Origin of the sequence: Bradyrhizobium manausense, from assembly GCF_018130615.1 — a bacterium.
GTDB classification, from domain to species: domain Bacteria; phylum Pseudomonadota; class Alphaproteobacteria; order Rhizobiales; family Xanthobacteraceae; genus Bradyrhizobium; species Bradyrhizobium manausense_A.
Genome location: NZ_JAFCKB010000011.1, coordinates 1 through 56,520 on the forward strand (window position 1 = coordinate 1; position 56,520 = coordinate 56,520).

The 56,520-nt window shown below is 64.8% G+C and carries 52 protein-coding genes (1 of these 52 only partly in view); 29 read left to right on the forward strand and 23 right to left on the reverse strand.

Annotated elements, in window-relative coordinates; all coding sequences use genetic code 11:
- Window positions 1-1,577 (reverse strand): glycosyltransferase family 39 protein (locus JQ587_RS20930; protein WP_212426665.1); only part of this gene is annotated, 1,577 nt, incomplete at its 3' end.
- A 438-nt stretch (window positions 1,578-2,015) separates the two neighbouring features.
- Here JQ587_RS20930 and JQ587_RS20935 point away from each other — a divergent pair.
- The 4 genes from JQ587_RS20935 (at window position 2,016) to JQ587_RS20950 (ending at window position 5,949) form a co-directional block, all read left to right on the forward strand.
- A complete protein-coding gene (locus JQ587_RS20935) occupies window positions 2,016-3,752 on the forward strand; it encodes an adenylate/guanylate cyclase domain-containing protein (protein ID WP_212300067.1) in 1,737 nt (578 codons plus the stop codon).
- A 278-nt stretch (window positions 3,753-4,030) separates the two neighbouring features.
- Window positions 4,031-5,230, forward strand: coding sequence for a SorA family sulfite dehydrogenase catalytic subunit (sorA, locus tag JQ587_RS20940; RefSeq protein WP_212426497.1), 1,200 nt, complete (start codon window positions 4,031-4,033; stop codon window positions 5,228-5,230).
- 12 nt (window positions 5,231-5,242) lie between these two features.
- Window positions 5,243-5,551, forward strand: a complete 309-nt coding sequence (gene sorB, locus JQ587_RS20945) for a SorB family sulfite dehydrogenase c-type cytochrome subunit (protein ID WP_212426498.1) — start codon at window positions 5,243-5,245, stop codon at window positions 5,549-5,551.
- 197 nt (window positions 5,552-5,748) lie between these two features.
- Window positions 5,749-5,949, forward strand: a complete 201-nt coding sequence (locus JQ587_RS20950) for a cold-shock protein (RefSeq protein WP_008134691.1) — start codon at window positions 5,749-5,751, stop codon at window positions 5,947-5,949.
- Window positions 5,950-6,118: 169 nt separating this feature from the next.
- Here JQ587_RS20950 and JQ587_RS20955 read toward each other — a convergent pair whose 3' ends face one another.
- On the reverse strand, window positions 6,119-6,580 hold the full coding sequence (locus JQ587_RS20955) for an Lrp/AsnC ligand binding domain-containing protein (RefSeq protein ID WP_212426499.1): 462 nt from the start codon (window positions 6,578-6,580) through the stop codon (window positions 6,119-6,121).
- 114 nt (window positions 6,581-6,694) lie between these two features.
- Here JQ587_RS20955 and putA point away from each other — a divergent pair, with 114 nt between their 5' ends.
- The 3 genes from putA to JQ587_RS20970 all read left to right on the forward strand — a co-directional run bounded on the left by putA (window position 6,695) and on the right by JQ587_RS20970 (window position 11,818).
- Window positions 6,695-9,694, forward strand: coding sequence for a bifunctional proline dehydrogenase/L-glutamate gamma-semialdehyde dehydrogenase PutA (putA, locus tag JQ587_RS20960; protein ID WP_212426500.1), 3,000 nt, complete (start codon window positions 6,695-6,697; stop codon window positions 9,692-9,694).
- Between the two features lie 115 nt (window positions 9,695-9,809).
- Complete coding sequence (locus JQ587_RS20965; RefSeq protein ID WP_212426501.1) at window positions 9,810-11,015, forward strand: CaiB/BaiF CoA transferase family protein; 1,206 nt, start codon at window positions 9,810-9,812, stop codon at window positions 11,013-11,015.
- Window positions 11,016-11,170: 155 nt separating this feature from the next.
- A complete protein-coding gene (locus JQ587_RS20970; protein ID WP_212426502.1) occupies window positions 11,171-11,818 on the forward strand; it encodes a glutathione S-transferase family protein in 648 nt (215 codons plus the stop codon).
- A gap of 518 nt (window positions 11,819-12,336) precedes the next feature.
- Here the strand turns inward: JQ587_RS20970 and JQ587_RS20975 are convergent.
- The 3 genes from JQ587_RS20975 to JQ587_RS20985 form a co-directional block, all read right to left on the reverse strand.
- A complete protein-coding gene (locus JQ587_RS20975) occupies window positions 12,337-12,501 on the reverse strand; it encodes a hypothetical protein (protein WP_212426503.1) in 165 nt (54 codons plus the stop codon).
- A gap of 27 nt (window positions 12,502-12,528) precedes the next feature.
- Window positions 12,529-14,109 carry a hypothetical protein gene (locus JQ587_RS20980; RefSeq protein WP_212426504.1) on the reverse strand — a complete coding sequence of 527 codons (1,581 nt, stop codon included), beginning with the start codon at window positions 14,107-14,109 and terminating at the stop codon, window positions 12,529-12,531.
- Window positions 14,110-14,204: 95 nt separating this feature from the next.
- Window positions 14,205-15,200, reverse strand: coding sequence for a hypothetical protein (locus JQ587_RS20985; RefSeq protein WP_212426666.1), 996 nt, complete (start codon window positions 15,198-15,200; stop codon window positions 14,205-14,207).
- Window positions 15,201-15,442: 242 nt separating this feature from the next.
- On the opposite strand from JQ587_RS20985, the gene JQ587_RS20990 reads away from it, so the two are divergent.
- Both JQ587_RS20990 and JQ587_RS20995 read left to right on the forward strand, forming a co-directional pair.
- Complete coding sequence (locus JQ587_RS20990; RefSeq protein WP_249154424.1) at window positions 15,443-15,853, forward strand: Crp/Fnr family transcriptional regulator; 411 nt, start codon at window positions 15,443-15,445, stop codon at window positions 15,851-15,853.
- Entirely contained in the window at window positions 15,850-16,662 is an 813-nt protein-coding gene (locus JQ587_RS20995; protein ID WP_212426505.1) for an MBL fold metallo-hydrolase, read from the forward strand. The genes JQ587_RS20990 and JQ587_RS20995 overlap by 4 nt, the downstream gene beginning before the upstream one ends.
- A 58-nt stretch (window positions 16,663-16,720) precedes the next feature.
- Here the strand turns inward: JQ587_RS20995 and JQ587_RS21000 are convergent, their stop codons facing one another.
- The 3 genes from JQ587_RS21000 to JQ587_RS21010 form a co-directional block, all read right to left on the reverse strand.
- Window positions 16,721-17,218 (reverse strand): TPM domain-containing protein, encoded by a 498-nt coding sequence (locus JQ587_RS21000; RefSeq protein WP_212426506.1) that lies wholly within the window; start codon window positions 17,216-17,218, stop codon window positions 16,721-16,723.
- A gap of 2 nt (window positions 17,219-17,220) precedes the next feature.
- Window positions 17,221-18,111: a TPM domain-containing protein gene (locus JQ587_RS21005; protein ID WP_212300301.1), complete on the reverse strand. Its 891-nt coding sequence runs from the start codon at window positions 18,109-18,111 to the stop codon at window positions 17,221-17,223.
- Between the two features lie 138 nt (window positions 18,112-18,249).
- A complete protein-coding gene (locus JQ587_RS21010) occupies window positions 18,250-18,855 on the reverse strand; it encodes a LemA family protein (RefSeq protein ID WP_212426507.1) in 606 nt (201 codons plus the stop codon).
- Between the two features lie 278 nt (window positions 18,856-19,133).
- Here JQ587_RS21010 and JQ587_RS21015 point away from each other — a divergent pair, with 278 nt between their 5' ends.
- From JQ587_RS21015 to JQ587_RS21025, 3 genes are read left to right on the forward strand one after another with little or no spacing between them, the layout of a single operon-like run.
- On the forward strand, window positions 19,134-19,985 hold the full coding sequence (locus tag JQ587_RS21015) for an enoyl-CoA hydratase (RefSeq protein WP_212426508.1): 852 nt from the start codon (window positions 19,134-19,136) through the stop codon (window positions 19,983-19,985).
- Window positions 19,986-19,990: 5 nt separating this feature from the next.
- A complete protein-coding gene (locus JQ587_RS21020) occupies window positions 19,991-21,139 on the forward strand; it encodes an acyl-CoA dehydrogenase family protein (RefSeq protein ID WP_212426509.1) in 1,149 nt (382 codons plus the stop codon).
- A gap of 15 nt (window positions 21,140-21,154) precedes the next feature.
- Entirely contained in the window at window positions 21,155-22,351 is a 1,197-nt protein-coding gene (locus JQ587_RS21025) for an acyl-CoA dehydrogenase family protein (RefSeq protein WP_212426510.1), read from the forward strand.
- Window positions 22,352-22,456: 105 nt separating this feature from the next.
- Here the strand turns inward: JQ587_RS21025 and JQ587_RS21030 are convergent, their stop codons facing one another.
- The gene (locus JQ587_RS21030) at window positions 22,457-24,781 is read right to left on the reverse strand and encodes a xanthine dehydrogenase family protein molybdopterin-binding subunit (protein WP_212426511.1); all 2,325 of its coding nucleotides are present in this window, start codon (window positions 24,779-24,781) and stop codon (window positions 22,457-22,459) included.
- A gap of 212 nt (window positions 24,782-24,993) precedes the next feature.
- Window positions 24,994-25,869: a dihydrodipicolinate synthase family protein gene (locus JQ587_RS21035; protein WP_212300083.1), complete on the reverse strand. Its 876-nt coding sequence runs from the start codon at window positions 25,867-25,869 to the stop codon at window positions 24,994-24,996.
- 151 nt (window positions 25,870-26,020) lie between these two features.
- Here JQ587_RS21035 and JQ587_RS21040 point away from each other — a divergent pair, with 151 nt between their 5' ends.
- The 4 genes from JQ587_RS21040 (at window position 26,021) to JQ587_RS21055 (ending at window position 28,007) form a co-directional block, all read left to right on the forward strand.
- A complete protein-coding gene (locus tag JQ587_RS21040) occupies window positions 26,021-26,815 on the forward strand; it encodes a transporter (RefSeq protein WP_249154425.1) in 795 nt (264 codons plus the stop codon).
- Window positions 26,816-26,995: 180 nt separating this feature from the next.
- Complete coding sequence (locus JQ587_RS21045) at window positions 26,996-27,271, forward strand: hypothetical protein (protein WP_212426513.1); 276 nt, start codon at window positions 26,996-26,998, stop codon at window positions 27,269-27,271.
- Between the two features lie 127 nt (window positions 27,272-27,398).
- Window positions 27,399-27,725: a YbjQ family protein gene (locus tag JQ587_RS21050; RefSeq protein WP_212426514.1), complete on the forward strand. Its 327-nt coding sequence runs from the start codon at window positions 27,399-27,401 to the stop codon at window positions 27,723-27,725.
- 9 nt (window positions 27,726-27,734) lie between these two features.
- Window positions 27,735-28,007: a hypothetical protein gene (locus tag JQ587_RS21055; RefSeq protein WP_212300087.1), complete on the forward strand. Its 273-nt coding sequence runs from the start codon at window positions 27,735-27,737 to the stop codon at window positions 28,005-28,007.
- A 9-nt stretch (window positions 28,008-28,016) separates the two neighbouring features.
- On the opposite strand, the gene JQ587_RS21060 is transcribed toward JQ587_RS21055, so the two are convergent.
- On the reverse strand, window positions 28,017-28,982 hold the full coding sequence (locus JQ587_RS21060) for a VOC family protein (RefSeq protein WP_212426515.1): 966 nt from the start codon (window positions 28,980-28,982) through the stop codon (window positions 28,017-28,019).
- A 182-nt stretch (window positions 28,983-29,164) separates the two neighbouring features.
- On the opposite strand from JQ587_RS21060, the gene JQ587_RS21065 reads away from it, so the two are divergent.
- Together JQ587_RS21065 and JQ587_RS21070 are read left to right on the forward strand one after the other, a co-directional pair.
- Window positions 29,165-30,031 carry a S1C family serine protease gene (locus tag JQ587_RS21065; protein WP_212426516.1) on the forward strand — a complete coding sequence of 289 codons (867 nt, stop codon included), beginning with the start codon at window positions 29,165-29,167 and terminating at the stop codon, window positions 30,029-30,031.
- The gene (locus JQ587_RS21070) at window positions 30,028-30,399 is read left to right on the forward strand and encodes a response regulator transcription factor (RefSeq protein WP_212300090.1); all 372 of its coding nucleotides are present in this window, start codon (window positions 30,028-30,030) and stop codon (window positions 30,397-30,399) included. The genes JQ587_RS21065 and JQ587_RS21070 overlap by 4 nt, the downstream gene beginning before the upstream one ends.
- Here JQ587_RS21070 and JQ587_RS21075 read toward each other — a convergent pair.
- The 4 genes from JQ587_RS21075 to JQ587_RS21090 all read right to left on the reverse strand — a co-directional run bounded on the left by JQ587_RS21075 (window position 30,394) and on the right by JQ587_RS21090 (window position 35,379).
- Window positions 30,394-31,464: a sensor histidine kinase gene (locus tag JQ587_RS21075; RefSeq protein ID WP_212426517.1), complete on the reverse strand. Its 1,071-nt coding sequence runs from the start codon at window positions 31,462-31,464 to the stop codon at window positions 30,394-30,396. The two genes, JQ587_RS21070 and JQ587_RS21075, sit on opposite strands and share 6 nt — an antisense overlap.
- A complete protein-coding gene (locus JQ587_RS21080; protein ID WP_212426518.1) occupies window positions 31,451-32,143 on the reverse strand; it encodes a response regulator transcription factor in 693 nt (230 codons plus the stop codon). Before JQ587_RS21080 ends, JQ587_RS21075 begins: the two co-directional genes overlap by 14 nt.
- Before the next feature lie 97 nt (window positions 32,144-32,240).
- Window positions 32,241-32,708, reverse strand: a complete 468-nt coding sequence (locus tag JQ587_RS21085) for a hypothetical protein (protein ID WP_212426519.1) — start codon at window positions 32,706-32,708, stop codon at window positions 32,241-32,243.
- 331 nt (window positions 32,709-33,039) lie between these two features.
- Window positions 33,040-35,379, reverse strand: coding sequence for a Tex family protein (locus tag JQ587_RS21090; protein ID WP_212426520.1), 2,340 nt, complete (start codon window positions 35,377-35,379; stop codon window positions 33,040-33,042).
- Window positions 35,380-36,647: 1,268 nt separating this feature from the next.
- Here JQ587_RS21090 and atzD point away from each other — a divergent pair.
- Both atzD and JQ587_RS21100 read left to right on the forward strand, forming a co-directional pair.
- Window positions 36,648-37,760, forward strand: coding sequence for a cyanuric acid amidohydrolase (gene atzD / locus JQ587_RS21095; RefSeq protein ID WP_212426521.1), 1,113 nt, complete (start codon window positions 36,648-36,650; stop codon window positions 37,758-37,760).
- Window positions 37,761-37,872: 112 nt separating this feature from the next.
- A complete protein-coding gene (locus JQ587_RS21100; RefSeq protein ID WP_212426522.1) occupies window positions 37,873-39,342 on the forward strand; it encodes an amidase in 1,470 nt (489 codons plus the stop codon).
- Window positions 39,343-39,384: 42 nt separating this feature from the next.
- Here the strand turns inward: JQ587_RS21100 and JQ587_RS21105 are convergent, their stop codons facing one another.
- The gene (locus tag JQ587_RS21105) at window positions 39,385-39,705 is read right to left on the reverse strand and encodes a hypothetical protein (RefSeq protein ID WP_212300097.1); all 321 of its coding nucleotides are present in this window, start codon (window positions 39,703-39,705) and stop codon (window positions 39,385-39,387) included.
- A 133-nt stretch (window positions 39,706-39,838) separates the two neighbouring features.
- Here JQ587_RS21105 and JQ587_RS21110 point away from each other — a divergent pair, with 133 nt between their 5' ends.
- Window positions 39,839-40,762 carry a PaaI family thioesterase gene (locus JQ587_RS21110; RefSeq protein WP_212426523.1) on the forward strand — a complete coding sequence of 308 codons (924 nt, stop codon included), beginning with the start codon at window positions 39,839-39,841 and terminating at the stop codon, window positions 40,760-40,762.
- Between the two features lie 51 nt (window positions 40,763-40,813).
- Window positions 40,814-41,179, forward strand: a complete 366-nt coding sequence (locus tag JQ587_RS21115; protein ID WP_212300099.1) for a hypothetical protein — start codon at window positions 40,814-40,816, stop codon at window positions 41,177-41,179.
- A gap of 94 nt (window positions 41,180-41,273) precedes the next feature.
- Here JQ587_RS21115 and JQ587_RS21120 read toward each other — a convergent pair whose 3' ends face one another.
- Together JQ587_RS21120 and JQ587_RS21125 are read right to left on the reverse strand one after the other, a co-directional pair.
- A complete protein-coding gene (locus JQ587_RS21120; protein ID WP_212426524.1) occupies window positions 41,274-41,906 on the reverse strand; it encodes a 2-dehydro-3-deoxy-6-phosphogalactonate aldolase in 633 nt (210 codons plus the stop codon).
- Window positions 41,907-41,919: 13 nt separating this feature from the next.
- Window positions 41,920-42,834: a 2-dehydro-3-deoxygalactonokinase gene (locus JQ587_RS21125; protein WP_212426525.1), complete on the reverse strand. Its 915-nt coding sequence runs from the start codon at window positions 42,832-42,834 to the stop codon at window positions 41,920-41,922.
- A 220-nt stretch (window positions 42,835-43,054) separates the two neighbouring features.
- Here JQ587_RS21125 and JQ587_RS21130 point away from each other — a divergent pair, with 220 nt between their 5' ends.
- Together JQ587_RS21130 and JQ587_RS21135 are read left to right on the forward strand one after the other, a co-directional pair.
- The gene (locus tag JQ587_RS21130; protein ID WP_212426526.1) at window positions 43,055-44,152 is read left to right on the forward strand and encodes an LLM class flavin-dependent oxidoreductase; all 1,098 of its coding nucleotides are present in this window, start codon (window positions 43,055-43,057) and stop codon (window positions 44,150-44,152) included.
- Window positions 44,153-44,211: 59 nt separating this feature from the next.
- Window positions 44,212-44,766 carry a flavin reductase family protein gene (locus JQ587_RS21135; RefSeq protein ID WP_212426527.1) on the forward strand — a complete coding sequence of 185 codons (555 nt, stop codon included), beginning with the start codon at window positions 44,212-44,214 and terminating at the stop codon, window positions 44,764-44,766.
- A gap of 7 nt (window positions 44,767-44,773) precedes the next feature.
- Here JQ587_RS21135 and JQ587_RS21140 read toward each other — a convergent pair whose 3' ends face one another.
- From JQ587_RS21140 to JQ587_RS21155, 4 genes are all read right to left on the reverse strand, one after another.
- A complete protein-coding gene (locus JQ587_RS21140; RefSeq protein ID WP_212300103.1) occupies window positions 44,774-46,624 on the reverse strand; it encodes a sigma-54-dependent Fis family transcriptional regulator in 1,851 nt (616 codons plus the stop codon).
- Window positions 46,625-46,829: 205 nt separating this feature from the next.
- Window positions 46,830-50,135: an acetyl-CoA carboxylase family protein gene (locus JQ587_RS21145; RefSeq protein ID WP_212426528.1), complete on the reverse strand. Its 3,306-nt coding sequence runs from the start codon at window positions 50,133-50,135 to the stop codon at window positions 46,830-46,832.
- Between the two features lie 12 nt (window positions 50,136-50,147).
- Entirely contained in the window at window positions 50,148-51,869 is a 1,722-nt protein-coding gene (locus tag JQ587_RS21150) for an AMP-binding protein (protein WP_212426529.1), read from the reverse strand.
- A 155-nt stretch (window positions 51,870-52,024) separates the two neighbouring features.
- Window positions 52,025-53,707, reverse strand: a complete 1,683-nt coding sequence (locus tag JQ587_RS21155; RefSeq protein ID WP_212300106.1) for a methyl-accepting chemotaxis protein — start codon at window positions 53,705-53,707, stop codon at window positions 52,025-52,027.
- A 157-nt stretch (window positions 53,708-53,864) separates the two neighbouring features.
- Here JQ587_RS21155 and JQ587_RS21160 point away from each other — a divergent pair, with 157 nt between their 5' ends.
- Genes JQ587_RS21160 through JQ587_RS21170 form a run of 3 tightly spaced genes read left to right on the forward strand, consistent with a single transcriptional unit; the run spans window position 53,865 to window position 54,986 of the window.
- Window positions 53,865-54,029 carry a hypothetical protein gene (locus JQ587_RS21160; RefSeq protein ID WP_212426530.1) on the forward strand — a complete coding sequence of 55 codons (165 nt, stop codon included), beginning with the start codon at window positions 53,865-53,867 and terminating at the stop codon, window positions 54,027-54,029.
- A gap of 40 nt (window positions 54,030-54,069) precedes the next feature.
- Window positions 54,070-54,570 (forward strand): hypothetical protein, encoded by a 501-nt coding sequence (locus tag JQ587_RS21165; protein WP_212426531.1) that lies wholly within the window; start codon window positions 54,070-54,072, stop codon window positions 54,568-54,570.
- Window positions 54,571-54,581: 11 nt separating this feature from the next.
- Window positions 54,582-54,986: a hypothetical protein gene (locus tag JQ587_RS21170; RefSeq protein WP_249154426.1), complete on the forward strand. Its 405-nt coding sequence runs from the start codon at window positions 54,582-54,584 to the stop codon at window positions 54,984-54,986.
- A gap of 105 nt (window positions 54,987-55,091) precedes the next feature.
- Here JQ587_RS21170 and JQ587_RS21175 read toward each other — a convergent pair whose 3' ends face one another.
- On the reverse strand, window positions 55,092-55,691 hold the full coding sequence (locus JQ587_RS21175; protein ID WP_212426532.1) for a TetR/AcrR family transcriptional regulator: 600 nt from the start codon (window positions 55,689-55,691) through the stop codon (window positions 55,092-55,094).
- A gap of 170 nt (window positions 55,692-55,861) precedes the next feature.
- Here JQ587_RS21175 and JQ587_RS21180 point away from each other — a divergent pair, with 170 nt between their 5' ends.
- Window positions 55,862-56,239: a tautomerase family protein gene (locus JQ587_RS21180; RefSeq protein ID WP_212300110.1), complete on the forward strand. Its 378-nt coding sequence runs from the start codon at window positions 55,862-55,864 to the stop codon at window positions 56,237-56,239.
- A gap of 102 nt (window positions 56,240-56,341) precedes the next feature.
- Window positions 56,342-56,520: the beginning of a hypothetical protein gene (locus JQ587_RS21185; RefSeq protein ID WP_212426533.1), read on the forward strand. It continues 193 nt past the right edge of the window; the window shows 179 of its 372 coding nt (coding positions 1-179); it begins with the start codon at window positions 56,342-56,344; the stop codon falls past the right edge of the window.

A 56,520-nucleotide genomic window follows, 5' to 3' on the forward strand; every position in this document is an offset into this window, starting at 1 on the left:
TACGTCGCAAAATCAAGCGCGCGGGGTGGGACAACAGCTTCCTCCTCGCCCTGTTCGGTCATATGCGATAGCCCTGCCGCTTGCGGGGAGAGGGAGAAGAGGGCCAGCACCCGCCACTGGAACAGCGGCGAGTCCTTTGACGGCGAAAGCTCCGGGGTCCATCCGGTGAGCTTGTCGATCGTGTAGGTATCGATCAGGACGCCGCGCCAGCGGCGTTCGACTTGTCCCAATGGCGCGCGCGTCGCAGGGATCGAATCCCACAGAGACGAGCGATCGTCGGGCTGACGGCCGACATAGATTCCCGCCTGCCCCTTGATCCGGTCCATGCCGGGATCGCGGAAATCCTGGAAGCGGCCGCGCTCGTTGATCTCGACCACGGGGACGCGGCCGCGGAACAGCCAGCGCATCATGGCGTAGGTGCGGTAATCCGTGGTCGCGATCCAGGTCGCGCCGGTCTCATCCAGCGCAGCCTGTGTGCGCGCGACGACTTGCTCGTAGCCAGCCTCGGCGCCGATCGGATCCATCTTACCGAGGAAATTCCAGGGCGCAGCGACGTAGTAGAGGAAGACGATCACGACGAAGGCGATGCCGGAGATCAGCGCCGTGTTCACCCAGAAGATGCTCGACCGGATCATCCGCGCCGACCAGCCGTCCCGAGATATCATCACGAGGTTCACTGCGGCGGCAGCAAAGCCGACCGGCCACATGAACATCGGCCAGGTGTCGCCGACCCGGAGCGCCAATGATTTGAAGAAGAAATAGAAGAACGGCACCAGCACCGCCGTCGACAGCAGGATCGCCACCGGTTCGCGCCTGCGGTAGCCGCGCCACGCCGTCACGACCAGCCCCAGCAGCACCACCGGCAGCAGGACGAAACCGACGAGGCCGAATTGCAGACCGATGAAGTCGCCGACGGTCCGCAGTGAGATGCCGTAATTGGCGGTGGCGCGCACGCCCTGGAAACGGAAGGAGGCCCAATCGTGCTGCGCGTTCCAGATCAGGACCGGCGAGAACACGGCGATCGCGATCAGCACAGCGACATAGGGATAGGGACTGCGCAGCCAGCGCCAACGCCAATCCGGCACCAGCAAAAAGGCGGCAACCGCAGGCGCGAACATGATCGCGGTGAATTTCGACAGCAGCGACAGGCCCGCGAACAGGCCGGCCGCGAGCCACCAGCGGCCATCGCCGCTCTGTGCAAGCCGCACCAGCGACCACATCATCGCCATTGCAAACGGGATCATGGCGACGTCGGGCGCGACCTTGGCCATCAACAGGCCGTAATAGAGCGCGGCCTCCGGCATCAGCACCGCCACCACCATCGCGCGCACATCATGCGTGAGGCGGCGAACAACGTCGGCGAGCAGAAGCTGCGTCACCAGCATCGCGACGATGCCGCCGAAACGGACGCCGAGCACGGTGTCGCCGAAAATCGCGGTGCCGAAACGGATGAGCCAGGCGATGCCCGGCGGATGATCGAGGAAGCTCAATGCTCCCTCCTTCGACCAGGTCCAGTAATAGGCCTCGTCGGTGCGCAGCTCGATCGCACAGGCATAGACGATGCGCAGCCCCGTCATTGCGGCGATCACCAGCCCGGCCACGACAAGCGGCCGGCGCGAGGCACTGATGGGCTTCACGGTGATGTCGGGAGCGATCGTCACGGCCGCGCTTTTCCCCGACTTGGGAGGGGGAGTCAATGTCGGCACCGTCGTCCCGGGCAAGCGAAGCGCGACCCGGGACCCAGCACAGGCAGGCGTGTGGACACGAACCGGTCACTCCGAGTCTTCGCCAAACCGCTCCCTATGGTTATGGATCCCGGATCTGCGCGCGCTAAGGCGCGCTTGTCCGGAATGACAGCGGAGGGCTGGACGCTATGGTGGGCACGCGTCGCTTTGCCCGTCCTACGATACTTACCGTTACGTAACCTTGTCGGTTATGTGATCCATCTGGCCTCTCGCCCGCGGAATTTAACTCTCCGCTGGCTGTTCTCCTCAGTGAACTGATACAACCGAATCATGGCCACGACCGCTCTTTCACGATTGCCCGAACTCATCCGCTCGACCAGCGCGCGGCAGGTGCGGCTGGTCTGCGGCGTCATCATGTTCTCTTACGTGGTCAGCCATTTCCTCAATCACGCGCTCGGCAATATCTCGGTCGATGCGATGCAGATCGGGGTCTACTACCACACCTCGTTCTGGCAGTTCCTCCCGGTGGCGATCGTGTTCTACACCGCCGCCCTCACCCATATGGGGCTCGGTGTGTATGCGCTGTACCAGCGGCGCCAGTTCCGCTGGCGCACGATCGAGCCGCTTCAGCTGGTGCTGGGACTGAGCATCCCGGCGCTGGTGATGGCGCATGTGATCGGCATTCGGCTAGGGCAGGTGCTTTACGGGCACGAAAAACTCTATCCGCAGGAGCTCTATCTGTTCTTCGTCGTGGCGCCGGGCCGGCTCTGGACCATGACGATCCTGCTGATCGTCGCCTGGGTGCATGGCTGCATCGGCATCTATTTCTGGCTCCGGCTGAAACCGTTCTTCGTCCGCGCGGCGCCGTACCTGCTGGCCGCCGCGGTCCTGATCCCGACGCTGGCGCTGCTCGGCATCTACCAGGGTGGCCGCAGTGTCGCCGCCGATAGCGAGGACGGCGAGTGGCGCCCGCACAATTACACGCAGCGCGAGGTCGGCACGTTCGCACAGGCCAATACGCTTGACCGCATCACGGGCGGATTGACCATCAGCTATATCGGGCTGCTCGGGCTAGCGCTGTTCGCGCGCGGCGTGCGCGGCTGGCGCGAGCGGCGCGGCGGCATGATCGCGCTGTCCTATGGCAACGGCAAGACGGTGCGCGTGCCCAAGGGCCTCTCCGTGCTGGAAGCGAGCCTGCGCCACAACGTGCCGCATGCCAGCGTCTGTGGCGGCCGCGCCCGCTGCTCGACCTGCCGCATCCGCATCATCGGGGACCACGGCACCTTGCCCGAGCCGTCGCAGCGCGAGGCCTTCGTGCTGGCCCGCGTCGGCACCGCAGATCCCTCGATCCGCCTCGCCTGCCAGCTGCGGCCGGACTGCGACCTCTCCTTCTTCCAGCTGTTCATGCCGCAAATGCTGTCGGCAAATGCACAAGGGTCCTCGCCGGCCAGAATCGGCCAGGAGCGCTATCTCGTCAGCCTGTTCGTGGACATGCGCGGCTCGACACAACTCGCCGAGAAGCGGCTGCCGTTCGACACCGTCTTCATCGTCAATCGATTCCTTGGCGCGGTGTCGCAGGCCGTGATCGAGAATGGCGGCCAGCCGAACCAGTTCGTCGGCGACGGCATGCTGGCACTGTTTGGCCTCACCACCGATCCGCAAACCGCCTGCCGGCAGGCGCTGAAGGCAGTGGCCGGCATTGCGACCCATGTGGACGAGCTCAACGAGCTCCTGAGCCACGACCTGCGCCAGCCGATTCGCTTCGGCATCGGCGTCCATGGCGGCGAGGTCATCATCGGCGACATCGGCTATCGCGATCACATCGTCTTCACCGCGCTCGGCGATGCCGTGAATGTCGCAGCCCGTCTCCAGGACATGACCAAGACGCTGGCCTGCGAGGCCATCGTTTCCGAGGAAGTCCGCCGCACCGCCGGCCTTCATGAGGATGCGCTGCCGAAGCAGGAGGTCGCGATCCGCGGCCGCGACGAGCCGATGGTGGTGCGCGTCGTGACCGACACGAGGACATTGTCTGCTCTCATCGCCGGCGGCGAGCGCGTCGCGGCGTAAGCAGCAGCCACGCGCAAAGGTGCGCTCCCTCTCCCGCTTGCGGGAGAGGGTGTCTCCTCGATGGGACAATCCCCCAGAGGTGAAAGCCCCCTCCCGGCCTCTCCCGCAAGCGGGAGAGGTGAAGAAAGAATCATCTCACGCAACACCGGCCTGTTGCAGCGCAACGGCATGGGGTTGCTGCGAAAGCACGAATTGACTTCATCCAAATGGTTGAGACAGATGGCGCAGGTGTCGCGGTGATGGCCGCGCGCCAACGAAAAGCTCCGGGAGGAGACCACATGTTCGATCGACGCGACCTGCTCAAAGGAGCGGGCTTTGCCGCGCTTGCGGCCACACTGAATTCCACCAAGGCGCTAGCACTCGACACCGTTACGCTGCCCTTCGGCAACGGCGAACGGCCGCTGTTGAAATATCCGCAGAAGCGGCCGATGATCGGGCTCACCAGCCGGCCGCCGCAGCTGGAGACGCCGTTTGCAATCTTCAACGACGGTCCGATCACGCCGAACAACGCCTTCTTCGTGCGCTATCACCTCGCCGATCTCCCCTACAACCTCGATCCCGACAAGTTCACGCTCGAGGTCAAGGGCAAGGTCGACAAGCAGCTGAAGCTGTCCCTGAAGGACATCAGGAAGATGAAGGCGACCGAGATCGTCGCCGTCACGCAGTGTTCCGGCAACAGCCGTGGCTTCTTCGAGCCGCGCGTCGCCGGCGGTCAGCTCGCCAATGGCGCGATGGGAAATGCGCGCTGGCGCGGCGTGCCGCTGAAAACCGTGCTCGACATGGCGGGCGTGCAGGCCGGTGCCAAGCAGGTCGTATTCGGCGGCATGGACGGGCCGGTGAGCGACAAGACGCCCGACTTCGCCAAGGCGCTCGACCTCGCTCACGCCACCGACGGCGAAGTAATGCTGGCCTATGGCATGAACGGTGAGGATTTGCCGTTCCTCAACGGCTTCCCGCTGCGCCTGGTCGTGCCCGGCTATTACGGCACCTACTGGGTGAAGCACCTCAACGAGATCACCGTCGTCGACAGCGTCTATGACGGCTTCTGGATGAAGTCGGCCTATCGCATTCCGGATACGCCGGACAATTCGGTCGAGCCCGGCACAGCGCCGAAGGCGACGATCCCGATCAACCGCTTCACCATCCGCTCCTTCATCACCAGCGTGACTGATGGTGCAAAACTGAAGGCCGGCCGCACGACGCTGCGCGGCATCGCCTTCGACGGCGGCAAGGGCATCAAGGACGTGTCGGTTTCCACCGATGGCGGCAAGACCTGGGCCTCCGCCAAGCTCGGCAAGGATCTCGGCAACTACTCGTTCCGCGAATGGAAGCTGCCGGTGAAGCTTGCGGCAGGTCAGCTCGAGCTCAAGGTGCGTGCCACCAGCAATTCCGGCGAGACGCAGCCGGAGACGCCGCGCTGGAACCCGGCGGGTTATTTGCGCAACGTCGTCGAAACCGTCCGCGTCAGCGTGGCCTGAGGGAGAATGATCATGCAGCGCACCGTTCTCGTTGCCACCACGCTCGCTGTCGCCGCAATGGTGGGGTCGGCCCTTGCCGCGCCGGTCGATTACAAGACGCCGGATGAGGTCGCAGCCTTCAAGCCTGGGCCCAATTTCGAGGCGGTCCAGGGCAATTGCACCGCCTGCCACTCGTCCGATTACATCGCCACGCAGCCGCCAATGAAGGACAAGAAGGGGTTCTGGCAGGCCGAGGTGACCAAGATGATCAAGGTCTATGGTGCGCCGATCAACGACGCCGACGTCGGCAAGATCGTCGACTACCTGGCCGCGACTTATTGACGGCGCGCCGGCCAATTGACCGCGAAACGGGCAAAACCGGCAAAAACGCCGCGAAGTTGAGCGAATTTCGGTAAAATGCGGATGTGGTTTGATCTACCAAGCCCGCCACATTCCGCGTATCCTGTTAGGACCGAACCGGCCGGTTGGCGGGGACTGGCGGTTCGAGATCTCGGAGGAAGACCCGCGGAGAAGTCGTGATGGCTAAAGGTACGGTCAAGTGGTTCAACCCGACCAAGGGTTATGGATTTATCCAGCCTGCGTCGGGCGGCAAGGATGTGTTCGTGCATATCTCGGCGGTGCAGAAAGCCGGCCTGTCCTCGCTCAACGAGGGACAGACGGTTGAATATGAAGAGATCGCAAACCGGGGCAAGACGTCCGCAGAGAACCTCAAAGTATAAGCCCGTCAGCCTTTGCTGCCTCCCGGACTTGCTCCGGGAGTGAGGCCAAAAAAATTTAGAAGACGATCAGTGCATTCGACGACAGGCGTTGCGATTGCGCGTGGAAGGCTATTTGCCTGAAAAGATCGTCAATCAACGCCGCAGCAATGACAATCGCGACCGCATTTGGTCAGCCCACCGGCAACGGTGCGTCGCGCTTGATCTCCTCCATCACCGCATAGGTGCGCGTCTCGCGCACACCCGGCATCGACAGCAAGGTCTCGCCGAGGAAGCGCCGATAGGCGGTCATGTCCGCCAGCCGCGCCTTCACCAGATAGTCGAAGCCTCCTGCAACCATGTGACACTCGAGCACTTCGGGCGCGAGCTTCACTGCGCGCGCAAAGCGCTCGAAATTATCCGGCGTGGTCTTGTCGAGCAGGACCTCGACGAACACCAGCAGACCGAGGCCAAGCCGGTGCGGATTGAGCCGCGCGCCATAGCCCTCGACAAACCCTTCGCGTTGCAGCCGCTTCAGCCGCTCGCCGATCGAGGTCGGCGACAGGCCGATGCGCTCTGCGAGCTCGACATTGGCGATTCGTCCATCCTCCTGGAGGATCGAGAGGATTTTCCGGTCAGCTCGGTCGAGTTCCATATTTCATGCGGCTAAGATGGTCATGATCTTCATTTTCTAAGGCAAAATGGCTATCTTGTCTATCGAACTACGGTCATGCGGGCTTTATCCTGATTTTCAGCCACAGGACATGCCATGCCGAACATCCCACCGCCCTTCTCAGCCCCCTACGCGCCCGACGATGCCGACATCGCTGCGCGCCTCTTTCCATCGGCACACCTAACTCCGCCGCAGGAAGCACGGATCGACCGCACTGCAACCCGGCTGATCGAGGCGATCCGCAAGCGCGACGACCGGCTCGGCGGCGTGGAGGACATGCTGCGAGAATTCGCGCTCTCGACCAAGGAAGGGCTGGCGCTGATGGTGCTGGCGGAGGCGCTGCTGCGCGTGCCGGACGCGCGCACCGCCGACCAGTTCATCGAGGACAAGCTCGGCGAGGGCGATTTCATCCATCACGAGACCAAATCCACCGCGTTCCTGGTCAACGCCTCGGCCTGGGCGCTCGGCCTGTCGGCGCGGGTGATCCAGCCCGGCGAGACACCCGACGGCACCATCGGCCGGCTCGTGAAGCGGCTGGGCGCGCCTGCGGTCCGCACGGCCACGCGCCAGGCGATGCGGCTGATGGGCAATCACTTCGTGCTGGGCGAGACCATCGAGCAGGCGCTGGAGCGCGGCAGGCCGCGCTCGGGTGAGACACCGCGCTACTCCTTTGACATGCTCGGCGAGGGCGCACGCACGGCGGCCGACGCCAAGCGCTATTTCGACGCCTATGCCAGCGCGATTGAGACGATCGGCAAGGCGGCGGGCAACCATCCCCTGCCCGGCCGTCCCGGCATCTCCGTCAAGCTCTCGGCGTTGCATCCGCGCTTCGAGGCGATCAGCCGCGCGCGCGTGATGCACGAACTGGTGCCGCAACTGCTGAATCTGGCGCAGCGCGCCAAGGCCCACGATCTCAACTTCACCGTCGATGCCGAGGAAGCCGACCGGCTGGAGCTGTCGCTCGACGTGATCGCGGCAACGCTCGCCGATCCTTCGCTTGCGGGCTGGGACGGCTTTGGTTTGGCCATTCAGGCCTATCAGAAACGCGCGAGCGCGGTAATCGACTACATTCACGAGCTGGCGCGCGCACATGACCGCAAGCTGATGGTGCGCTTGGTCAAGGGTGCCTATTGGGACACCGAGATCAAGCGTGCGCAGGAGCGCGGGCTCGACGGCTATCCGGTGTTTTCTCGCAAGGCGATGACGGATCTGAACTACGTCGCCTGCGCCTCGAAGCTGCTCGCATTGCGGCCACGCATCTTCCCGCAGTTTGCGACCCACAATGCCCTCACCGTCGCGACCGTGCTGGAGCTCGCGGGCGACAGCGGCGGATTCGAATTCCAGCGCCTGCACGGCATGGGCGAAGCGCTCTACGAACAGCTCGCCAAGGATCACCCTGAGATTGCCTACCGCACCTACGCGCCGGTTGGCAGCCATCGCGACCTGCTCGCCTATCTGGTGCGGCGGCTGCTCGAGAATGGCGCCAACTCGTCCTTCGTGGCGCAGGCGGCCGATTATCGCGTCCCCGTCCCGGCGCTGCTGAGGCGTCCCGTCGATCTCGTCGTCCGTCCCGATCACGCCCATCACGCCAAGATCCCGCTGCCGGGTGATCTCTTTGCGCCGGAGCGGCACAATTCAGGCGGCATCGAGTTCGGCGAGCGTGCCGCGCTCGACCGGCTGCTGGCCGACGTCAAGTCCGCGACGCCCAACCTCCAGCCGATCACGGACGCGACGCTCGAGCAGGCCGGTGCGGCGATCATTGCAGCCCGCGCCGGCTTTGCGGCCTGGAGCCGGACGCCGGCAGCGTCTCGCGCGGCCGCACTGGAGCAGGCGGCACATCTCCTGGAGAGCCGCAGCGCGCATTTCATCGCGGCCCTTCAGCGCGAAGGCGGCAAGACGCTCGACGACGCGCTCTCCGAACTGCGCGAAGCCGTCGATTTCTGCCGCTATTATGCGGCGCAGGGCCGAAGGCTGTTTGTCCACGAGACCGCCATGCCGGGCCCGACCGGCGAAAGCAACGCGCTCGCCATGCGCGGCCGCGGCGTCTTTGTCGCGATCTCGCCATGGAATTTTCCGCTGGCGATTTTCCTCGGCCAGGTCACCGCGGCGCTGATGGCCGGCAACAGCGTCGTTGCCAAGCCAGCCGAGCAGACGCCGCTCATCGCGCGCGACGCTGTCGCCCTGCTGCACGAGGCCGGCATCCCTACAAGCGCGCTGCATCTCGTCACCGGCGACGGCCTCATCGGCGCGGCGCTGACCGCGCACCCTGACATCGCGGGTGTCGTCTTCACCGGCTCGACCGAGGTCGCGCGTCACATCAACCGGACGCTTGCCGCCAAGGACGGAGCGATCGTGCCGCTGATCGCCGAGACCGGCGGCATCAACGCCATGATCGCGGATGCGACCGCGCTGCCCGAACAGGTCGCCGACGACGTCGTCACCTCAGCGTTCCGTTCCGCGGGCCAGCGCTGCTCGGCACTGCGGCTGTTGTTCGTGCAGGAAGACGTTGCCGACCGCATGATCGAGATGATCGCGGGCGCGGCGCGCGAACTGAAGATCGGCGATCCCGCTGATGTCGCGACGCATGTCGGCCCCGTGATCGACGTCGAGGCCAAGCAGCGGCTCGACGCCCACATCGCGCGGATGAAGAGCGAGGCGCGACTGCACTTCGCAGGCACAGCTCCAGAGGGCTGCTTCGTCGCGCCCCACATCTTCGAGCTCAGGGATGCCGGCCAGCTCACCGAGGAGGTATTTGGGCCGATCCTGCATGTGGTGCGCTACCGGGCCGAGACGCTCGAGCGCGTGCTGCAAGCTATCGAGCGGACCGGCTATGGCCTCACGCTCGGAATCCACTCCCGCATCGACGACACGGTCGAGGCGATCATCGACCGGGTCCAGGTCGGCAACATCTACGTCAACCGCAATATGATCGGCGCCGTGGTCGGGGTGCAGCCGTTCGGCGGCAACGGCCTGTCCGGAACCGGTCCCAAGGCTGGCGGCCCGCACTACCTCGCGCGCTTCGCCACCGAGCAGACCATGACCATCAACACCGCGGCAGCCGGCGGCAACGCCGCGTTGCTTGCGGGAGAGGAGTAAGGCCTTGCGCTGTGCGCCGTTGCATCCGGGCAAGACATCGGTCTAATGGCTCCCAGACCTGCCCGCGCCAATTCCAGCGCGCGGGAAACAACAAGAGCGAGGGAGCAACGCCGCGATGGAAAAAGGCATATTTGCAGGGCTCAAGGTACTGGACTGCGCGAGCTTCATCGCGGCGCCAGCGGCTGCGACCGTGCTGTCCGATTTCGGCGCCGACGTCATCAAGATCGAGCCGCCCGGCGCCGGCGACCCCTACCGCAATCTGCCGAACCTGCCCGGCTATCCGACCGGCGAACACAATTTCGCCTGGCTGCTCGAGGCCCGCAACAAGAAGAGCCTCGCGCTCGACCTGTCCAAGCCCGAGGCGCAGGCCGTGCTCTACAAGCTGGTCGAAGAGGCCGACGTCTTCATCACCAACATGCCGCCGCCGGTGCGCGGCAGGCTCGGCATCAGCTATGACCATCTCGCCCATCTCAACGACCGGCTGATCTACGCCTCCTTCACCGGCTATGGCGAAAAGGGCGAGGAAGCCAACAAGCCCGGCTTCGATAGCAACGCCTATTGGGCGCGGTCCGGCCTGATGGACCTCGTCCGCGCCGACACCGACACGACCCCGGCCCGCTCGGTCGCTGGCATGGGCGACCATCCCTGCGCCATGGCGCTGTACAGTGCGATCGTTACCGCGCTGTACCAGCGCGAGAAAACCGGCAAGGGCTCGCATGTCGCCTCCAATTTGATGGCGAACGGGGTGTGGGCGGCGAGCGTGCTGGCGCAGGCAAAGCTCTGCGGCGCCAAATTCAGCGAGCGGCGGCCGCGTGAGCGCGCGCTCAACGCAGTGGCCAATCACTATCAGTGCAGGGACGGCCGCTGGCTGATCCTGTCGCTGCTCAACGAGGAGCGGCAATGGCCGACGCTCACCAAATGCCTCGGCCGTGAAGACCTCATCGCCGATCCGCGCTTCGCCACCAAGCCCGACCGTCACGCCCGCTCGATCGAGCTGATCAAGATCTTTGACGAGACCTTTGCCACCAGGGACCTCGCCGAATGGCGGAAAATCCTCGACGGCAACGGTCTGGTGTTCGGTATCGTCGGCATTTTGGACGACATCCCGAACGACAAGCAGATGCTCGACAACGAGGTGCTGGTTCCGTTCGAGAACGACACCATGCTCACCATCAGTAGCCCGATCTGGATCGACGGCACCAAGAAGGTGCAACCACGCAAGCCGCCCGGCGTCGGCGAGCACAGTGACGAGATTTTGCGTGGCGCGGGATACGATGAAGCGGCGATCAGGCAGCTGCGGGGATCGGGGGCCGTGGGGTAAGGCCGGAACGCTACCGCGGCTTCGTCATTGCGAGCGCAGCGAAGCAATCCAGAATCCCACCGCGGATGTGCTGGATTGCTTCGCTGCGCTCGCAATGACGGCGTGGAAGCATCTCGGGTATAACAATCGGCGAAGCCGCTGTCTCGTGAGGTCCCATGACCCTCTATCGCCTGCACTACTTCCCCGAATCCGGCAACAGCTACAAGCTGGCACTGATGCTCACGCTGTGCGGCGAGAGGTTCGAGCCGGTCTGGACCGACTTTGGCGGCGGCGTCACGCGCACGGCGGAGTGGCGCAAAGCCGTCAACGAGATGGGCGAAATTCCCGTGCTCGAGGTCGACGGCGTGAAGATGACGCAGACGGCTCCGCTGCTGCTGAAGCTTGCCGAGCAATACGGGCGCTTTGGGGCCGAAACGGAAGGGGAAAAATTCGAGCTGCTGCGCTGGCTGTTCTGGGACAACCACAAGCTCACCGGCCACATGGCAACCTATCGCTTCATGCGGGCCTTCACCGAAAAGAACGATCCGCAGGTGCTGAAGCATTTTCGCCGGCGGCTCGAGGATTTTCTCGGCATTCTCGACGGCCATCTCCAGCACAATGCGTTCGCGATCGGAGCGAAGCCGACGGTCGCTGATATCTCGATGATGGCTTATCTGCACTATCCGAGCGACGAGCACGGCTTTGATTTCGCGACGAGTTATCCCGCCATCCACGCCTGGCTCGGCCGCATGGCCGCGCTGCCCGGCTGGAAATCGGCGTATGAGCTGCTCCCGGGAAAGCGAATGACGAACTACGCGAAGTGAGGGTTGTTCCTCCTCCTGCTTCCCGCAAGCGGACCACCAGATTGTCCAAGTTATTGTGCTACGCGATGTCTGCCTATCGCATCCAGGCAGGCTTGGCTCCCAATTGGCCACTCCACCCCCAATCGCGGAACATTTCCTGGAATGCTGTCATGTCAAACGCTTCGCCTGGTCGGGGTTCGTCGACAACTGAGTAGCCATAGCCAGCATTGTTCAACTCGTGGACATGGTCGCGAATTTCGTCGTAAGCGCGAAACAAAAGCATTCCATTTGGAGCACCAAGACTTGCGATCCGCGCAACGGCAACGACAGCTCGACCGCTCGGCAGCACGAGCCGAAACCCTAGCTCAGCGTGAAGACCGAGCGCAGAGCATGCTCGCCAGACCCATGTCGCTAACTGACTCACGGTAGGTCCACAATTGGGGGGATCGGCAGGGCCGGCGTGACTCTTTTGTCACGGGCTATGACCATTCTACACCACGCGCTAATTGATCTTGTCCCTGGCTGAAATGAGTTTGCGGCTACCGCAGCGCCAGCCAGCCGAGCGTGAACAAGATCCCGCCGATGATGACGACCACCGCGACCGCCCAGGTGCTGACGCGGATGCTGCCGGTGACCTGTTTGACTTCCTCATTGCGCGCGATCTCGCGATTGCGCTCCTTGTCGGCGTCGCTGGTATCCGTCATGGGCCATCCGAACCGGTTGGGGTCGACCTAACGCGTCTTGATGAAGCACATGCCAATGCGGCTCGAGGCCGCCGCAGCCTGACAGGTGAGACCCTTAGCACAGGTCCATGACGTAAAACTCTTGTCGGTCGCTCCAGATCCCGCATTTTGCAGGGAACAATGCGCGCCCCAGCCGTCCTGATATTCGGTGCCGGCGAGTTCGAGGCTGCCGCGGGTCTGCGGCCGGCTGGCAAATCCGCGTGAGAAATCAGGGCGCTTGCCGGCGGCAAAGGCGGTCAGGATGTCGCGGCGTCGAAGCTGGTCGCCGAAGAAATGCGGCGAGGCCGGCACGATGGTAGAATTCGACGCATTCTCCGCGAGCCAGTCGACGCCCGGAAAATGGAAGCCGCCGATGCCGCGCGTCTGATGGCAGCCCGAGCAGGTGACATCATTGAGGCGGCGCTGGAAGCCCGCGACCGAGCGGATGTTCTCCATGCTGATGCCGTGCGCGGCCGCCTGCTTCAGCGCGCCGACGACGTCGTCATCGGTGAAGATGGGATCGTTCTTGTCCTCCCCCTTGCCCTCGCCTTTGGCCTCCCCCTGCATCATCCCGAATTCCGGCTGCAGCGCCGAGGCGTCGAAGCCCGCAGGGGTCGGCGCCACCGCAGCCTTGGCGAGATATTTCTCCGGGATCAGCACGGTGCCGCGATCGAACTCGCGAAGATTCGCAGGCGTGAGCAGCCAGTCCTTGAAGTCGCGCCGGAGTGCGTCATCGGCCAGGATGCGATCGCGGTCGATCTGGTTCTCCAGCGTCGAATCCACGAAAATCTTCGAGCCGGGGTCGTATTTGAACACCTTGAGCAGGTAGTCGGAGCGAAAATCGTGCAAGGCCGACTTCGGCGAGATCGAGATCTGGATGTTGGTTTCGATACGGTCGATCATCGCATCGTAAGGCGCAGTGCGACTGCCGATCAGCCCTTGCCAGTCGCCATTGTCGAGCCAGCGCCGCGCGACCTCGGCGCAGGTGATGGGCTTGCCGTTCGCATCGACCTGGCGCGCATCGCGCGCCTTCATCACGAGGTTGAACGTCATCGGCAGACGCATCGCGCTGCTGCCGCCATCCGGTCTGGTTTCGAACCGCGCCAGACGATAGATCAACCGGATCTCCCCGCAGGACTCTTCCGACACATAGGCGCGGTCCATGCGGTTGACGATACCGGCCAGCACGAAGCGCGTGTTGGCGGCTTTCAGATTGGCCCGATCGAACAGCTGCACGTCGAAACCGTCGCCAACGCCGATGGTCTCGCTTGGCGAAGCCTGCTTGTGCTGCGCGATGTAGCGATCGAACTCCGCATCGATCGCCGGCGGAATGTCCTTGAGCTGCGGCAGTGATGCGAACAGCTGATCGCTCGTCAGCGGAACATTCCCGTTGCGCTCGGGCTGCAACAGGCGGGAAATCGACAGAGCATCGCTCTGGTCGAGCTTGCGCAGGAGATCGGGATCGGTGATCGCGGTGCCACGCGCGAGCGGCGCGTTCTCTGCTGCCGAGAGCAACGTGACGCCGCCGAACAACAGAACGGCAGCCAGAAAGATTTGGGCGGCCAGGAGAATTCGCAGCGGGCGGCTCATGCCTCCACTAACACCGCGGCCGACAGCCTATTCAAGTAAAAAGGCGCTTCACGCGGTGGTGAAGCGCCTTTCGTGACAAGTCGGATATCGGGCGCCTAGCGCGCCACGATCAGGCCCTTTGCGGTCACGACCACCCAGCGGCCGTCCTGGCGGCGGATCGCATCGACGCGGCCGATGCCGGGGATGGGATCGCCGGCATAGACCTCGTAGAGGCCGCCCCGGCCCTCAATCAGCGCGCCACCATTGGCGACATCGCGGAGCCTCCAGCCTTCGATCGTCGGCAGACGCCCGACCTCGGTCTTCGGGGCAGCGGGCACGGGAGCCGGCGCGGCAGCGGCGGTGGCGACCTGGGTTGGTGCCGGCGCGATCGTTCCGGTTGTTTCCTTGGCAGCCGCGGGCGCCGCGGCAGCGGCCTGCGCGGGAGTTGCCGGCGGCGTGGCGCGGAGCTTGTCGACGGTCTCGGACAGCTTGGCGAGCTTTGCCATCGGCTCGGCCTGCGCCTTCTCGAGCTTGTCGAGGCGGTCGTTGGCCCGGTTGAACTGGCTGAGGCCGGTCTTCGAGGTGTGCTCGACATTGGCCTTGAGCGCGACGATGTCGGCATCGATCCGCGCGACCGAGGCGTCCAGTGCGCTGGTATCGGCGACTTGCGCCGGCGCAGGGCCAGCGAAATGCATCACGCCGACGGTCGCAAGTGCGCCGCTGATGGCACCGACGCAGACCGCGATCGCCACCACCGCGGCCATCGCCGACAGGCGGCGCTTGCCCCCGGTGTCACGCACCTCATCGGCCTTCACATGCGGGGCGAACTCTTCGCGCTCCCAGGACCGCTCCGCGGGCGCCATGACGATGAGCTTGCCGGGCTTCGGCTCCGGTTTGAGCTCGGCTTTGGTTTCCGCCTTGGTCTCGAACTTCGGCACTACGATCCGGGGCGGCTCGGCCTGCGGCGCGTCCGCCTTGGGGGGCGCCTCATGGTCGGGGGCGATCGAGGGGGCCTCGATGCCGGCGGCAGCCTCGACGACCTGCGGCGCAGTTGCGGCGGTGTCGACGGCATCAGCCTGGTCACCAGTCTGTTGGCCAGCCAGTTCGGGCAGGGATTCGCTCACGGCTCAAATACTCCAGTCTAGGTTGACTTTTTGGTAACTTTCATTGCTTGCGAATTCCTTACCTCGGGACCCGCTTACCGAAATTTTAGGAACTCGTCCGAGGCCGAATTGGGTCGGGAAAGTGGAACCGGCGTGGCCGCGTGCAACAAATCGTCAACCGATGCTGCTCTGCGGTAGGCCGCACGCCTTAGCCGAAGGGGTTGTTTGCCCGTCACTGTTCCGCGGCTAACATGGCCCGTCCCGTCAGCCAGAAGGCGCTTGGGGGTATCATGACGATCGAGAAATGCATCAACGCGTTTGCTGTCGATGACGTCATCTTCGAGGAGGGCTCGACCGGCCGCGAGCTGTTCGTCGTGCTTGACGGCGAGGTCGAGATCGCCAAACTCGACGGCGCGCGCAAGACCAGCATCATCAAGCTCGGCAAGGGCGAGTTCTTCGGCGAGATGGCCGTGATCGACGGCTCGGCCCGCTCAGCCACCGCGATCGCCTCGGCGCCGAACACAAAAGTAATGCGGATCAACCACGCGCGCTTCGTCTATCTCGTCAGCCAACAGCCGGCATTCGCACTGATGGTGATGGACGCACTTTCGAAACGCCTGCGCGCCTCCAACGCCGTCACCTACCGGGCAGCGCAATCATGAGCGAGCGAAAGCCGACGGCCTTCCCGATCCTGATGAAGAACGACATTTGCTCGCTGATCCAGGCGACGGATGACGTCTTTCAGATCCGCTTCTCCAACCGCGCCGCCAACGCCTATCTGGTGCGCGGCTCGGCCCGCACCATCCTGATCGATGTCGGCCTGTCCTCGAACTATCCGGCGATGGTGGAATGCCTGAACTTCGCCGGATGCCCGCCCGAGAAGATCGACATGGTGGTACTGAGCCACGAACATCTCGACCATATCGGCGCGGCCTGGCACTTCAACGAGCTCCGAACCTACGTCGCCGCCCATCGGCTTGCCGCCAACAAGATCATGCTGCGCGACGACTTCTCGATGTTGCGCAAGATGTTCAATGAGCCGAATGTGCCGATCAACATCGACATCTGGCTAGAGGAAGGCAATCTGATCGACCTCGGCAATTTCCGCCTCAACGTGATGTACACACCGGGCCATACCTCGGCCTGCATCACGCTGTTCGAGCAGGACAAGGGCCTGCTATTCGCCGCCGACACGTTGATGCCCGGAGGCGTGATGGGCGGCGTGTTCGGTTCGGGGAGCATTTCTGACTACATCCAGTCGCTGGAGCGGCTGAAAGGATTGAACGCGAAGATCCTGCTGTCAGGGCACGGACGGCTGTCGGACACGCCGCAGGAGGACGTGCGCATCGCGATCGCGCGGTCGCACGGATTGCTGGAAGATACCGCGCAATTGTTCGACGCACTTGATGCACGCTCGAATTTCGAGCCGATCATGCAGTCGGTGCGGGATTTGAACAAGCTGGATGATTGAGCACAGTGTCGTCCCGGCCTAGTGCGCAATTGCGCACTAGGCCGGGACGACATAGGGCCTACAGCACCACCGGTTTATCCGGCAGCTCATTCGGATGCGCTCCGCCCGGCGGGAAGTGCTTTGCCAGCTCACGCGACACCGCGGCGATGCCGTCGATCACGCCGCGCTCGAACTGGCCTGCGCTGAACGCGAACTCCATCGCTCGGCAGATCGTCTCCCAGCCGGCCGCGCCCACCTTCGCATCGATGCCGCGATCGGCGATGATCTCGACGTCGCGATCCGCGAGCAGCAGATAGATCAGCACGCCATTGTTGTGCGCTGTGTCCCAGATGCGCAAATGCGAGAACACGTCGAGCGCTCGCGCGCGCGCGTGCTGGTTGCGAAATAGCGGACGGCCGTCGAGCGCGCCTTCGACGACGAAGCGGACCTGGCCGGAATGCGTCGTCTCGCTTCTCTTGATTGCCTGCTCGATGCGGGCGAGCACGCTTTGCGGAAACACCTGCCTGGCGCGCCAATGGTGCTGGAGGAGATGCCGGGTGATACGCCCAATGCCCATGACTACCAGCTCCCCGAGGCGCCGCCGCCACCAAAGCTGCCGCCGCCTCCGCTGAAGCTGCCGCTGTCACTGGACGACGATCCACTGCTCCAGCCGCCAGACGAGGAGCCGCCCGACCACGATCCGCCGCGCGACGTCCCCGTTGACGCCGGAAATAGGTCGGCGATGAAGGACAGCACGAAGCCGATGATGCCGGCGAGCAAGGCTAAGGCGCCGGATCCGAGGATGAGCAAGGCCAGGAGACCAATCACGCTGCCGGTCGCGACCGACCCCAGCAGTCGCCCCAGCAGTGCGCGCAGGAAGCCACCGACGACGAGCGAGGCAAACAGGACGACCGGGACGGCCGGCCCGATGTCGTCGAGATTGGCAAAATTCACGCTGCGCGAGGGAACCGGCAGCGGCTCGCCGTCAATGACGCGCATCATCCGCTCCGCGCCGGCCGAGATGCCACCGGCGAAATCGCCCTCCCTGAATTTTGGCGTGATGACCTCGTCGATGATCCGCCGCGAGGTGACGTCGGTCAGTGCGCCTTCGAGGCCATAGCCGACCTCGATGCGCAGATGCCGGTCGTTCTTGGCGACCACCAGGATCGCGCCATCGTCGATCTTCTTGCGACCGATCTTCCAGGCTTCTGCAACGCGGATCGAGAATTGCTCGATCGTCTCCGGATCCGTCGTCGGCACGATCAGCACCGCGATCTGGCTGCCCTTGCGCGTCTCGAAACCGCTGAGCTTCTGCGACAGCGCAGCGATATCGCTGCTCGACAGCGTGCCGGTCCGGTCGACCACGCGCCCGGTGAGCTGCGGCACGGCAACGTCCGCAGCGGCGGGGACCGCGATGGCGAACACAAGCGCGACAATGAGAGCAGCATGCCACCACAAATTCGCCGTCATCGCCCGGCCCGACTGGGCGATCCAGTATTCCATAGACGCCAGCGAGATGCGGAAAAGCCGCGGCGTACTGGATTCCCCGCTTTCGCGGGGAATGACAGCGGTGGGTGGGGTGATGCCCATTCGCAAAATGGCTCGCGCTTACTTCGACGGCGCGGGCGCGTTGAAGTCGACCTTCGGCGCGGTCGAGATTTCCTTCTCGTTCTCGACCGAGAAGTTCGGCTTCTCCTTGTAGCCGAACATCATCGCCGTGAGATTGCTCGGGAACGAGCGGATGGTGACGTTATACTCCTGCACCGCCTTGATGTAGCGGTTGCGCGCGACCGTGATACGGTTCTCGGTACCCTCGAGCTGCGACATCAAATCCTTGAACAGGGCATCCGACTTCAGCTGCGGATAGTTTTCGGTAACCACGAGGAGCCGCGACAGCGCACTGGACAGCTCGCCCTGCGCGGCCTGAAACTTCTGGAACGCGGCGGGATCGTTCAGCACCTCGGGCGTCGCCTGGATGCTGCCGACCTTGGCACGGGCATTGGTGACGCCGAGCAGCACGTCCTTCTCCTGCTGCGCAAACCCCTTCACCGAGTTGACGAGATTGGGCACGAGATCGGCGCGGCGCTGATACTGGTTCACCACCTCGGACCAGTTGGCCTTGATCTGCTCGTCCTCGCTCTGGATCGCGTTGTAGCCGCAATTGGTGAGGCTGAGCGAGGCCAGCGCCGCCAGCACGGTCAGGATCTTGCGCATCAAATTTCTCCCGGTGGAATCGGGGGCAAACTACCAGATTGCGCGCGCAAGACGCCAGCTTCCCGATGTCATTCCGGGGGCGATGCAAAGCATCGAGCTACGGTGCGCAATTGCGCACCTGAGAATCTCGAGATTCCGGGCTCGCTTCGCGCCCCGGAATGACTGCAACAATCACGCGCGCGCCCAACCGCCAGCCGGCTGACGCAAGCCTCTTGCCTATCGCCACACGGCATAGTCAACTCAAAGCAAACAAGACGAAAAATGCAGGGGAGCGCGCCATGTCCTCGTTCGAGACCATCCTCGTGGAGCGGCCGGAGCCGGCGGTCGCCAGGGTCGTGATGAACCGTCCCGACGCGCGCAACGCGCAGAACCTGCAAATGACCTACGACCTCAACGCGGCCTTCGACGCGGCGGTGCAGGACGATGCGGTCAAGGTGATCATCCTCGCCGGCACCGGGCCGCACTTCTCCTCCGGCCACGATCTGCGCCCCGGGGCTAAGAATGCCGCCGGCATCGATTTTCCGCCGGTAGGAAATTGGGGCGGCTTTGCGGAAGCGAACGCGCACGGCCGCTTTGCGCGCGAGCAGGAAATATATCTCCAGATCACGCGGCGCTGGCGCAATCTCGCCAAGCCTATGATTGCAGAAGTGCACGGCAAGTGCATCGCCGGTGGCTTGATGCTGGCCTGGGCCTGCGACCTCATCGTTGCCAGCGACGATGCGCAGTTCTGTGATCCCGTCGTGACCATGGGCGTCTGCGGCGTCGAATGGTTCGTGCATCCCTGGGAGCTCGGCCCACGCAAAGCCAAGGAGTTTTTGTTCACCGCCGATAGCTGGAGTGCGCAGGAGGCGCATCAGCTCGGCATGGTCAACCAGGTCGTGCCGCGCGCCGAACTGTCATCGCGCGTGCTGGAGCTGGCGCGCCGGATCGCAGCAAAGCCGTCCTTTGCGCTGAAGCTGACCAAGGAGGCCGTGAACCGCTCCGTCGATATCATGGGGCAACCCGCCGCGATCGACCAGGCCTTTGCGCTGCATCAGCTTTGTCACGCCCACAACCTTCAGGAGTTCGGCATGGTGGTCGATCCATCCGGACTACATCCCTCCGTGCGCAAGCCGGCGGCCCCGGAGTAGACGCAATGGATCTCAATCTCAGTGACGAACAACGGCTGCTGCGCGAGAGCGCGGAGCGCTTCGTGGCCGAGAGCTACGATGCCGATCACCGCCGCAAGATGGCGAACGATCCGCTCGGCTTCAGCCCGGCGGTGTGGAAGCAGTTTGCCGAGCTCGGCTGGCTGGCACTGCCGATCCCGGAAGAGCTCGACGGTCTTGGTGGCGGGCCGGTCGAAATCGGCATCCTGATGGAAGCCTTTGGCCGCGGACTGGTGTCGGAGCCGTATATTGCGACCGTCGTGCTTGGCGCTGCACTGATCGACAAGTGCGCCAGCACGGCGCAGAAGCAGGCGAGCCTGCCCAAGATCGCGGACGGATCGTTGAAGCTTGCGTTTGCCCATTCCGAGCGGGCTGCGCGGTTCGATCTCGCCAAGGTCGCGACCTCAGCCACCAAGTCGGCGCACGGTTGGCATCTCTCCGGCAGCAAGATTGCCGTGCTCGACGGCCATGCCGCCGACGACCTCATCGTCTCCGCGCATCTGCATGATCATCGGGGACCGTCGGGACGGATCGGCCTGTTTCTGGTGCCGGCAACCGCGTCTGACCTTGCGATTTCCGACTATCCGCGCCTCGGCGGCGGGCGGGCCTGCAACATCGAACTCTCCGGCGTGCAACTGCCGGAGGACGCCCTGCTCGGCGACGGCAGGGACGCGCTGCCGGCGATCGAATGGGCCGTCGATCGCGCCATGGCCGCGTTAGGCGCGGAAGCCGTCGGCATCATGCAGACGCTGCTCGACACCACGCTGGAGTACACCAAGATCAGAGAACAGTTCGGCCGGCCGCTGTCCGCCAACCAGGTGATCCGCCATCGCCTCGCCGATATGGCCATCCAGGTCGACGAGGCCCGCTCGATGGCGCTGCGTGCCGCGCTGAAGGCAGACAGCCCGCCGGTCGAGCGTGCCCGCGCCGCATCGGCTGCAAAGGCGAAGATCGGCAAATGCGCCCGCTTCGTCGGCGAGCAATCGATCCAGCTCCACGGCGGCATGGGCGTCACCGAGGAGCTCGAGGTCGGCGCCTATTTCAAGCGCTTGGTCGCCTTCGACACGCTATTCGGCGGCAGCGCGCATCACTATGCCCGCCACGCCCAGCTTGGCCGCATCACTCAGTCCGCCTGACACAAGGAGCGCATCATGGACCTGTCGTTCAATGCCGAGGAGCGCGCCTTCCAAAACGAGGTGCGCGGCTTCATCGCGAAGAATCTCACCGAAGAGATGAAGCGCGCGACGGCGCTGACGCCATCGGTGTTCTCCGATCCCGATATCGGCATGGCCTGGCAGCGCGCGCTGCATAGACGGGGTTGGGGTGCGCCGGGCTGGCCGGTCGACCATGGCGGCCCGGACTGGACGCCGGCGCAGCGCTGGATCTTCGAGAGCGAATGCGCACGGGCCGGCGTGCCGAATGTCAACGTGATGGGCGTGAAGATGGTCGGGCCCGTCATCATCGGCTTCGGCTCGCCGGAGCAGAAGAACTTTTACTTGCCGCGCATTCTGTCCGGCGAGGATTATTGGTGCCAGGGTTATTCCGAGCCGGGCTCCGGCTCCGATCTCTCGTCACTGAAGACCCGCGCGGTGCGCGACGGCGACGACTACATCATCAACGGCACGAAGATCTGGACCACGCATGCCCATCACGCCAATCGCATGTTCGCACTGGTGCGCACCAGCGACGGCCCGCGGCAGCAGGACGGCATCAGCTTCATCCTGATCGACATGAAGACGCCGGGCATCACCACGCGCCCCATTCTGACCATCGGCGGCGACCACGAGGTCAACCAGGTGTTCTTCGACGACGTGCGCGTGCCCGTCGCCAACCGCGTCGGCGAGGAAGGCAAGGGCTGGACTTACGGCAAATATCTGCTCGAGTTCGAACGAGGCTCCGGCATTGCCTCGGCCAAGCTACGCGAGGGGCTGCGCGCCATCACCGAGCTTGCCGAATCCGACCTCACGGGTCGAGCGATCGACAGCCCTGACATCGCATCCCGCATCTCAGAGGTCGAGGTCGATATCGATGCACTGGAGATGACCGAGCTGCGCGTGCTCTCGGCGCTGCAAACCGGCCAAAATCCCGGCGCGGTCTCGTCCATCCTGAAGCTGCGCAACAGCGAGATCCGGCAGGCCGTAACGCGGTTAGGGGTCGACGTGATCGGCCACGACGCGCTCGCGGTCGAGCCGACGCGCCCGCTCTACAAGCTCAACCGCGAGCCGGCACTGCCTGAGGACATGCTGACGGTTGTGCCGGAATATCTCAACGGGCGAGCCTACACGATCTTCGGCGGCACCTCGGAGATCCAGCGCGACATCATCGCGAAGATGATGCTGGGGATTTGAGGGAACGCGCGCGCCATACACTCGGTGTCGTCCCGGACACGCGAAGCGCAGATCCGGGACGACAGATCAGTTTGTAGCGACAGCCAGCGCAACAACGCGTTGCGCTTAACCCGCCGCCTTCGCGTCCCTGATCGCCTTCCAGATCTTCTGTGGCGTCAGCGGCGTGTTGAGCTGGGTGATGCCGAGCTCGCCGAGCGCGTCCATGACCCCGTTGGTGACGCAGGGCGGGCCGCCGATGGCGCCGGATTCGCCGCAGCCCTTGGCGCCGAGCGGATTGGTGCGGCAGGGCGCGGAATCGTCGAGCGTGACCACGATCGGCGGCACGTCATCGGCACGCGGGATGCAGTAGTCCTGGTAGCTCGCGGTCAGAAGCTGACCATCGGCATCGTACGAGACGCCCTCATACAGCGCCTGCCCGATGCCCTGCGCGACGCCGCCATGGATCTGGCCGGTGACCAGCATCGGGTTCACGGCGACACCGACATCATCGACGGTGGTGTAGCGCACGACCTTGGAGACGCCGGTATCGGGATCAATCTCGACCTCGCAGATATGCGTGCCGTTGGGCCAGCTCGGCCCGTCAACCTCGCCTTCGGAATCGACGCTGAGCTTGGCGCCATCCTCCTTCTCGGCGATGTCGAACAGGCTGATGCGGCGGTCGGTGCCGACCACGGTGAGCATGCCACCCTGGTACTCGATGTCCTCGACCGAGGTCTCCAGCACGTTCGCCGCCTTCTCGCGCGCCTTCTGGATCAGATCGTTGGAGGAAACCGCGACCGCGGTGCCGCCGACGAACAGCGAGCGCGAGCCGACGCTGCCAAAACCCATGGCGAGATCGGTGTCGCCTTGCACGACGTCGATCTTGTCCATGGCAACGCCGAGCGTATCGGAAATCATCTGGGTGTAGGTCGTCTGCAAGCCCTGCCCCATCGCCATGGTGCCGGAATGCAGCACGACGCGGCCTTGCGAGGTCGCATGCAGGCTGACCTTTTCAGTATGGGCGCGGCCACCGGTCCATTCGATGTAGGAGGTGAGCCCGCGGCCATAGAGCAGGCCCTTCTTTTTCGCGGCCTTCTTGCGCGCGGCAAAGCCGTCCCAGTCCGCAAGCTTCACGGCGCGGTCGAGCATGTGCGCGAAGGCGCCGGAGTCATAAACCTGGCCGGCAGCGTTGGTGTAAGGGAGCTGCGCCGGCTTGATGTAGTTCGCTTTCCGGATCGCGCGCGGATCCATGCCGATTTTTCGCGCAGCTGCGTCGAACAGGCGCTCGACGATGAACACCGCTTCGGGCCGGCCGGCGCCACGATAGGCACCAACCGGCGCGGTGTGCGTCATCACCGACTTGATCTCGAAATGCACCAGCGGCAGGTCGTAGACGCCTGTCTGCACGAACGGCCCGAGCACCAGCGGGATGATGTTGGCAGCACCCGAGGAATAGGCGCCGGTGCAGCCGATCGAGGTGACGCGATAGGCGAGCACCTTGCCCTTCTCGTCCAGCGCGAAAGACGCGGTCGAGGTGAGATCGCGGCCATGGGTGCCGCCGACGAATTCGTCGGTGCGATCGCCACGCCAGCGGATCTTCTTGTTCAGCTTGGTCGCGACATAGGCGACGATGCCGTCTTCCGGATAGAGGTTGGTCTTCTGGCCAAAGCCGCCGCCGATGTCGCCGACCAGCACGCGCACGCTGTCCTTGGGACGCTTGAGCACTGCTTCCGCCAGCACGTCGCGGGTCGAGGCTGGCGTCTGGGACTGCACATGCAGGAGGAGACGGCCGGTCTTCTTGTCGATCTCGGCAATGGTCGAGCGCGGCTCCATGGCCGAGGGCACTAGGCGCTGACTGACGAGATCGAGCTCGACCGTGTGCGCGGCCTTGGCGAAGGCCTCGTCCACCTTGGCGGCATCGCCGTAGGCCATCGCGCCGACGATGTTGTCGGGCGCCTCCGGCCAGACCACGGGCGCGCCGGGTTTCACGGCCTCGACGGGATCGACCACCGCCGGCTGCACATCATACTCGACCACGATCGCCTCAGCCGCGCTCTGGGCCTCTGCACGCGATGAAGCCACCACGGCCGCCACCGCCTCGCCGGTGTAACGCACCACCTCATGGGCGAGCAGCCGCCGCGGCGGCACAGTCATCGGCTTGCCGTCGGGGCGTTTGAAGATGCTCAGCGTCGGGATAGCACCGACGTCGTCCTTGATCAGGTCCGCGCCGGTGTAGATTGCGGTGATGCCGGGCATCGATGCGGCTGCGCCGGTGTCGACCGAGACGATCTTCGCGTGCGCATGCGGCGAGCGCAGCACGTGCAACCACAGCGCACCGTCGTCCGGCTTGTCGTCGATGAATTGCCCCTTCCCGGTGAGCAGCCGCTGGTCTTCCAAACGCTTGACGGGCTGGCCCGCTCCGAAACGCAAATTGCCGGGAAGAATGTTCATTCCGCTGGTCCTCTAAGCCTCAAAGTGCGGCCGCCTTTTAGCGGATCGAGGTAGAGGAGACCAGCCGCGCTTTTGGGCCAGATATCCACGGATTCGTCATGCCCAGGCTTGTCTTGGAGATCGTCATTCCGGGTCGATGCACAGCATCGAATTACGGTGCGCAATTGAGCAACTGAGAATCTCGAGATTCCGGGTTCGCCCCGGAATGACAGCTACGCCAGCTCCTTGAGCGCCGCTTCCACCGCCTTGCGCGCATCGGCGTTGAGCGCTGCCTGCGGCGGGACGGGGTCGCCGACGTCGTAGCCCTGGATCGCAAGGCCGGCCTTGATGCAGGCGGCGAGGTTGAAGCGGGCGAAGGCCTCGTTGATGCGCCACAGCTTGCGCTGGAGCGCCATGGCCTCATCCCAGCGGCCGGCCCGGCAGAGGTCGTAGAGCGCCACGCTCTGACGCGGGATGATGCAGGCCGGTCCCGCCATCCAGCCGAGACCACCAATCAGCATCACCGCGGCCGGGATATGGGCGGAGGCCGAGAACACGCGCAAGGAATCGCCGCAGCGGTTCATGATCGACAGCAGCCGGCCGGTGTTGGTCGAGGCATCCTTGATGTAGCCGATGCGCGGATGCTCGGCGAGGCGCGCGATGACATCGAGGGTGAGGTCAGAGCGCTGGAATTGCGGATTGGTGTAGATCACGACAGGAATGTCGACGGCATCGGCGATGCTGCGGAAATAGGATTCGATCTGGGCATCGGCGAGCGGGAAATAGGCCTCGAGGATCGCCAGAATGCCGTTGGCGCCCAGCTTCTGACAGGCCTGCGCTTGCGCCACGGCGTCCGCCGTCGACGTCGACGCAACGCCCGCCACAACAGGCACGCGGCCCTTCGCAGCCTCGATGGTCGTCTGCACAATCGCCGTACGCTGCGCGGCATTGAGATAGGCGAACTCGCCGGTCGAGCCTAGCGGCGTCAGCCCGTGCACGCCGGCGCCGATCAAATCGTCGCAGAGCTTTGCGAGCACGTTCGTCCGCACCGCGCCGTCGGCATCGACGGGCGAGACGAGGTAGGGGAAGACGCCGCGAAAATCAGTCATGGCGGGAATAAAATCCGGAGGAAGCCAGTCTTGTCTGGCAGGTGCGCGATCCATCGCGTGCTACCATGAGGTACTATTGCCAGCAAGCGATCGGCCTTCGAAGAGCGCATTTGGTGTCCTAGGGATTATCCTGCCGCGTTGGCAGGTTTCGTTGCGTTGCGTCAGCCTCCTCACCGTCGCGCTGTGCTCCGGCATGGTTCAGGCCGGTGAATGCCCCTCGCCGCAATCGGAGATCGCGACCGATCGTCCCGATGTGACCAATTCGAGCCTGGTCGTGCCCGATGGCAGCATCCAGATCGAGAACGGCGTCCACACCTCCGGCCAGAGCAGGGCTAAGGGCTTTGACAGCAGCAACAGCCGGCTCCGCTTCGGTGTCGCACCCTGCCTCGAGGTGCTGGTCGACGTGCCGAGCTATGTCGGGCGGCTGACGGGCGCGATCGACACCGGATTCACCAACGTCTCCCCCGGCGTGAAATGGCAGGTCAGCGGACTGCCTGAGCCCGCCAACCTCTCCGTGGTGTTCGGCGCAAGCCTGCCGACTGGCACGCCCGCGATCACCGGTCCAGGTTTTCAGCCCTATCTGCAACTCCCCTGGTCCTACGAGCTCGGCGGCGGCTGGGGCATCAGCGGCATGTTCACGAGCTTCTTCCGGCCGTCAGATCCGACCAGCCACCAGACCAGCGAGGCCACCTTCGTGATCGAGCGAAAGGTCAGCGAGAAGCTGGCGCTGTTCGCCGAATATGTCAGCGACACTCCGTCGCGCGGCGCAAGCACCGCGCTGCTCAATGTCGGCGGCGGCTATCTCTTGAACCGGACCGAGCAGATCGATTTCCACCTTGCCTTCGGTCTCAACCGAAACTCGCCGGATTACATCATCGGCGTCGGCTATTCCTACCGCTGGGACAACGTCCTCGGTACGGCGACGAGACCGCGTCTTTGGCATTGATGGGAAACAGTCGCGGATATCAGCGAGCTGACATCTTCGCACTCACAATCGATAATAGTTTACGCGATTTTATGCATCCTTCCGGTGTGAACGGCTTCACACCGGACCTGGCCACACGGGTCTAGCGTCGCAGGCGCTGCGGACAGCGAGCGCAGCGATCCCTTAGCGAGGAGTCAGGCCATGGAAATTTGCATCAACTTCGGTGGCAAACGGCATTGCTTCTTCCTGCCGATCTTTCAGATCCCGATCCACTGGGGCAAGCCCGGCCCCGGACCGGTCAACTACCCAGCCTTGTTCCAGGATTCGATGATCCTGGCTGCCGTGGCCGATGTGGCAAAGCAGATCACCGACGAGCACGTGCGGAAATCGGTCGAACAAGGCATCACGGCGGGCTTCCAGGCTGCGCAGAAGCACGCGGGACCCGACGTCTCGATCAACCCCGTCGCACGCGGCTGATCGCGCGCTGATGACGGCGCGGAGGGCCATTCGTCCCCTCGCGCCGCCTCTCCCTTTCGAAACGGCAAATGAACCGTTCCATCTCGGCTCGGACTAATGATGGCGTGCAACCAGGCAGGGGAGCCACATGTTGATCGTCACCACCGAGAACGTCGCGAACCATCGCGTGGTCCGGACGCTGGGCCAATGTTTCGGCATCGTCGTCCGCAGTCGCGGACTTGGCGGCAATATCGTCGCCGGCCTGCGCTCGATCGTCGGCGGCGAGATTCCGGAATATACGAGGCTGCTGGAGGACGCACGCCGTCACGCCGTTGATCGCCTGGTCGAGAACGCCACCGCGATGGGCGCCAATGCAATCGTGATGATGCGGTTCGACTCCGCCGAGATCGGCCAGACCATGAGCGAGATCGTCGCCTACGGAACGGCCGTCGTCATCGAGCCGGCCGCGCGCTAGGATCGGACCATGTCGCTGCCGATCGGTATCGCCGCGCTCCTGATCGCAATCCTGCTGCTGGTCGTCGGCCACTTCTTTCCGTTCGGCGTGCCGCTGACATTTGTCGGCATCGGCCTGATCGCAAGCCTGATCTACGACACACGCTACAAGCCGGCCTCGAAGCAGCCCATCGGGCCCGGCTGGGTCGATACCGGCGAGCGCTTCATCGATCCCGAAACCAACAAGCGCGTCGCGGTGTTCATGCGGCCCGAAACCGGCGAACGGGCCTATCGCGAGATGTGAGCCGCCGGCTCACACCTTGAGCAGCCGCACGCGCGTGCCCCAGGGATCGACCGCCTCGACGCCGTCCGGTAGCTGCACGATCCGCGCCCCGCCCTTGCGCAGGCGCTCCTCTTGCGCGGCGAGCAGATCCGGCTTTGCCATCACCAGCGAGAACCAGGCGAGCCCCGTCGTGGAATCGTCGCGCTGGCCGGCGCCCTGGCTCTGCCAGACATTCATGCCGAGGTGGTGGTGATAGCGGCCCGACGACAGGAACGCGGCGCCGTTGCGGCTGCGGGTTGGGTCGAGGCCGATCGCGCCGTGGTAAAAGCTCGCCGCCTGCGCGAGGTCGCCGACGCGCAAATGCATGTGGCCGACACGCATCCCGTCCGGCGCCTTGGCATAGTCGCTGACGCGCGTGTTGGTCAGCGACAGCAGGTCGGGAATATTGAGCTCATCGGTCGCCATCTTCACGCTGCCCTCGCTCCACTGCCATTGCGAGGGATCGCGGTCGGCATAGACCTCGATGCCGTTGCCTTCGGGATCGTCGAGATAGACGGACTCGCTGACGAGATGATCGGCAAAGCCCGACAGCGGCACGCGGTGCGAGGCGGCATGGACCAGCCAGCGTGCGAGATCCTTGCGCGTCGGCATCAGGAAGGCGGTGTGGTAGAGGCCGGCGGCGTTGCGTGGCTCGATCGCGGCATCGGGACGGGCTTCCAGCACCAGCAGCGTGATACCGGCCGTGCCGAGCCTTGCGGCGGCGCTGGAGCGCTCCATCACGGTGAGCCCGATCACGTCGCGGTAGTAATCGGCGAGCTTGTCGAGATTCTTCACCCGCAACGTCACCATGCCGACCCGCATCGGCGTGCGGCTGGCATAGGTCGGCCCGCCGCCTAGCGGATTGCCCTCGGCGCGTGCAGCGCCGGCCGCGGCCATTGCGAGTGAGGTCGCGCCGGCAAGTTGAAGCAGGGTACGGCGGGTGAGGTCGATGGTCATTGGTCAGGGCTCGCTGGCAAATTTTAGGGCCGTACGGTGCAATTTGGGGATTGCTACACGTTCCCGTGAGCGGCTCCCAATCACATGTTCGTCGGCCGTGGCTGAGGGGAGGACTGGCCACCCGGCCAGTTTCGCAATTGGCCGCGACATCCCAGATTGGAGGCAGCTTACAGGAGCCTTCCATGACCGACCTCACCCCTCTCACCTCGCTGTCGTCCGCGCTCGCGGACGTCGTGGCGCGCATCGTGCCGTCCGTGGTCTCCGTGCATTCGCATCGCTCCCGCTCGACCGGCTTCGTCTGGAAGGGAGGCCTGATCGTCACCGCCGATGAGGCGCTGGCCGATGAGGGCGACATCCAGATCGTCCTTGCTGACGGCACCACGGCTGCCGCCACGATCGTCGGCCGCGACCACACCACTGACGTCGCATTGCTGCGCGCCGATACCGCCATCGCCCCGGTCAAGCTCGCTAGCACGGCCCCTGCCCTCGGCGCGTTGTCGGTCGTCGTCGCCACCAATCGCGATGCGCCAAGTGCGGCGCTCGGGATGGTATCGGTTTCAGGCAAGAGTTGGCGCTCCCTGCGCGGCGGCGAGATCGATGCGCGGATCGAGCTCGATGTTCGCCTGCGTCCGAGCCAGGAGGGCGGCCTCGCCCTCAATGCCTCGGGCGAAGCCTTCGGCATGGCCGTGCTCGGACCGCGGCGCGTGCTGGTGATCCCGACGGCGACAATCGAGCGCGTCGCAGCCCAACTCGAGACCCGCGGCCGCATTGCCCGCGGCTATCTCGGGCTCGGGCTGCAGCCGCTGCGGCTCGATGACGGCATCGGCGCGATGGTGATGAATGTCGACAAAGCAGGTCCGGCGGCCACGGCGGGCATCTGCCAGGGCGACGTGATCGTGGCAGTCAATGACCAGAAGCTTTCCGGCGTGCGTGCGCTGTTGCGGACGTTGGGACCTGCGAGCGTCGGCCAGATCATCGACGTTGCGGTCCGCCGCGGCGGCGAACCGGCGAGCTTCAAGGTCACGATTGGCGAGAGGCCGGAGGCGTGAGCGAGGACACCACGCCGGAGATCGTGCTCGCCCTCGAGATCGACGATCCCGCCCTCGCCGACCGCCTCGCGACGTTGCTCGGCAATGTCGCGGGGCTTCGCCTCGCCGCGCCCGGTGAGACCGCCATGGCGAGCGTTGTCGCACGCGATCCGCGCGTCATGCCGGAGGACATTGCGCTGACGCAGCGCGAGCTCGATGTGCTGGCATTGATGGCGGAAGGCGCCTCCAACAAGATGATCGCGCGACAGCTCAATATCTCAGTGCACACCGTGAAATTCCACGTCGGCTCCTTGCTCGACAAGCTGGATGCCACCGGCCGCACCGACGCGGTCGCGCACGCGGCGCGCCGCGGCGTGATCGAGCTATAGCGCGGACGGAAAGCTGAGCTCGACCGTCAGGCCCGGCGCGTTGTCGTGCAGCGCGATCTCGGCGCCATGCAGGCGCGACACCGCCGCGACAAGACTCAAGCCCAGGCCGTTGCCCGGCGTATAGCGGCTCTGCTCGAGCCGGTAGAAGCGCTTGAACACGTGATCATGCTGATCGGCGGCAATGCCCGGACCATCATCGGCGATGGCGATCATCGCGCCATTACCGGTGTTGCGGCAGGTTACGATCACCTTTCCGCCCGGGCGGCCGTGCTTGATCGCGTTGTCGACGAGATTGGCGATGGCATCGAACAGCAGATCGCGATCGCCCGTTACTGCGACGTCGCGGTCGCCGCCAAGGCTCAGGCGCGTCGCAACCTGCTCGGCGGCGGCGTCGTAGAGCTCGACGACCTCGCCGGCGATCTCGGCGAGGTTGAGCCCACGAAACGCGCTGCGCCGGGCGCGGGTCTCGATCTCCGAGATCCGCGTGATCGAGGCGAACATGCCGAGCACCGCATCGAGATCGGCGATAGTATCGCCGATCAGGGCTGCATCGGCCTCACTGTTGCGCTCGTGATGATAGGCCTTTTCCAGCCGGCCGCGCATGCGCGTCAGCGGTGTGCGCAGATCGTGGGCGACATTGTCGCTGACCTGCTTGACCTCGCCCATCAGCGTCTCGATCCGATCGAGCATCTGGTTGAGGTTCTCGGCGACACGGTCCCATTCGTCGTGGCTGCCGCGCAGCGGAATGCGCCGGTCAAGTCCGGACAGCATGATGGCGCGGCTGGTGGCGTTGATCTCCTCGATCCGCCCGACCGTGCGCCGCGTCACCAGCACGGCGGCAAGACCGGCCAGCACGACCAGCAGCAGGGCGACGGCGATCATCGCGAGCTCGAGCATGGCAACGAAGCCGCTGTGGTCGCCGGCATCGCCGACGCGGCTCCTGACATAAGCGAGCGTGCCGAAATAGACGTAACCCATGATCGCCGCGACGATCAGGCCGAAGATCGCAATCGCGATCAGCGCCAGGCGGAAGGTCGAGGAGCGAAGCGTGTCAGCCAGGAGCACGGAGGCAATATCCAATGCCGCGGATGGTGTGGATCAGTGGATAGGCCTGGGCATCGTCGACCTTGCGCCGGACGCGACCGACATAGACGTCGATGATGTTGGTGGAGGGATCGAAATGCAGGTCCCAGACGTGCTGGAGCAGCATTGCGCGGGACACGACACGGCCCTCGTTGCGGACGAGATATTCGAGCAGTTGGAATTCGCGCGGCAGCAGTGGAATCTTGCGGCCGCGGCGGCTGGCATTGCGCGCGATCAGGTCGACGGCGAGATCGCCGACGCGCAAAATGGTTTCCTTGGCGATGGTCTCGCTGCGGCGCCCGAGCGCCTCGAGGCGCGCGAGCAATTCGACGAAGGAGAACGGCTTGACGAGATAGTCGTCGCCGCCGGCGCGCAAGCCGCGCACGCGGTCGTCGACCTCGCCGAGCGCGGAGATGATGAGGAAGGGCGCGGCGATGCCGTCGTCGCGCAACTGGCGCATCACGGTAATGCCGTCGAGATCGGGCAGCATGCGGTCAATGGTGATCACGGCATAGTCGCGCGCAACGCCCTGGCTGAGCGCTTCTCGGCCGGTGGCGGCGAGATCGACGTCGTAGCCTGACGTCGTCAACTCCTCGACGAGCTGGCCTGCGGTCTCCGGATCGTCCTCGACGACGAGGATGCGGCGATGGCCTCCGGTCATGACAAACTCCGCGCGACGATCGCCACCAGATTATCCCGTTCCGGGGCTGAGCGGAACCACCCGGCGGCGATCGCGACAATGGTGCGGGCCCGCGATGCTAATACCAGGTATCCCCGCACACATTGACCCATTGCCACCCATAGGGCGTCAAGCTCCTGCGCCAGCAGCCATCGTAATAGTTGTCATAATAGTAGGGCGCGCCGAACACGGCGAAACGGCGGAAATGATGGTGGTGGAAGAAGGCATGCCGGCCGATGAAGGGCCGGCTCGCACCGACGAAATGCGGCCCGATCGCCGCATGCGCGAAGCGTGCGCCGCCGAAGGCGGGCCCGCCAAGACCCGGTCCACCCACATGGGCGAAATGCGCGCCGCCCATGCCGCCGACATGCATGCCGCCACCGAAGCCGCCGGCGCGCATGCCACCGCCGCCGAAATGGCCGCCGCCACCAAATCCACCGCCGTGACCGCCACCGCCGCCGCCCCCTCGGGCGAGAACGGGCGATGCGAGTGCCAGTGCCGCAACAATCGCTACCGCAGTGAGGCCTTTGAGAAGCCTGTTGTCCATCGAAGCATCCTCCGTGCTGCGCGGCGATATTGCTGCCGCACCAAGGGGATCAGAGAGGAAGGGACAGGCACGTTCAACTTACAAGCGCGCCAGATTCTGACGCGGAAGTTAGGGAGGCTGAGCTCTATCGCTCCCTCGCGCCGTTCTTACGGGGAGAGGGTGGGGTGAGGGGCTGCTTCCACGAATACGATTTGAGCTTGAGGGGACAGCAGGCCGGAGCCCGATGGACAATTCATCCGGCTCGCAGGTTACCCTGCCCCTCACCCCAGGATCCGCGCTTTCAGCGCGAATTCCGACCTCTCCCCGCAAAGAGCGGGGAGAGGTTCAGAGATTACGCCCGCTTGCCGTTGTTCTTCTCCGCCGCCCTGCGCATCGCCTCGGCGAGTGCACCGCCGCCACCGGAGGATTCCTGCTTGCGCGGGGCCGACGAGGTCATGCGGGCGGGGTTGCGTGTGTTGTTGTCGCGCTGCATGCCGGGCGTGTCCTTCTTGGCACCGACCTCGTCGTCGAGGCGCAGCGTCAGTGAGATGCGTTTGCGGGCGACCTCGAAGTCCAGCACCTTTACCTTGACGATGTCGCCGGGCTTCACCACCTCGCGCGGATCCTTGATGAAGTTCTTGGACATCGCCGAAATGTGCACGAGACCGTCCTGGTGCACGCCGATATCGACGAAGGCGCCGAAGGCGGCGACGTTGGTGACGGTGCCCTCGAGGATCATGCCTTTCTGGAGATGCTTGATCTCCTCGACGCCCTCCTTGAACACTGCGGCCTTGAACGCCGGACGCGGGTCACGGCCGGGCTTTTCCAGTTCGCGCAGAATGTCGGTGACGGTCGGCAGACCAAAGGTCTCGTCGACGAAATCCTTCGGCTTCAAGGTGCGCACGATCTCGCTGCTGCCGATCAGCGCCTTGATGTCGCTCTTGGTGGCCTCAAGAATCCGTCGCACCACCGGATAGGCTTCCGGATGCACGCCGGAGGCATCCAGCGGATCTTCGCCGCCGAGGATGCGCAGGAAGCCAGCGCACTGCTCAAACGCCTTCGGGCCGAGCCGCGGCACCTCCTTGAGCGCCTTGCGTGACTTGAACGGGCCGTTGGCATCACGATGCGCCACGATGCTCTGCGCGAGGCCCGAGCCGACGCCCGACACGCGGGCGAGCAGCGGCGCGGAGGCCGTGTTGACGTCGACACCGACCGCGTTCACGCAGTCTTCGACCACGGCATCGAGCGACTTGGCGAGCTTGGCCTGGCCGAGATCGTGCTGATACTGGCCGACGCCAATCGCCTTGGGCTCGATCTTGACGAGCTCGGCGAGCGGATCCTGAAGCCGGCGGGCGATCGAGACCGCGCCGCGCAGGGTGACGTCGAGGCCGGGCAGTTCCTCCGAGGCGAAAGCCGAGGCCGAATAGACCGACGCACCCGCTTCCGACACCACGATCTTGCTCATTTTCAGCTCGGCCAGACCCTTGACCAGATCGCCGGCGAGCTTGTCGGTCTCGCGCGAGGCAGTGCCGTTGCCGATCGCGATCAGCTCGACGCGATGCTTGATCGCGAGCTTGCCGAGGATCGCGAGCGCCTCGTTCCACTGCCGCTGCGGCTCGTGCGGATAGATCACGGCGGTATCGACCACCTTGCCGGTCGCGTCGGTGACGGCGACCTTGACGCCGGTGCGATAGCCTGGATCGAGACCCATGGTGGCGCGGGTGCCGGCGGGCGCGGCCAGCAGGAGGTCGCGCAGGTTCGAGGCGAACACGCGCACGGCCTCGGTCTCGGCTGCGTTCCACAGCCGCATGCGCAAGTCGATGTTGAGATGCACCTGGATCTTGGTGCGCCAGGCCCAGCGCACGGTGTCGATCAGCCAGCGGTCGCCGGCGCGCTTGAGGTCGGCGATGCCGAAGCGCTTCATGATCTTCAGTTCATAGGCACCCGGCACGCCGGCCGGCGGCGCCTCGGCTTCGGCCTGGATCTGCAGGTCGAGGATCTCTTCCTTCTCGCCGCGGAACATCGCGAGGATGCGGTGCGAGGGCAGCTTGGTCAGCGGCTCGGAGAAATCAAAATAGTCGGCGAATTTCTCGCCCTCGGTCTTCTTGCCCTCGCGCACCTTGGAGGCCATCCGCGCATTGGTCCACATCTCCTCACGGAGCACACCGATCAAATCGGCGTCCTCGTCGAAGCGCTCGACCAGGATGGCGCGGGCACCGTCGAGCGCGGCTACGGCATCCGCAACGCCCTTCTCGGCATTGATGAAGCCCTCGGCCACGACCTTCGGATCGTTGCCGGACTCGGCGATGAGCTGATTGGCGAGCGGCTCGAGACCGGCTTCCTTGGCGATCTCGGCCTTGGTGCGGCGCTTCGGCTTGAACGGCAGGTAGATGTCTTCGAGGCGCGCTTTGCTGTCCGCGGCCATGATCGAGGCTTCCAGCGCTGCGTCGAGCTTGCCCTGCTCGCGGACCGATTCGAGGATCGCCTTGCGGCGGTCTTCCAGCTCGCGCAGGTAAACCAGGCGTTCCTCCAGGGTCCGCAATTGCGCGTCGTCGAGCGCACCGGTCGCTTCCTTGCGGTAGCGGGCGATGAAGGGAACCGTGGCGCCGCCGTCGAGCAGCGTCACCGCCGCCTCGACCTGCTCCGCCCGTACCCCAAGCTCCTGCGCAATTTTCTGGTTGATATTTGCCACGCGAGATTTCCTCTATATCCAAGCACGCGACGCAAACCGAAATCCGGCCGCGGGAGGCCGCTTATGGACCAACCAAGGTTGATTCATCAAGGTGCGGCGCGCAACCGTCGACAGAGGATTTTTTGTTGAACCGATGCGATCTCGCCACAATCGTGGGGATGTCGCGGGGGGCAGATAGCGGAAGTTGAGGCACACGCTCCCTCCATCGTCGTTGCGAGGAGCCTTTGCGACGAAGCAATCCAGAATCCCTCCCCGGAAAGACTCTGGATTGCTTTGCTTCCACCTTCGCTCTTCGAGCTTCGGCGGACAAGGCGCTCGCAATGACGGAGCAAGGGGCGGCAACCGGCTCCTCCAATGAACATTTCGATTCGCAGACACGCCTTCTCGCTCTCGCGGCGCGTTTCGCCCGAGTTTTGCTGTTCGCTTCACGCCCTCTGCAAACAAAGGGCGCAGGGAAGGCCGGGTGCCGGCTGGCACCCACGGTCCGCCGTGCGCGTGTAGCGCAAAAAGACCTGCACAGCGGCATACAGGTGAAGCCGAACACACGGCCTTCCCTGCGCAGTGGTCGGACGGCTTATGCCGTGCTCTCCCGGGAGCCGAATTCCTTCTGGCCTCCCTCGCGCCTGCGAAAGTTACCGACATTGCGCCGGTTGACGCCAATGCCGCATTCGCAAAGCGCTTGACCGTAGCAACGACGGCCGGGACCACACGGTTTTGCCGTACGCAGGCAAATCCTGCTTCGCCCCAAGGGGCTTCGCAGCACAAGGCGCCGTTCGTACAACGCGGCTTGCAAGCAGCTCACGGGGCTCGGCTCAATCCACTGCCCCGCCCTGCCACTCGCATCCGCGACGGCGCTGCCCAGCGTCCACCGCAGCCCGATCCGCGGTTCGCGACGACGTACGACCGCCCCTTTTCGCCGGATCAGGATGGGTGTCGTGTACGACAAATCCGAATTTCGGTAAAGCGAAATATTTTTGAGCCATGGCATTGACACGCACGGGACACAGGGGCGCGGGTGATCGCCGTCGCCAGTGCTCGTCACACAACTCCGGTGTCGTCCTGGCGAAAGCCAGGACCCATTACCCCAGGGAGGAGTTTGGCGAAGACTCGTCGTTCGGTACTGATGCCGGCCACAACCGATAAATCACGCGATATGGGTCCTGGCTTTCGCCAGGACGACAATGGAGATTGGCGCGCCGCTTGACATCCACCGCGCTTCCACGGCTGTTGGGCGCGCCGGACCACCGAACTTCCCACGAGGACCATCCATGCGGACAACATCGGCCGGCGTCTTCAAGATCGCCACCAAGGGGCCTGGCGACGTCTCCGGCCTCATGAGCCTGATCGTTACAGGCGCGATCGATCCGGCCTCGATCCTGGCGATCCTCGGCAAGACCGAGGGCAATGGCGGCGTCAATGATTTTACGCGGGAGTATGCCGTCGCCGCGCTGTGCACGGCGCTGGCGCCGAAACTCGGCCTGACGCCGCACGAGGTGGAGCAGCGCATCGCTTTCGTGATGTCAGGCGGCACCGAAGGCGTGCTCAGCCCGCACATCACGGTGTTCACTCGCCAGCAGGTTGCGACACCGCCGGCCGGCGTCTCCGGCAAGCGCCTAAGCATCGGCATGGCGCAGACCCGCGATTTCCTCCCCGAGGAGCTCGGCCGCTCCGCGCAGATCACCGAGACGGCCAAGGCGGTGAAGGCGGCGATGGCGGACGCGGGCATCACTGATGCCACTGACGTCCATTTCGTGCAGATCAAGTGCCCGCTGCTGACCAGCGAGCGTGTCGAAGCGGCAAGCGCGCGCGGCAACAAGACGGCGACGATCAGCGCCTATAGCTCGATGGCCTATTCGCGTGGTGCCTCAGCGCTCGGCGTTGCGGTCGCGCTCGGCGAGATCCCCGCCAACATCCACGACGACGACGTGCTGCGGCGCTACGATCTGTTCTCGAAGGTCGCCTCGACCTCGTCCGGAATCGAGCTGATGCACAATGTCGTCATCGTGCTCGGCAATTCGGAAGGGTCGCTGAGCGAGTTCGAGATCGGGCACGCCGTGATGAGCGACGCGATCGATGCGCCGGCGGTGGTGTCGGCGCTGACGAGTGTTGGTCTTGGGGTCGCACCACAAGTTGTCGCGAACCGCGAGCTCGTCAACATCTTCGCCAAGGCCGAGGCCTCGCCTGATGGCACCGTACGCGGCTGCCGCCACACCATGCTTGAGGACACCGACATCAGCTCGACACGCCACGCCCGTGCCGCGGTCGGCGGCCTGATCGCCGGCCTTGCCGGCACCAGCGCGGTCTACGTCTCCGGTGGCGCCGAGCATCAGGGCCCCGCCGGCGGCGGCCCGGTTGCGGCGATCGCACGGCTAAAGCCCTAGCAACCGCGACCTCTCCGCGCCCCACGCAACCCTGCCCCTCGCGCCGGCTCAGTTGATTCATACGGGCCCATGCGAAAAAGGTGGCGCCGCACCTCGAGGGGATTTTGACTTCATGACTTTGCCGATGAGCTGGAACGAATGGACGCAGCATGATGGCGTCGGACTTGCGGCGCGCGTCCGCAAGGGCGAGCTGACGGCGAAGGAATTGGCACATCAGGCTGCAGCCGCCGTTGCAAAGGTCAATCCGACACTGTCCGGCGTGGTCGAGCTGTTCGATGACGTGATCGCCGATCCCGCCAAGGACGGCGCCAATCTCGCGGGTCCCTTCGCCGGCCTGCCCTTCCTGATGAAGGATCTGGGACCGACGATGAAAGGCCGGCTGCAGGAAATGGGCTCGCTGCTGATGCGGGGCAACCGCGCCGCTGCCGACACGTTCCTGACCGGCAAATTCCGCCAGGCAGGCCTCAACCTGATCGGACGCACGACGACGCCGGAATTCGGCGTGTGCAGCTCGGCCGACAATCCGGCCGTGTATGTCACCCGCAATCCCTGGAATACCGACTACACCACCTGCGGCTCGTCGGCGGGCAGCGCCGCGATGGTTGCGGCCGGCGTGGTGCCGATCGCGCACGCGACCGACGGCGGCGGCTCGATCCGCATTCCCGCCGGCGTCAACGGCAATATCGGGTTGAAGGTCTCGCGTGGCGTGTTCTCGCTCGCGCCGCACATGTCCGATCTCACTGGCCTCGTCTCGATCCAGGGCTGCCAGTCGCGCACGGTGCGCGACACCGCCGCGTTCGTCGACCATGCCCGTGGGCCCGCGCCCGGCGAGTTCATGCCGTTCTGGACCACGGCGCAGCCCTATTCCGAGATGATCAAGCGCGATCCGTCGAAACTCCGCATCGCGCTGTCCCACGCCTGGGGCGACTACACCGCGACGCCGGAGATCGCGGCCGAGCTGGAGAAGACCGGCCGTTTCCTCGAAGGCCTCGGCCATCACGTCGACTACGCGCTACCCGAGCTCGACTTCCGCGCCGCCTTCGCAGCGCAGACCACTTGCTACATCTCGAACTTTTCGGTCGTGATCTCCAACATGCTGGCCGCGCGCGGGCTGGAGCGCCCGCCGGAGGATCTGATCGAGCCGATGAACATCCGGATCTGGGAAGCCGGACTGCACACCAGCTTCGCCGACCGGGCCAGGATGCAGGCCGTGTTCAACACGACCTCACGCGGCTTCGGCAGCTTCTTCGAGCAGTGGGACGTGATCCTGACGCCGATCACCGCGCTGCCGACGCCGAAGGTCGGCACGAAGGAATATCTCACCATCTCCGACAACCCCGATGTGCTCGACTGGTTCGGTCATCTCTGGCGCTTCTTCGCCTTCACGCCACTCGCCAATCTCTGCGGCATGCCGGCGATCTCGATGCCGATGGCGGCCCAGGACCACGGCCTGCCGCTCGGCATCCAGGCGATCGCCAAACAGGCCAATGACGGCCTGCTGCTGCAACTCGCAGCCCAGATCGAGCGCGCGCTCGACGGCAAGTGGAACGGCGGCAAGAAACCGAAGGTGCATGTCGGCTAGGTGAGCGGCGAGCGCGCTAAGATGCGATCGCCTGTCACGATCTCAGTTCTTCACCGCCGGGATGTCCTCTGGCTGCTGTTGCTGCTGGCCCTGCTTGTACATCGCCAGCGCCTTGTCGAGCGCTTCGCGCAGCGCCAGCGCCGCGGCCACGCTGCAGCGCAGATGCGCCGTCTGGACCACGTCGACCCTGACGGCCGCGCCGACCGGCATCAGCAGGTTCGCGGCGAGCTCGATCTGGATCGCGCCGTTGTGATGGCCGAAGCAGGACGCGCCGTCAAAATAGATGATCGGGGCCCGCTCGGAGCTCGAGCTGGAAATGGTGACCGGCCCCTGACTGGTGGCGGGCGTTTCGGGATCGGTCATGGGATACTCCTCGCGGGCAGGGAACGAACGCCCACCATCGTTGCTTCGGCCGGCTCTGTCGAGGCCAAACCGGCCCTGCGGCGCCGCCGTACGGGGTTTTGCGCGGTGCGCGACACTGGTCTAGAACATCGCCATGCCTAGCTCACCGACCACGCTTCCGTTCGAGGAACTCGCCGAGGCCATCAAGGGCCGCCGCTCCGATTACGGCCATATCAGCGGGCTCCAGCTCGACCGCTTCGCGCCGGGCGAAGCCTGGTCGAGCCTGCCCTACCGGCCCGTCTTCGTCGGCGACGCCGAGACTGGTGTTCTTCACGGCGGCGTCGTCACCGCGATGCTGGACGAAAGCTGCGGCATGGCGGTGCAGCTCGCGCTCGATGGCACCCGCGCCATCGCGACGCTCGACCTGCGCATCGACTACCAGAAGCCAGCCACGCCAGGCCTCGACATCAAGGCGCATTCGGTGTGCTACCGCACCACGCGCTCGATCGCCTTCGTGCGCTCCACCGCGTATCAGGAGTCCGAGGACGATCCGGTGGCGACCGCCACCGCCTGCTTCATGATCGGCGCCAACCGCACCAACATGCTTGCGGACCGCCGGATGGATACGCGCAACATCCCGACGCTGGAGGCGCCGGAGGATCCGGACGGTCCGTTCGCCAACAGCCCGTTTGCGCGCGCCCTCGGCATTCGCGTCAACGACGACGGCACGCTGACCATGCCGTTTTCGCCAAAGATCATCGGCAACCCGATCCTCCCCGCCATCCATGGCGGCATGACGGGCGCCTTCCTCGAGACCACCGCGATCCTCGGCGTGCGGCGTGAGCTCGGGATCGCGGCGCTGCCAAAGCCCATTGGGCTCACCGTCAACTATTTGCGCTCCGGACGGGCGCTCGACACCATCGCCAATGTCTCGATCGTGAAACAGGGCCGGCGTATCGTCGCCTTCGAAGCGCGGGCCTGGCAAGACGATCCCGACAGGCCGATCGCCTCCGCCTTCGGTCATTTCATGCTGCGCCCGACACCCGGAAACGACGAGGAACAGGCGTATTCTGCTTGACTGCCGGGGCTTGGAACCCAACGATGGCACAAGCCAGCAAGAGGTAGTGGGTTGCGGCATCCGATCGACATCGTCGCCATGTTTGCCGCCATCTGGCTATTGGCGTCGATGGTGCTCGACGCGCTGACGCCGAAGGAGCTGACCGCGGTCATGATCGCGATCGCGATCGGGCCCGCCGTGATCATCACCGCCGTGTTCTACTATCTGCGCTGCCCGCGCACCGATTTCGCGGTGATGTTCGCAGCGCTCTGGCTGATCTCCGACATCGCGATCGCCTTCATCTCGCCGAAGGAACTGCCGCATTTCCTGATCGTGCTCGGCTTCGTGCCGGCCGCGCTGATCGGCATCGTGCTGCACTGGCAGCGCTTCCAGCGCCGCCATGAGCGGTTGCCGGTGCCGTCGGCGAAGCGCGGTTAACGCCATAGCAGATTGGTTTTGGCGAGGTCGATCACCTCGTCGCCACGGCCACTCATCACCGCGCGCAGCACCATCACGGCTTGTTATTGCGGCTTCAGTCTTTCGCAATCGCTCGATCGTAGGCGTCGATCGTCGCCTTCGCGCGTGCGGCGATATCGGCGGCTGACATCCCGGGCTTGTAGAGGCTGGACCCCAGTCCGAACGCCGTGACGCCGCCTTTGATGTATTCGGCAAAATTCTGATCGGAGACGCCGCCGACGGCGGCGATCATCACACCTGCGGGCAGCACGGCGCGGATCGCGGCGATGCCGGACGCGCCGAGCACGCTCGCCGGAAAGAATTTCAGGCCTGATGCGCCGGAGCGCGCGGCGAGCAGCGCTTCCGTCGGCGAGAACACGCCGGGCAGCGTCACCATGCCGTGCTGATGTGCACGCGCCAGCACCTCGGTGTCGACATTCGGCGAGACCATGAGCTTGCCGCCGACATCGTTGAGACGATCGACATCGGCCGCAGTCAGCACCGTGCCGGCACCAATCAGCACGCCTGAAGGCGCGAGCTTCGCCGCAAGGCCGATGGAGCGGAACGGATCCGGCGAGTTCAGCGGGATCTCGATCGCGGTCATGCCGGCCTCGATCAGCACGCCGACGATGGCCTCGGTCTCCTCCGGTTTCACGCCTCGAAGGATCGCGACCAGGGGCCGCTTCATCGACGGAAAGGGAACGCTCATCTCAAAAATCCTCTCACTTCGTCCAGATCGCCGCAGCCGCCATCGACAGGCCGCGGCGCACCGCTTCATCAGCGTCGATCGGGTTCACCTCGACATTCAGCGCGCCGAAGGCAAGCCGGTACAGTGCCGCCAGCCGGCCCGATGCAATCAGCGTGACGCCGGCCTTCGGCACGCTGCCGGAAAGCCCTGCCGCCAGTTCGGCGCCGATCAACGTGCCCGATAGCGTCTCGCGCGCAGCGGCCGGCGTGCCGCCGAACAACAGCTGACGCGACCGCGCGGTGAACAGAAGATTGGCTGCAAAGGCTGGCGCTTCGTACGCGGCATTCACCGCCGCCTTGAAGCTCGCGACATCCTCGGCCTCATCCGCGCCGGCCACCGCGAGCGCGAGAATCGTCTCGCGCGACACGACGCTGAAGAGCTCGCCGGTCATGAACGTCGCGAAATGTTCGACCGTGCCATCTTTCACGCGCACCCATTTTGAATGCGTGCCGGGCATGCACACCAGCGCCTCGCCTGCGGCTCCCAAGCCGAGCGCACCGAGCAATTGCGTCTCCTCGCCGCGCATCACGTCCGGTGCTTTTGTGTCGCGCTGCGCGATGCCCGGCAGGATGCGGATGTCGCGCCCCTCGCCCGGTACGCGGGCGGCTTGCTTGAGGACCGCCGACAGCGGCGCCGGCGTATCGACATAACCGGCCTCGACCCATCCGGTCTTGGCCCCAGCCATGCCGCAGATCAGCACTGGCAGATGAGCCGGCGCTTGAACCGCGGCCAGGTGCGCTTGCAGCACGCCGGGGAAGCCGGCCTTGGCCGCGGCCATCATGCCCTCATCGCTGCGGCGCTCGGCCAGCACATGGCCAGTGCGATCGACCAGCCAGAGCCGAAAGCTGCTCGTGCCCCAGTCCACCGCGACATAAGCAGGTTCTGTCATTTCGAATCGTATCCTCAGGTCTCACGGCCGAGACGCCGTCTCGCGACAATGAGACGGCGCGTTGCAAATCCGCCCCGGGATATCGGCTATTGCGGCCTTAAACCAGCGTTTTCTCACAAGCTTGAGGCGCTCCCGGCGCTGGCACACCGCTTGCTGAAGCCATTTCCGTTCACGTCAGCGAACGCGCAGCAAGACGCGTCAACATCAGATGAGGAAACCCATGGAGATCGGCTATTTCACGATGCCTTCGCATCCGCCGGAGTGCGGCCTGAAGGAAGGACATGACTGGGACCTGCAGGTCCTGCGCTGGCTCGACGAGCTCGGCTATCAGGAAGCCTGGATCGGCGAGCACCACACCGCGCCCTGGGAACCCAATCCCACGCCGGACCTCTTGATCGCGCAGGCCCTGATGCAGACCAAGCGCCTGCGCATCGGCCCCGGCGGCTTCCTGCTGCCCTATCATCACCCGGCAGAGCTCGCCAACCGCGTCGCGATGCTGGACCATCTCTCCGAGGGCCGTCTGAATTTCGGCGTCGCTGCGTCCGGCCTGCCGAGCGACTGGGCGATGTTCAACGTCGACGGCATGAGCGGCCAGAACCGCGACATGACCCGCGAGGCGCTCGAGATCATCCTGAAGCTGTGGACCGAGCCGGCGCCGTTCACGCACAAGGGCAAGTTCTGGACGGTGACCAAGCCCGACACGATGTTCGACTTCCTCAAGCCGCACATCAAGCCGTTGCAAGCGCCACATCCGCCGATCGGCGTCGCCGGGCTCTCGAAGAATTCGGACACGCTGAAGCTCGCCGGCGAGCGCGGCTTCATTCCGATGAGCCTCAACCTCAACCCGGCCTATGTCTCCAGCCATTGGGACTCGGTCGAGATCGGCGCCGCCAAGACCGGCCGCAAGCCGAACCGGCAGGACTGGCGTCTGGTGCGCGAGGTGTTCGTCGCCGACACCGATGAGGAGGCCTGGAAGCTTTCGACCGGGGACATGATGGGCCGGATGATGAGCGAGTACTTCCTGCCCCTGCTCGGTCATTTCGGCTTCAAGGACTATCTCAAGCACGCGCCCGACGTGCCCGACAGCGACGTCACCGTCGAATATTGCGCCAAGCGGAACTGGATCGTCGGCTCGCCTGCGACCATCGCCGAAAAGATCGAGACGATCTATGACGAGGTCGGCGGCTTCGGCGTGCTCTGCGTGTTCGGCTTCGACTACAAGCACAAGCCGGAAGCCTGGCACCACTCGCTCTCTCTGCTCAAGAACGAAGTGATGCCGCGCCTGACGCATCTCGGCTCCGCGAAGAAGGCAGCTTGACCGGATACGGGTGCGGCGCGAACGTGCCGCACCCGCCATTTCTCTTGGGAGATGTCGACGTGACGGTGGACGCCAAGGATTTCAAGCAGGCGATGCGCCAATGCGCCGGCGCGGTCGCACTGGTCACGGTCGGCGCCGAGCACGGCAAGCGCACCGGGCTGACGGTGACCTCGGCCACCTCGCTGTCCGACAACCCGCCGTCGCTGATCGTCTGCGTCAACCGCAACGCCAGCGCACACGCGCGCATCCGCGAGGAAGGCGCGTTCGCGATCAACTTTCTGCACGAGGATCACGCCCTGCTGGCGCTGACCTTCAGCGGCCAGAAGGGCGTCAACGGCGACGAGCGGTTTGCGTTCGGCCAATGGACGCGCGAGGTGACCGGCGCGCCGGTGCTGACGGATGCGGTCGCCGCGTTCGACTGCGCGCTGGCGCAGGAGTTCGAGACCAGGACGCATTCGATCTTCGTCGGCGAGGTCCGCGGAGCGACCCATTCGGCCGCGGCCGCACCGCTGGTGTATCTGCGCAGCAGCTTCCACACGCCGCAGGAAATCCGCGAGACAGTTTCCGTGGGCGATCTCGATTCGCGGCATTTGAGCTGGACGGATTTTTCGTAAGGGTGCGCTACTGTGCGGTCTCGATCTTCATCGCTTTGATCTTCCGATACAGTGTCGCGCGGCTGAGCTTCAGCGTTCGCGCCGCCTCGGTGACGCGGCCGCCGTGCTTGCGAAGCGCCTCGACGATCGTCGCGCGTTCGGCGGCTCCGAGATCGGTCGCCGCTATCCTCCCTCCGAATGGCGGGAGATCGAGATCGGCATCCACGATGACGCCCCCCTCCGCCGTACAGCCGGCAAGTCGCAGCACGTGACGGAGCTGGCGCATGTTGCCGGGATAGGAGTAGGTCGACAGCAGCGCCCATGCTTCGCCCGAGAGGCGGCAGGTCGGCGCCTCCTCGCATGCGATTTGGCGGATGATGTCATCGCGATCCGCGCGCTCGCGCAGGGCCGGCAGCCGCACCTCCATGCCGCGCAGGCGAAAATAGAGGTCGGCGCGGAAGGCACCCTCCTCCGCCATGCGGCCGAGATCGCGATGGGTGGCGCTGATCAGGCGGATGTCCACCGGCACCGGCTTGAGCGCGCCGAGCGGCCAGACCTCGCGATTCTCCAGCACGCGCAGCAGGCGTGTCTGCAACGCGATCGGCATGTCGCCGATCTCGTCCAGAAACAGCGTGCCGCCGTCGGCCTGCACGATCAGACCCTTCGAGCCGTCGCGGCGCGCGCCTGTGAAGGCGCCGGCCTCGTAGCCGAACAGCTCGGCATCGATCAGGCTCTCCGGCATCGCCGCGCAATTCAGCGCGACGTAGTTGTTGCGGGCGCGATTGCTCGCGGCGTGAATGGCACGCGCGAACACATCCTTGCCGACGCCGGTCTCGCCGTGCAGCAGCACCGGCAGGTTGTGATCGCCGATGCTCCGGAGCCGCTTCACGCTCTTGACCAGGCCGGGATCGCGTCCGGCGAGCCGGTGGAGCGCGTCGAAGCGATCGGCGGGTGCATCACGGCGCAGCGCGGAGGATTTTGCGCGCAGCGGCGGGGTAACATGGCTCCGTCCCAGCGGACGGCCGTCGGCGCGGCGCAACTCGACGAGCTCGTCCGCATGGCGCGAGGGATCGAGCTTGATGTAGCGCGACAGATCGATACCCGATGCAATCAGGCCATCGGTGAGGCCGAGCAATGCGCGCGCCTGCCGGCAGGCGCCAACGATGCGGCGGTCGTCGTCATAAGCGAGCAGACCACTACCGCCGTCGCCCGGCACGGTCGCGATCCAGGCGTTGCGGAAATGATCGCGGAAGATCGCGCCCTCCATCCGCCGCGTCGCTTCCATGGTCACCGCGAGCGCGAGCTGATGCGCAGTGCGTTCGAGGTCCTCGCGGCAGGAGGTGATGTTGACCGCGCCGGCAAGCCGCCCGGCCTGATCGAACAACGGCGCCACCGCGCAGGAGAACATGTGCCATTGCGCACGAAAATGCTCGTCGCGGTGCACCAGGATCGGCTTCTGCTCGGCAAGCGCTGTCCCGAGCCCGTTGGTGCCCTCAAAGGTCTCGGCAAAGTTCGAACCGGTATAGATCTTCCAGTCCATGAACATTCGCGCATCGGATTCGCCCGGCAGGCGACTGAACAGCATGGTCGCGTTCACGTCAGCCAGATTGACGCAATAGCCGGCGTCCCGCAGCACGCGGGCAAGATCGTCGAGTTCGGGCGTGAGCAGCCGGATGGTCTCTTCCATGGGCTCGGCGACGTGACGGACCTCGGCCTCGGTGAGGGTCTGCGGCGGGCCTTGACGGGCAGGATCGAGCTTGTGGCTGATCAGGCAGCGCCGCCAGGAGTTTTCGATGCGCGACGATGCGTCGACGTCGGCCACGTGATTGGCCACGGACAAGACACGGGCGACATGGTTCGAGGCCGAGAGGCTGGCCATCGCGGACGTCTCCACCCTGTATTATTGTGCAAAGTCTGGCAGCACGGGCGGGGATGTCAATCGGGAACCGGTTTTCGCTGTCATTCCTGGGCGGCTCGAAGAGCCGAGCTATGGTGCGCAATTGCGCACCTGAGAATCTCGGGATTCCGGGTTCGCGCTGACGCGCGCCCCGGAATGACGCCGCATTGCATTTGCTGCACTGCCCTCACCACGTATCAATACACGGCCGCTTCTTCTCTGTTCGCGCCGGCGGCTTCGGGACTGACCGCAGACCCGCCATGATCCAGCGCCGCGTTTCGGCGGGATCGATGACGTTGTCGATCTCGAACACGGAAGCGATCGATACGGCCTTGCCGTTGGCGTAGAGCTCGGCGACCTTGTTGCGGTAATAGGTCTCGCGCTCCTCGGGATCGGCGATCGCCTCCATCTCCTTGCGGAAGCCAAGGCGGACGTAGCCTTCCAGACCCATGCCGCCGAATTCGCCGGTCGGCCAGGCCGCCGTGAAGAACGAGGCATGGAAGCCCCCGCCGATCATCGACTGCGCGCCAAGGCCATAGCCCTTGCGCAGCACGATGCCGAACAACGGCACGGTAAGGCTCGCCCCCGTGACGAACATGCGCGAAACGTGGCGCACGATCGCGGTCTTCTCGGCCTCCGGGCCGACCATGAAGCCGGGCGTGTCGCAGAGCGAGACGATCGGCAGATCGAAGGCGTCGCAGAGCTGGAGAAAGCGCGCGGCCTTGTCGCCGGCATCGGCATCGATGGCCCCGCCGAGATGGCGCGGATTGTTGGCGATCAGACCGAACGGCTTGCCCTCGATGCGGATCAGCGCGGTGATCATGCCGACGCCGTAGTCGCGGCGCAACTCCAGCACGGCATCCTTGTCGGCGACGAGGTCGATCACGCTGCGGATGTCGTAGACGCGCAGGCGGTTTTCAGGGATCGCGCGACGGAGCAGGCGCTGGTCCGCAGCCTCCCAGTCCGTCACCGCGCCCTGGAAATAGGACAGGTATTTTTGCGCGACGGAGGTCGCCTCCTCCTCGTCCTCGGCGAGGATGTCGATGACGCCGTTCGGCGACTGGAACGAGACCGGGCCGACCTCGGCCGGGTGATAGACGCCGAGTCCGCCGCCCTCGATCATCGCGGGGCCGCCCATGCCGATCGAGGCGTTCTTGGTGGCGATGATGACATCGCAGCAGCCGAGCATCGCTGCGTTGCCGGCAAAGCAATAGCCGGAGACAACGCCAATGACAGGCACTAGGCCGGAGAGCCTTGCGAACTGCACGAACGACGGCCCATCGAGACCGGTCATGCCGAGCCGGTCGGTATCGCCGGGCCGGCCGCCGCCGCCTTCGGCGTAAAACACCAGCGGCACGCGCCAGTCTTCCGCAAGCGTGAGCATGCGGTCGATCTTCTTGTGGTTCATGTGGCCCTGCGTGCCCGCAAGCACGGTGTAGTCATAGGCCACGACGATGCAGCGCGCGGCATCGCCACCGAATTTTTCGGCATTGACGGTGGCGACCCCCATCACGAGGCCGTCAGCCGGCGTGTTCTTGATGAGGTCGTCGAGCTTGCGCCGCCGGCGCTGCGCCGCAATTGCGAGGCTGCCGTACTCCATGAAGGAGCCTTCGTCGACGAGCTGGGCGACGTTCTCGCGCGCGGTGCGCTGGTCGGTGTTGCGGCGGCGCTCGACCGAGGCTGGACGGTTCGCATCGAGCGTGTTGGCCTGGCGCGCGATCAGCTCGGCAAGATCGGGACGGATGTGATCCAGATCGATCTCCGCTTCCGCGGCCGTACTATCGGCCGCGACGTCGAGCGGTTCGAGATAGAGAATCGGTTCGCCATGCAGCAGCGTGACGCCGTCGCCGGCGACGAGTTTGGTCACACGCCCGCCCTGCTCGGCCATGACCAGATGCTCCATCTTCATGGACTCGATCACGGCAAGCTGCTGGCCCGGGCGGACGACCTCGCCCTCCTTCACCTGGATGGTGACGATGGTCCCTTGCAAGGGCGCTGCGACCATGACCGCGCCTTCCGGCACGACTGGCGCGACCTGGGCCTCGGCACCGTGCGCACCGCTTCGCTCGGCGGCGGCAAAGTAGAGCGGCTTGGCCGCGCCATCCGCCGCCTCGACCAGCTTCGCGATGTTGCGATCGATGAAGTCAGTCGCAATGCGATTGGTTCTGAAATCGGGATTCGCCAGCACCGCCTGGAGGAAGGCGATGTTGGTGACGACGCCATCGATCCGGAACTCGCGCAAGACGCGCGAGGCTTTTGCCACGACATCGTGCCAGGCTTCGCCGGGCGTATGCACGATCACCTTGGCCAGCAGCGAGTCGAAGGCCGCGCTGGTCTTGTAACCGGCATAGCCAAAGCTATCGACGCGGACGCCGGGACCTGACGGCGGTTCGAACACGGCGAGCACGCCGCCGGTCGGATGTGTCGCGCCGGTCTCGTCCAGCGTCTCCATGTTGACGCGGAGCTGCATGGCATAGCCGCGCGGCTTCGGGATCGATGCTTGCGCCAGCCCAAGCGAGGCCAGCGAAGTTCCGGCGGCAACCGCGAGCTGGGCGCGGACGAGATCGAGGCCGAGCACCTCTTCCGTCACGGTGTGCTCGACCTGGAGCCGCGGATTGGCCTCGATGAAGGCAAAGCTGTCTTCAGCCATGCCATCGACCAGAAACTCGAACGTGCCGAGATTGTCATACGACGCGGCCGCCGCAAGCTGCTTGGCCGCCTCGATGATGCGGCCACGCAAGCCATCGCTGAGCGAGGGGCTCGGCGCCACTTCGATCAGCTTCTGGTGCCGGCGTTGGATGGTGCATTCGCGCTCCCAGAGATGGGAGATTGCGCCGTGATGGTCGCCGACGATCTGCACCTCGATATGACGGGCCTGCCGGATCAGCCGCTCGGCATAGACGCCGTCATAGCCGAACGCCGCCTTGGCTTCGGACTGGCAGCGCGCATAGGCCTCCGCGAGATCGTTAGCCTTCTCAACGACACGCATGCCGCGGCCACCGCCGCCGGCCATCGCCTTGATCACGATCACCGCAGTACTGCCGAGCGAGGTGAAGAACGCCGTAATCTCCTCCAGGCTCGACGGCCCGCTGGTGCCGGCAATGATCGGCACGCCGCAGCGCTTTGCCAATTGCCGCGCCGCGACCTTGTCGCCGAACAGCTCGAGTGCCGCCGGCTTCGGCCCGACGAAGGTGATGCCCACATCGGCGCAAGCTTTCGCGAACGCCGCGTTCTCGCTGAGGAAGCCGTAGCCGGGATGCACGGCATCGCAGCCGGCGCTCTTCGCCGCCTTCACGACCGCTTCGATGTCGAGATAGGCCCGCGCGCCGCGGCCGGGGATTTCGACGGCCTCGTCGGCGACACGCACATGCAGCGACATTGCGTCGTCGGCGGGATGGATCGCCACCGTGGCGATGCCGGCGTCGGCGGCGGCGCGCGCGATGCGGATGGCGATCTCGCCGCGATTGGCGATCAGAAGCTTTTTGAACGACATCGTATCTCTCAACTAAACGGCAGCAGGAAGGTCTGGATTGAGCTCCTGCTTCTTCACCTTGCCGGTCGCCGTCAGAGGCAGCGCGTCAATGATGCGTATCTCCGGGACCTTGTAGACGGCCATGCGCTCGGCACACCAGGCTCGCAGATCCTCGGCGGAGATGGTGCCGACGGCCTCAGGCTTGAGCTGGATATAGGCTACCGGCACCTGCCCCTTGTCGGGGTCGTCGCGCCCGATCACGCCTGAGCCCAGCACCTTCGGATGCTGGCCGAGCAGCGCCTCGATCTCCGGCGGAAACACGCTCATGCCCTTGACCTTCAACATCTCCTTGCGGCGGCCGAGGAAGTGGAGGAAGCCGTCCTTGTCGATGGTGCCGATGTCGCCGGTGCGCAGCCAGCCGTCGATCAGCGCCTCCGCGGTCGCCTCCGGCTTGTTCCAGTAGCTCTTGAGCAGCGACGGCGTGCGCACGCGGATCTCGCCCTCCGCGCCGAGCGGCAGCAATGCGCCGGTCTCGAAATCGGTGATCTTGAACTCGGCGCCGGGGACCGGCAGGCCGACGAAGATCGGCTGGTTGTTGAGATCGAAATCGTCGTCCTGGAAGCCGGCCGTGAAGGTGTTGGAGGTGTGGGTCTCCGTCATGCCCCAGGCCGCCTCCATCAGGATCGTGCCGGTGAGATCCTTCCAGCGCTTGCGATAGTCGGCGTTGAGCTTCTTCACGAAAGACACGACGCGGACCTGCTTCAGCGACGACAGGTCGAACTCGTTCCAGCGCGGATGGTCCATCAGCTCGACCGCGCCATCAACCGGCATCGCGGTGATCGTGACCTTGTACTTGTCGATCGCGGCCATCGCGCCGACGGCATCCCAGCGCGCCAGCAGGATCAGCGTTCCGCCGGAGAACAGCGGGAAGATCAGGCCGAAATTCTCGCCCGCGATCCAGAACTCCGGAAAGAACGACAGGAACACGCTGCTCTCGTCCGACAGCACCGAGATGCCGTAATTGGCGGCGGCCGTATAGACCATGTCGCGATGGGTGTGGACGCAGCCCTTCGGCATGCCGGTGGTGCCGCCGGTGTAGTTGAGCGCGGCGACCTCATCGAGGCCGGGCGCCGGCAGCGCGGTGGGTGCGGACTGTGCTGCGAGCGCGGGCAACAGATCGGTCGCGCCTGAAACCGCGATGCGCGGCGCGCGGATCGAGTCCGGCGTCGGAAATGTGGGCGTCGCCGGCACGACATCGGCAAAGCTGGTGACGATGATCTCCCGCAGGCTCACCTCGCCTCTGACCTGCTCGACGACCGGAATGAGCTGGTCCAGCGCCACGATCACCTCGGCCTTGGTGTCGTTGAGCTCGTAGGACAGCTCGAACGCACGCGACAGCGGGCTCACGGGCACATGGACGGCGCCGAGCTTCAGGATGCCGAAGAACACGATGTGGAATTGCGGACAGTTCGGCAGGAAGACCGCGACGCGATCGCCCTTGCGCACGCCCTTGGCCTGCAACAGCGCGGCAAAGCGGTCGCTCTGCTGGTCGAGCTCGGCATAGGTCGTGACGTGCCCGTAGAAGATCACCGCGGGACGTGCGGGGCTCTTCTTGGCCCAGGCGCGCAGATATTCCGTCAAGGGAACTTCGCCATGCAGGTAGTTCGGCGAGCGCGGCATGTCCTTGGGCCAAGCCTTGTCCCAAAGGCCGTGCAAGGTGGCGAGGTAGTTCTTCTCGTTGAGGCCCGCACTCATGACGTCTTCCCGCGCGCTTTTTCTTTTCGGGCACAGATGTGCCTTCGTCCGACGTCATTACACGTCGAGCACGGCGAACGTCATGTCAAGACAAACAGTTCGTCGGCATCACGGGCGATACCGTGACGCGGAAATACGCGGAGAAAGGTTGCGCGTCAGGCCGCTCGCACGCCCGCAACGAAGGCGCTGACCTCGTTCTCCAGCGATTGCAGCTTCTCAGTCAGGCGTCCGCTCGACTGCAGCACGAGACCCGCGGCCTGGCCGGTCTCCGCCGTCGCGTCGGTGACGCCGGAGATGTTTTGCGAGACCTGATCGGTGCCGGAGGCTGCCTCCTGCACGCTGTGCGCAATGGCCTGCGTCGCGGCGCCCTGTTCTTCGACCGCGGCTGCGATCGACGAGGAGATCTCGTTGACCTCCATGATGGTGGCCCGGATGCTCTCGATGTTGCCAACGACCTGGTTGGTCTCGGCCTGGATCGCGGTGATCTGGGCGCCGATCTCGTCGGTCGCTTTCGCGGTCTGGCTCGCCAGCGACTTCACCTCGCTCGCAACCACGGCAAAGCCCTTGCCGGCCTCACCGGCACGCGCGGCTTCGATGGTGGCGTTGAGCGCGAGCAGATTGGTCTGCGAGGCGATCTGGTTGATGAGGTCGATGACCTCGCCGATCTTGTGGGCAGCCGCGGCCAGCCCCTGCACGGTATCATTGGTGCGCTGACCATCGGCGGCCGCCTTGTCCGCCACGGAAGCAGCCTGCGCGACGCGCTGGCTGATCTCGGTGATCGAGGCCGACAATTGCCCGGCAGCGGAAGCCACCGTCTGCACGTTGTTCGATGCCTGCTGGCAGGCAGTGGCGACAAAGCTCGCGCGGTCGGTCGCCTTGTTCGCCGTCTCGGACATGCCTTGCGCGGCCTGCTGCATCGCGCGCGCCTCGTTGAAGACGTCGCGAACGACGGCCTGGACGCTCGCCTCGAACCTGCCGGCGAGATCGGCCATCGTCTTGCGCTTCTCGTCGTCGGCCCGCTGCTTGGTCTCCTGCTGCTCGGCATGCATCCGACCCACGGCCGACGCATTGTCCTTGAACACGGCCAGCGCCTTGGCGAGCCCGCCGACCTCGTCGGCTCGGTTGGTGTAGGGCACCTCGAACGCGCTGTCGCCGGCGGCGAGACGCTCGGTCAATCCGGTGATTTTCGCCAGCGGCCGGGTCACGCTGCGGCCGATCACGAAGGATGCGCCGAGCACCAGCACGAACACGACGAGGCACACCAGGCCGAACGTCATCGCATCCTGGCGGAAGACGGCGTCGACATCGTCGAGATAGATGCCGGTGCCGATGATCCAGCCCCAGGGTGCAAAGCCCTTCACATAGGAGATTTTCCCGACCGGCTGCTCGAAGCCGGGCTTCGGCCAGAGGTAGCTGTAGAAGCCCGCGCCCTGTTTCTTGACAACGTCAACGAAGCCGACGAACAGCGCGTTGCCGGAGGGATCCTTCATCCCGGCGAGATCCTTGCCGTCAAGCTCGGGCTTGATCGGGTGCATGATCATCTTGGGAGTCATGTCGTTGATCCAGAAATACTCGACCTTGTCGTAACGCAGGCTCTTGATCTCGGCCATCGCAGCGGCCTGCGCCTGTTCGCGCGGAAGCTTTCCCTCGCTCTCGAGCTTCTGGTAGTGCGCCAGGATGCCGTAACCGACATCGACCATGTGCTGCGTCTTGGCCTGGCGGTCGGCGATCATCTGGCTGCGCAGGGTCGACAGCGCGATCGGCGCCAGCGCGATCATGCCGAGAAGGCTGATGCCGACAATGAGAACCAGCTTGAAACTGATGCGGGAGAAAATCATCGGTGCTCGCAAGATTTGGCGGGGCTGATATGCCATTTTAACCCGATGGTCTTAGCAAAGCTTTAAGCAATCAGGTTCCCGACGTGGACCTTCGCGTCTGCGCGATCTCGCCCGAGTCGCACAACAGGATCGACCTGGCCCTCGGTGCGAGCGCACTTTGAAATTCGTCGACGATTTGCGGCTGCATTGGAATGGCTCCAAACAAGGAGCCTTCAATGCTGGCGCGTTTCTAGAAGACCTCGATATCGGCCGTCACGGCGTTGACTTGCGCGTGCCGCTGGCAGAACGATCGCGACAGATCTCTTGCGCCAACCGGGCGTGAGCGGCGCCAATAGCCAGCGTAACGAACAGCCAGAGACTTCATGCATCAATCGACAGACACCAGACCGCTCGACCTTCCTGCGTTGGGCGCAGCCGAGCGGCTCTTCATCTGGGGATTTCGAGCGAAGGCTCGAAGCGGGACTGCCGTTCCGACCGCAGCGGATATCCAGGAGGTCTACGACCATTTTCGCGTCGGCGATGCCGTGCCCTCGCTGGAGACCATCATCGAGATCTTTGCGTGCACGGCGCATACGGCCATCCAGGTTCATTGCCCCACCTGCCCGAAGATGTCGGAGAGCGAGCAAGGAATCTTGCGCGCGATCGTGGCGGCGCAAGAGCAGCGCATCGATGTCGCGCGCGAACAGTTCAAAAGCTGGCTGCCGCCGGTTGGCGCCGATTGGGCGCTCGCGCCCGTCAAAGGACTTGCTACGATCTTCCGCATGGCCGGCCTCATCCTGCCGGATCGGCACGTCAGGACTCTCAATGTTGGGCAGACGATGGCGATGAAGAGCTGGCTCGTCGGAAGCCCCACCTTGCACTGACGAGATCGTTCATGAAGCAGGACGAGCAGCGAAGCATCGAAGGCTGCGACGAGTTTTGCCGAACGGCGCTCTCGCTTTTCCGCTTCATTGGGGCTGCCTATGCGACCGGCGCCTCCGATTGCTGGGAGGCGGCCTATCGCTTTGCCGACGAGGCGCCCGGCATTACCGACAGCCCGCTGCTGGTCGCCCGCGTTGCCGCGCTGGTCAGAATCCTGCGCAGCGGACGCCCCTGTGATCTCTGCTTCATGCCACCATCGTGCCGGCGGCTGTCAAAGGACGAGGCGGAATTGATGCGCGTCCTGGCCGTTGCGCGCCGCAGGGAGAGCGCAGAGCTCAAGACCGTCGTCGGCCAGTTCGTCGGGATCGAGCAGGAGCGTGCGGCCACGCAGGCCGTCAACGCACTCGCGTTCTGCTGAGGCCTAGAGCCTTCCCGTTCCCAAGGAATCGGAACGGGCGCTCTAGATTCTTGTTTTGACGCGTTTTCTTGACGCGAACCGGTATCCACTTCGCTCGAAAACGCTCTAGCGAGCGCCCTTGCCGAGCACGAGATCGATGGTGTGGGCCGCGATCCTGCGCAGTTGCGGCTCGTCGTCGAAAGCCCGTTCGAGCACGGCGAGGCCGCGCGTGACCGTGACGATGTGCAGGGCCGCGACCGCCGGGTTGCCGCTGAATTCGCCGCGCTCGGTCCCCGCGGACAATGCGTCCTGAACCAGGGCCGTGATGCGCGACACCAGGTTCGCAAAGGCCTTCCGCGCGTCTTCATCGAGCCCCTCGCCTTCAGCCGCGCCGAGCTCCATCAGCCCCCGCGTCGTCGGACATCCGCGCGGCGGCGAGCCGGAACGGAAATTGGTGATGGTCAGATCGAAGAACGCGGTGAGGCGCTTGCGCAACGAACCTGCGCCGAGTGCTTTTTGCAGAGCAACGAGATAGTCGCCGGCATAGCGCTCATAGGCCTGGAGGAACAGAGCCTCCTTGCTGCCGAACGCATTGTAGAGGCTGCCGCGCTGCACCCCGGCATCGCGCGCAATGTCGGACAGCGAGGTGCCGCGCACGCCCTTGCGCCAGAACTGGTCGAACGCGATGCGCAGGACGTCGTCGTGATCGAACTCGCGGGGCCTCAAATCATGCTCCTCTGCCTCGCAGGCATTATTTGACACGATGTCAAGAATATGGTTTCTGGACATCGTGTCAAATACTAGCCGGGATTGATAGCCCATTTCGTCAATAGGCCGAGCGGCCAGCGCTTGCATGCGCCGCAGCCGGTCGGGGCCGCATGCAAAGGGACCAGCTCATGCCTCTCCTTCACATCTCCATGCGCGCCGGAAAGCCGGATTCCTATCGGCAGGCCATCCTCGACGGTCTCTATCGCGCCATGCGCGAGGCGCTGAACGTGCCTGAAGGCGACGAGTTCATGACCATCAGCGAGCTGTCGCCCGCGAACTTCCGCTGCGGCAACGCCTATGGCGTCAACCGCAGCGAGGATGCCGTGCTGATCCAGATCACCGTGTTCGCCTCGCGCACCCCGGAGCAGAAGAAGGCGCTCTATCGCCGGATCGCCGACCTGCTCGGCGACAATCCCGGCATCCGCCCCGAGGACGTATTCGTCAACGTGCTCGATGCCCCCGCGGAGAACTGGTCCGTCGGCCACGGCATCGCGCAATTCGCGTGAGCTCGAAGGACCTGCCAATACCCTCTTGAGAATTGCCGGCCGGAAGGGTCTGATAGGCCGCGGAGCGAGCCTCCGCCGAGCCGAACTCAGGACCTGAACCACATGACCATGCCGGTCGAGCAGTTGTGGAGCCTGCCGGAGACCGCGCTGGTCGGCGCTTATGCTGAGGCGCGCCGTCGCTATGCGGAGAAGAAGTTCGAGCGCGACACTCAGCGGGCGCGGCTCGAATGGATGCGTGCCAAGCTGTTCGTCAACACGCAAGGCAATGTGACCGAGCGCAA

What these genes read in the sequence shown, in the direction of transcription:
- JQ587_RS20935 (WP_212300067.1), top strand. Translation starts at nt 2,016, where the DNA reads ATGGCCACGACCGCTCTTTCACGATTGCCCGAACTCATCCGCTCGACC.
- sorA (WP_212426497.1), top strand. Translation starts at nt 4,031, where the DNA reads ATGTTCGATCGACGCGACCTGCTCAAAGGAGCGGGCTTTGCCGCGCTT.
- sorB (WP_212426498.1), top strand. Translation starts at nt 5,243, where the DNA reads ATGCAGCGCACCGTTCTCGTTGCCACCACGCTCGCTGTCGCCGCAATG.
- JQ587_RS20950 (WP_008134691.1), top strand. Translation starts at nt 5,749, where the DNA reads ATGGCTAAAGGTACGGTCAAGTGGTTCAACCCGACCAAGGGTTATGGA.
- JQ587_RS20955 (WP_212426499.1), bottom strand. Translation starts at nt 6,580, where the DNA reads ATGGAACTCGACCGAGCTGACCGGAAAATCCTCTCGATCCTCCAGGAG.
- putA (WP_212426500.1), top strand. Translation starts at nt 6,695, where the DNA reads ATGCCGAACATCCCACCGCCCTTCTCAGCCCCCTACGCGCCCGACGAT.
- JQ587_RS20965 (WP_212426501.1), top strand. Translation starts at nt 9,810, where the DNA reads ATGGAAAAAGGCATATTTGCAGGGCTCAAGGTACTGGACTGCGCGAGC.
- JQ587_RS20970 (WP_212426502.1), top strand. Translation starts at nt 11,171, where the DNA reads ATGACCCTCTATCGCCTGCACTACTTCCCCGAATCCGGCAACAGCTAC.
- JQ587_RS20975 (WP_212426503.1), bottom strand. Translation starts at nt 12,501, where the DNA reads ATGACGGATACCAGCGACGCCGACAAGGAGCGCAATCGCGAGATCGCG.
- JQ587_RS20980 (WP_212426504.1), bottom strand. Translation starts at nt 14,109, where the DNA reads ATGAGCCGCCCGCTGCGAATTCTCCTGGCCGCCCAAATCTTTCTGGCT.
- JQ587_RS20990 (WP_249154424.1), top strand. Translation starts at nt 15,443, where the DNA reads ATGGCCCGTCCCGTCAGCCAGAAGGCGCTTGGGGGTATCATGACGATC.
- JQ587_RS20995 (WP_212426505.1), top strand. Translation starts at nt 15,850, where the DNA reads ATGAGCGAGCGAAAGCCGACGGCCTTCCCGATCCTGATGAAGAACGAC.
- JQ587_RS21000 (WP_212426506.1), bottom strand. Translation starts at nt 17,218, where the DNA reads ATGGGCATTGGGCGTATCACCCGGCATCTCCTCCAGCACCATTGGCGC.
- JQ587_RS21005 (WP_212300301.1), bottom strand. Translation starts at nt 18,111, where the DNA reads ATGACGGCGAATTTGTGGTGGCATGCTGCTCTCATTGTCGCGCTTGTG.
- JQ587_RS21010 (WP_212426507.1), bottom strand. Translation starts at nt 18,855, where the DNA reads ATGCGCAAGATCCTGACCGTGCTGGCGGCGCTGGCCTCGCTCAGCCTC.
- JQ587_RS21015 (WP_212426508.1), top strand. Translation starts at nt 19,134, where the DNA reads ATGTCCTCGTTCGAGACCATCCTCGTGGAGCGGCCGGAGCCGGCGGTC.
- JQ587_RS21020 (WP_212426509.1), top strand. Translation starts at nt 19,991, where the DNA reads ATGGATCTCAATCTCAGTGACGAACAACGGCTGCTGCGCGAGAGCGCG.
- JQ587_RS21025 (WP_212426510.1), top strand. Translation starts at nt 21,155, where the DNA reads ATGGACCTGTCGTTCAATGCCGAGGAGCGCGCCTTCCAAAACGAGGTG.
- JQ587_RS21030 (WP_212426511.1), bottom strand. Translation starts at nt 24,781, where the DNA reads ATGAACATTCTTCCCGGCAATTTGCGTTTCGGAGCGGGCCAGCCCGTC.
- JQ587_RS21035 (WP_212300083.1), bottom strand. Translation starts at nt 25,869, where the DNA reads ATGACTGATTTTCGCGGCGTCTTCCCCTACCTCGTCTCGCCCGTCGAT.
- JQ587_RS21045 (WP_212426513.1), top strand. Translation starts at nt 26,996, where the DNA reads ATGGAAATTTGCATCAACTTCGGTGGCAAACGGCATTGCTTCTTCCTG.
- JQ587_RS21050 (WP_212426514.1), top strand. Translation starts at nt 27,399, where the DNA reads ATGTTGATCGTCACCACCGAGAACGTCGCGAACCATCGCGTGGTCCGG.
- JQ587_RS21055 (WP_212300087.1), top strand. Translation starts at nt 27,735, where the DNA reads ATGTCGCTGCCGATCGGTATCGCCGCGCTCCTGATCGCAATCCTGCTG.
- JQ587_RS21060 (WP_212426515.1), bottom strand. Translation starts at nt 28,982, where the DNA reads ATGACCATCGACCTCACCCGCCGTACCCTGCTTCAACTTGCCGGCGCG.
- JQ587_RS21065 (WP_212426516.1), top strand. Translation starts at nt 29,165, where the DNA reads ATGACCGACCTCACCCCTCTCACCTCGCTGTCGTCCGCGCTCGCGGAC.
- JQ587_RS21080 (WP_212426518.1), bottom strand. Translation starts at nt 32,143, where the DNA reads ATGACCGGAGGCCATCGCCGCATCCTCGTCGTCGAGGACGATCCGGAG.
- JQ587_RS21085 (WP_212426519.1), bottom strand. Translation starts at nt 32,708, where the DNA reads ATGGACAACAGGCTTCTCAAAGGCCTCACTGCGGTAGCGATTGTTGCG.
- atzD (WP_212426521.1), top strand. Translation starts at nt 36,648, where the DNA reads ATGCGGACAACATCGGCCGGCGTCTTCAAGATCGCCACCAAGGGGCCT.
- JQ587_RS21100 (WP_212426522.1), top strand. Translation starts at nt 37,873, where the DNA reads ATGACTTTGCCGATGAGCTGGAACGAATGGACGCAGCATGATGGCGTC.
- JQ587_RS21105 (WP_212300097.1), bottom strand. Translation starts at nt 39,705, where the DNA reads ATGACCGATCCCGAAACGCCCGCCACCAGTCAGGGGCCGGTCACCATT.
- JQ587_RS21110 (WP_212426523.1), top strand. Translation starts at nt 39,839, where the DNA reads ATGCCTAGCTCACCGACCACGCTTCCGTTCGAGGAACTCGCCGAGGCC.
- JQ587_RS21120 (WP_212426524.1), bottom strand. Translation starts at nt 41,906, where the DNA reads ATGAGCGTTCCCTTTCCGTCGATGAAGCGGCCCCTGGTCGCGATCCTT.
- JQ587_RS21125 (WP_212426525.1), bottom strand. Translation starts at nt 42,834, where the DNA reads ATGACAGAACCTGCTTATGTCGCGGTGGACTGGGGCACGAGCAGCTTT.
- JQ587_RS21130 (WP_212426526.1), top strand. Translation starts at nt 43,055, where the DNA reads ATGGAGATCGGCTATTTCACGATGCCTTCGCATCCGCCGGAGTGCGGC.
- JQ587_RS21140 (WP_212300103.1), bottom strand. Translation starts at nt 46,624, where the DNA reads ATGGCCAGCCTCTCGGCCTCGAACCATGTCGCCCGTGTCTTGTCCGTG.
- JQ587_RS21145 (WP_212426528.1), bottom strand. Translation starts at nt 50,135, where the DNA reads ATGTCGTTCAAAAAGCTTCTGATCGCCAATCGCGGCGAGATCGCCATC.
- JQ587_RS21150 (WP_212426529.1), bottom strand. Translation starts at nt 51,869, where the DNA reads ATGAGTGCGGGCCTCAACGAGAAGAACTACCTCGCCACCTTGCACGGC.
- JQ587_RS21155 (WP_212300106.1), bottom strand. Translation starts at nt 53,707, where the DNA reads ATGATTTTCTCCCGCATCAGTTTCAAGCTGGTTCTCATTGTCGGCATC.
- JQ587_RS21165 (WP_212426531.1), top strand. Translation starts at nt 54,070, where the DNA reads ATGCATCAATCGACAGACACCAGACCGCTCGACCTTCCTGCGTTGGGC.
- JQ587_RS21170 (WP_249154426.1), top strand. Translation starts at nt 54,582, where the DNA reads ATGAAGCAGGACGAGCAGCGAAGCATCGAAGGCTGCGACGAGTTTTGC.
- JQ587_RS21180 (WP_212300110.1), top strand. Translation starts at nt 55,862, where the DNA reads ATGCCTCTCCTTCACATCTCCATGCGCGCCGGAAAGCCGGATTCCTAT.